Here is a 55,284-nt window from a genome sequence, read left to right as displayed (position 1 = left end):
GACAGCGCGGCCGGGAAACCCATCGACGCGAGCTGGACCTGCCCCGCGACGAGGTCGATCACCATCTGCCCCGTGCCCTTATACGGGACGTGCGTCATCTTCACGTGCGCCATCGTCTTGAAAAGCTCGAGCGCGAGATGGTTGGGCGAGCCGTTGCCCGCCGAGCCGAAGTTGAGCTGCCCAGGCTGCGTGCGCGCGAGCGCGATGAGATCCTTCACCGATTTCACGGGAAGCGAGGGATGCAGCACGATCGCGCTCGGAAACGTGGCGATCATCGCCACCGGCGCGAGATCCCGGACGAGGTCGTAGCCGAGCTTTTTGTAAAGGCTCATGCCGATCGCGTGCGGCACGCCGCCGAGGAGCAGCGTGTACCCGTCGGGCGGCGCTTTCGCGACGAGCTCCGCACCGATGTTGCCGCCGGCGCCGGTGCGGTTGTCGATGACGACCGACTGGCCAAAGCGCTCGGTCATCTTGTGGCCGATCACCCGCGCCAGGAGATCGGTCGCTCCGCCCGGCGCGAACGGCGCCACCATGCGGATGGGTTTGGCCGGGTATTCCTGGGCCTGCGCAGCGGCCGCGAGCGCGGCCAGCGCGAGACAACAACCTGCACGTGCGACGGCTATCACGGGATCTCCTCGACGTTATGGTTCTGGACTTATTGTGCCGCAAAGCGCGCGCATGTCACTATTCCACGCCCAAGGAGGAACAACGCATGGACCAGCCCCAAAAGAATCCCAGGCTCTCGCACAACGTGACGAGACTCTCGCGCCTCGAGCTTCCCGGCGCCGGCCAGGTGTTGGTCGAGGGCAAGTACGCGTACATCGGCCACATCCCGAACAAGCAGCAGCTCGGCACGAGCATCCTCGACGTGTCCGATCCCAAGAACCCGAAGATCGTCTCCCAGATCACGCTCGACGATCCCGACTCGCACAGCCACAAGGCGCGCTGTGTCGGCGACATCATGATCGTCAACAGCGAGCGCAACATGACGGGCATCGGCCGCAAGGCGGACGAGCTGCCGAAGCTGCGCACCGAGCTGACGGCCTCGCTCGGCCGGCCGCCGACGCATGCGGAGCTCGCGCAGAAGCTCGGCGTGCAGGAATCCGACATTCCGGCGGTCGAGGCGCAGGAGAAGAACCCGTACCGCAACGGCGGCTTCAAGATCTACGACGTGAAGGACCGCGCCAACCCGAAGCTCATCCACTTCGAGAAGACGTGGGGCATCGGCGTGCATCGCTTCGACATGGACGCGAACTACGCGTACATCTCGACCGAGGCCGAAGGCTACGTCGGCAACATCCTACGCATCTACGACCTCAGGAATCCCGCAAAGCCCGAGGAAGTCTCGAAGTGGTGGATCCCCGGACAACACGTCGCCGGCGGTGAGAAGAAGACCTGGCCCGGCCGCCAGCATCGGCTGCACCACACGTTACGTGTGGGCGACCGGCTGTATGCGGGCTGCTGGCACGGCGGCGTGCGCATCGTCGACGTCTCCGACATCCGCAAGCCGAAGACGATCGGCGCCTACAACTACCACCCGCCTTTCCCCGAGCCTTCGCACACCTTCATGGAGCTGCCGAAAAAGATCGACGGGCGGACGATCGCGATCGCGATCGACGAAGAGGACCACGCCCACAGCGCGGAGGAGATGGCGCGCAGGCGAGGCCGGTCGCACGCGCCGCTGCACACCTTCGATATCACCGATCCTTCGGACATCAAGCCGCTCGCGACTTTCGAAGTGAGCGAGCTCGATTCACCGTGGAGCCGGGCGGCGCCGGGGCGCTTCGGCGCGCACCAGTTCCAGGAGCACATGAAAGGCGGCGACACGCTCGTGTACTGCGCGTGGTTCGCCGGCGGCCTGCGCATCGTCGACGTCGCCGACCCGAGCGCGCCGCAGGAAGTGGGCTGGTTCATCCCCGAGCCCGCCGCCGGCCGCGTCGCGCCGCAGACGAACGACGTCGATGTGGACGACCGCGGCCTGGTCTATATCGTCGACCGGTATACCGGCTTCGACGTGCTCGAGTTTGAGGGACGGTGAAATGTGAAACGGGAAACGTAGATAAGCGGTGCGCCCGCGTTTCACGTTTCACGTTTCACGTTTGACAGCGGTTACTCGATCCCCGCCGCCACGAAGAGCTTCTTCCCGGCCGGACTGCCGAGAAACTGCACGTATTGCTTCGCGACGTCGTGCTGTTTGCCGCCGGTCATCGGCGTGGCGACATAGCTCGTATAGTTCTGCACCTCCGCCGGGATCGGCCCGACGTAACGCAGCCCTTTCTCCTTGTAGAGCAGGATCTCGGTGATCGCGCCGAAGCCGATCTCCGTGCCCTTGCCCTTGAGCGTGTGCTCCATCACCGACGCGCCGTCGGGGTAGCGCTTGGTCTTCTTCTCCACTTCCTCGTAGATGCCCCACTTCCTGAGCAGGTTCTCGAAGTAGAGGCCGGTCGACGCGCGGTTGAAGGTCAGCGAATCCGCTTCGAGGATCGACTTCTTCAGGCCGTCCACCGACGCGATGTCCGGCGCCGGGGCGCCGGGCCGCACGACGACGCCGAGGCCGACCTTGCCGACGTTGACGCGGTCGCCCTCGCCGACCTTGCCTTCCTTCGCGAAGCGCTCGATACCCGCCGGCGGCGAGATGATCACGTCGAACACGTCGCCCGCCGCGACGCGCTTGGCGATCTGGGGGGCGGTGTTGAACGTGATCTTCACGTGATGCCCCGTCTCCTTCTCGAACGCGTGCGAGGCCGCATGCAGGCCCGGCTCGATCGCGCCGCCGCTCAATACGGTGATCTCGGCCGCGGTCGCTGCGCCTGCCGCCGACAAACCCGCGATCAACGCCAATGCAAATTTCATCGTGCACTCCGAACCAAAAAATGGATTCCCGCCTACGCGGGAATGACGGTTCAACCGGCCGCGGGATTATAGGGGCTGGTTGGGGGGCCATTTCCCCTGTGCTATCCTCGCAACCGTTCGCCGTCCCGCGGACGGCGCCCTGTCCGCGCGCACTCGATTCGCGCAATCCTTCCCGGCACTTCGAGGACTATTTCATGAGCCAGACAGAACGCATCAAAGGCTTGCTCTCGCCCGTCATCACTCCGTTCAACGAAGATCTTTCGCCGGACGCCGATCGCTTCGTCGCGCAGTGCCAATGGCTGCTGACGCAGGACTGCGGTCTCGCGGTCTTCGGCACCAACAGCGAAGCGAACTCGCTGTCGGTGAACGAGCGCATCGCGCTGCTCGATTCGCTGCTCGCGGCGGACGTGGACCCGTCGCGCATGATGCCGGGCACCGGCTGCTGCGCGCTGACCGACACGGTGCGTCTCACCGAGCACGCGGTGAAAGCGGGCTGCGCCGGCGTGCTGATGCTGCCGCCGTTCTACTACAAGGACGTGAGCGAGGACGGTCTGTTCAGGAGCTTCGCCGAAGTGATCGAGCGCGTCGGCGACTCGCGCCTGCGCATCTACCTCTATCACATCCCGCCGGTCGCGGTGGTCGGCATCACGCCCAAGCTCGTCGAGCGTCTGCTCAAGGCCTATCCGACGGCCGTCGCCGGCATGAAGGACAGCTCGGGCGACTGGAACAACACCAAGAAATTCCTCGATGCGTTCGCCAGGCAGGGCTTCGACGTCTTCGTCGGCAGCGAATCGTTCCTGCTCGCGAACATGCGCGAAGGGGGCGCGGGCTGCATCTCGGCGACCGCGAACGTGAACCCCGCGATGATCGCCAAGCTCTACCGCGAGTGGAAGAACGCGGACGCGGACAAGCAGCAGGAGCAGCTCAACGCGATCCGCAAGGCGACCGGTCAGTACATCATGATCCCGGCGCTCAAGGCGGTCGTCGCGCATTACTCGGGCGATGCGCAGTGGGCGCAGGTGCGTCCGCCGCTCACCGAGCTCACGCAGGAGCAGGCGCAGAAGGTGATCAACGATCTCGAAGGGCTGGGATTCGAGATGCCGGGACTGCGGAAAGAAACGGCCGCGGCTTAAAACACTGCGTAGGGTGCGTGGTAACGCACCGACAAAGGCGCGGTGCGCTCGCGCGCACCCTACGTCAGAGCTTCACTCCGGTAGCCTCTTCCCACAGGCGCACGATCTCCGTCTGATCCGCACCGCCGCCGAGCTTTTCGGCGGCGGTCGTCCACAGCTCCGCTACCTTGTCCGCCAGCGGCGCGTACGCATCGGCCGCGTGCGCCATGTCGCGCGCGATCCTGACGTCCTTGGCGATGAAGCCGAGCGCCATGCCGGTGCCGTGCTCGCGCGTCAGCACGTGCGGCACGATCTTCTTCTCGATTGCGTGGTTGCGGCCCGCGCACAGCGCGACCAGCGCTTCGGCCATGAGCTTCGCGTCGAGACCGAGCTTTTTCCCGATCGTCATCGCCTCGAGGCAGTTCGCGAGCGCGCACGCGTTGATGTAGTTCGCCAGCGCCTTGAGCGCGTGCCCGCTGCCGACGGGGCCGCACACCCTGACGCTGCGGCCCATCGTGTCGAAGAGGGGGCGGCAGCGCTCGATGACCGCCGCGTCGCCGCCGGCCATGATGTCGAGCGTCGCGTCCTTGGCGAACACCACGCCGCCCATGACCGGCGCGTCGACGACGTGCAGGCCGTGCAACGCCAGCGCTTCCGCCAGCGAGCGTGTCGCCGTCGGGTCGCTGGTGCTCATGTCGACGACGACCGCGCCGCGCGCGAGCACTTCGGCCGCGCCGCCTTCGCCGAGGATGACCTCGCGCACGACGGCATCGTTCGGGAGCATCGTGATCACCGCCTGCGCGCCGCGCGCTGCTTCGGCGATCGACGCGGCGCCGCGGCCGCCGTTGCGGCCGACGAAGACCTCGACGCTCTCGGCCTTGATGTCGTAGACGGCGACGTCGAAACCGGCTTTCACGAGATGACCCGCCATGGGCGAGCCCATGTTGCCGAGGCCGATGAAACCAACCCGTTCGATGACGTTCGCCATTGCGCGTCGTCTATGCCTGTTGCGGAACTACTGCGTGAACAGGTGAACCGGTGAATAGGTGAACGGGTAAACCCACCCCCAACCTAACCCTCCCCCTGAGGGGGAGGGGATGGTCCGGGGAATGTCCGCCGACCTCCACTCGTTCACCCGTTCACGCCTTTCGCATCACCACACCGCCCCTCTCGCGGTGATCGGCCAGAGGGCCTCGACGCGGCCGTTGCGCACGCAGATGTAGTGATCGTAGAGGTTGACCGTCGGATCGCAGTGGCCGGGGATGAGCTTGAGCTTGTCGCCGATCGCGTAACCGCTCGCGCCGTTCAACTGGATGACGCCGTGCTCGTCGGAGGCCTTGATGTATTCCGCCGGCCCGCCGTCGGCAAGGCGCGGCATGCCGGAGTCGACGCTCGACGCCTTCAGCCCCGCATCGACGATCGCGCGCTCGGCGTTGCGGCTCATGACCGTCGCCCACACGAAGAGGCTGTGCTCGAAGCGCGGGATGCCGCTCTCGGTCCAGTCGTTGCGCGCGTAGTCGGCGTCCATGAAGATGTACGAGCCCGCCTGGAGCTCGTCGTACACCCCGCTCGTGGCTTCGAAGAGATAAGTGCCGGTGCCGGCGCCGGTCGCTTTCGGGCATTCGATCCCCGCCGCGGCGAGCATCGCGCGCGTGCGCTTGACGTGACCCGCCGCGGCTTCGATCGCGGCACGGCGCTCTTCGACCTTGCGCAGGTGCTGCGCCGAGCCCTGGTACGCCTGCAGCCCCGCGAAGCGCAGGCTCGGGTGCGACACGATCTCGCGCGCGAGGGCGACGGCAGGCTCGCCGGGCTCGACGCCGCAGCGGTTGGCGCCGACGTTGATCTCCACCAGCACGTCGAGCCTGACGCCGGCTTCGCTCGCAGCCGCCGCGAGCGACTTCACGTTGCCCGAATCGTCGACGCACACCGCGACGCGCGCCTGCTTCGCGAGGGCCGCGAGACGCCTGACCTTGGCGGCGCCGACCACTTCGTTCGCGACGAGCACGTCGGGAACGCCGCCTTCGACCATCGCCTCGGCCTCGCTCACTTTCTGGCAGCACACCCCGACCGCGCCGAGCGCCATCTGGCGCAGCGCGATCTGCGGGCACTTGTGGCTCTTGGCGTGCGGCCGGACCGAGATCGCGCGGTTGCCGAGCGAATCGTGCAGGCGTTTGAGGTTGCGCTCGAAAGCGTCGAGATCGAGCACGAGCGCGGGCGTATCGACGTCGGCGAGAGCCATGCCGACGGTGGCGGGAGGATAGAGAGGCATGATGGTTGAGTGCTGTGCGAGTGACGGACGAAAGCGAGATTATGCGTTCGCTGCGGCCCGTGTAGTAGCATTTCCGTAAAGCGCAGGAAGACGCAGACAACGCAGTCGACAAAGGAGGAAACGATGAGAGCATGGACCTTCGCGGCGCTGGCCGCGCTCGCCTGCGCGCCCGCCGCGCTGGCGCAGACGTGGAAACCCACCAAGCCGGTCGAGATCGTCGTCGGCTCCGCGCCGGGCGGCGCCCCCGACGTGATGGCGCGCCTGGTGCAGAACATCTTCCAGGGCAAAGGGCTGGTACCGTCGAGCACGGTCGTCAACAAGCCGGGGGGCGGCAACACGGTGGGCTGGGCGTACCTCAACCAGCACGCCGGCGACGGCCACTACATCGCGACCTATTCGCCGACCGTGATCGGCAACAGGATCATGGGCACGAGCCCGCTCACCTACACCGACTTCACGCCGCTCAACATCCTCGCGCGCGAGTACGTGGTGTTCGCCGTCAAGGCGGACTCGCCGATCGCGTCGATGAAGGAGCTGACCGCGAGGCTGAAAAAGGACTCGCAGTCGGTGAGCTTCGCCTTCGCGACCGCGCGCGGCAACCACAATCACATCGTGCTCTCGATGTACCTCAAGTCGATCGGCGTCGATCCCAAGGTCGCGAAAGCGGTGGTGTATCCCGGCGGCGGCCCGGCCATGACCGCGATGCTCGGCGGCCACGTCGACGTGTACGTCGCCGCGCCGCGCAGCATGCTGCCCATGCAGAAGGACGGCCGGGTGAAGATCCTCGGCGTCTCGGCGCCGCAGCGCCAGCCGGGCGCCCTCGCCGAGCTCGTGACGATGAAGGAACAGGGCTACGACGCGGTGTTCTTCACGTGGCGCGGCTTCATGGGCCCGCGCGGCATGAAAGCGCCCGAAGTCGCTTACTGGGACTCGGTGTTCGCCAAGCTCGCGCAGAGCGAGGAATGGCGCAAGGACACCGAGCAGAATTTCTGGAACGCGGATTACCTGCTGTCAGCCGAGACTCGCAAGCATCTCGATCGCGAGTTTGCGCTGCTCGGCGGGATACTCAATGAGCTGGGGTTGGCGAAGAAGGAGTGATGAGGTGAAGGTGATGAGATGAAGGTGATGAGATGAAGGTGAGAACTCACCTCTACCTCCTCACGTCTACCTCATCACTCCTTCGCGTCAGCCACCAGCCCCGCCTGCTCGATGCCGTAAACACAGCACGCCTCGTCCTCGTCCCCCGTGCCGCCGCTGCCGCCGGCGGCGCCGAGGATGGCGCCGTCCTTGTCGCGGATGAGCGCGGCGCCGGTCTGCGGCAGGAACTTGCCTTCGGCGGTCGCCGCGAGGGTCACGAAGAAGCTGGGGTTGTCCTTCGAGCGCTTCCATAGCGCGCGGCTTGAAGCACCCATCGCGACCGCCGCCCACGCTTTGCCCTTGGCGACGTCGAGCCGGAACATGCTCGCGCCGTCCTCGCGCTGCGCGGACACGACGTGGCCCGCATCGTCGAGCACGACGATGCCGAGCGGCTTGATCTTCATCTCGCGGCCTTTGGCGAAAGCGCCTTCGATGATCCTGTTGGCCTGGGCCAGGGTGAGCTTGGGCATGCGGACTCCGTGGTCGATCGATTGTTTAGGTGTATGTTACGACGAAACAATCGGGGAGGAACGACGATGGGCCGATGCATCGCCGCCGCGCTCGCGCTCGCATGCGCGAGCGTCGCGCACGCGCAGCAGGATTATCCGAACAAGCCGATACGTGTGATCGTGCCGTCCGTCGCGGGCGGCGGCACCGACTCGAGCACGCGCATCGTCGTGGGAAAGCTCGGCGAATCGCTCGGGCAGCGCATCGTGGTCGACAACCGGGCCGGCGCAGGCTCGATCATCGGCACCGAGATGGTGGCGAAGTCGCCTCCGGACGGCTACACGCTGCTGGCCGCGATCAGCTCGATGACGATACAGCCGTCGATGACGCGCAACCTCTCCTTCGACCCGGTGAAGGACTTCTCGCCGGTCTCGCTGTTCGTGCGCCTGCCGAACATGCTCGTGGGCCATCCGTCGCTCCAGCCCAAGAACGTGAAGGAGCTGATCGCGTTCGCGAAGGCGCGGCCCGGGCAGCTCTCGTTCGCGTCGGCGGGAACGGGCTCCAACCTGCACCTGTGCATGGAGATGTTTCTCAGCATGACGGGCCTCAAGATGGTCCACGTGCCTTACAAGGGCGCGTCGCAGGCCGTCGCCGACGTCGCCGCGGGTTACGTTCCGTTCATGGTCACCAACATGATCACCGGCACGGCGCAGACCAAAGCGGGCAGGCTGCGCGCCTACGGCGTCACGAGCGCGAAGCGGTCCGACGCCGCGCCCGACGTGCCGACGATCGCGGAGCAGGGCGTGACCGGCTACGAGGCGGTGCAGTGGTACGGCCTGATGGCGCCCGCCGGCACGCCGCGCGAGATCGTCGCGAAGCTGCACAAGGGCGTCGTCTTCGCGCTCCAGGACAAAGGCGTCAGGGACCTCTTCCACGCGAGCGGCGCCGAGCCGGTCGGCAACACGCCGGAGGAATTCAGCGCGCTGGTGAAGAGCGAAGTGATGAAGTGGGGGAAGGTGGTGAAGGCCGCCGGCCTAAAGCCGGAATAAGTGACGGATGAAGCGGTGACGGATAGAACGGTGACGGATAAATCGGTGACGAAAAGCGGTCGCGACGCCGTAATCCGTCACCGCTTCACCCGCCACCACGAACAAAACGCCGCATACGCGGCGTTTCGTTCGTACGTCACCGCTTCATCCGTCACGGTTTGTTCGGTATCGGCACCCTCACCATCAGCGCTCCCACCCACTGCCCCGGGTTGCTGTTGGCGGCGAAGAACGCCGGCGTGAAGTTGGCGTGGCACAGCACGCAGGCGGTATGGAACGTGTTGCTGAGCGGAACGGTCTGTCGGAACACGTACTTCCCCTGCACCTTCTCCACCGTGGTCTGCGCGACGCCGGTGAGCGCCGCGGCCAGCGCCGCTTTCTCGAAGCTGTCGCTCGGCAGGTTGTTCTTGCCGCCCTGCGGCTCGAACGTGCCGATCAGGCGGATGTTGCGGTTGTCGTCGTCGAAGATGATCGAGATCGCCTGCTTGCCGTGCTCGACGTTCGCGGCGGTCGTCTCGTTGAACTCCTGGAACAGCGCGGCGACGAGCTCGTTGATCAGCAGACCGGACACCTCCTCGGCGAATGCGACCTGTGCAGCGGTGGGCGGGCTGTCGGCGGACACGCCTGCGGTTACGGCGAGGCCGAGCGATGCGGTTGCGAGGATGCTTGCGAATCTGAAGCGTTTCGGATTCATCGCGACTTCCCCCTGTGCAAGTTGATCGGAATGACGCAACTGCACTACCGCTTTTAGACCTCGCGGTCAGGGGGGTCAAACGCACTTTCGCTCTAGGCTCGCATCGCCATGACGGCGACATGGAGATTAGAACGCGCTCTTCGCCAGCTGCCCGTTGGACTGCACGAACCAGCGCTCGCTCTCGAACGGCTTGCCCGCGAGCCGCGCCGCCATGCAGTCGGCGGCGAGCACCGGCGGGGTGGGTCCGAGATGGGTCGAAGGCACGTTGCCGACCGAATGGCGGCAGTCCTGGTACACGACGAGGCGCTTCGGACATTGCAGCGTGCGCATGAAGCGCTCGGTGTGCTCCAAAGGCGAGAGCTCGTCCATCTCGCCCGCGATGCAAAGGTAGGGCGCGCGGATCCTGTCGGCGTAGCCTTCCCACGTCAGGGTCTTCACGAACGCGTCGAACGCCGCTTCGTCGCCGTAGCCGGACATGTACATGAAGCGCTGCTTGAACGTCGGCGACGCTTCCTCGAAGATCGTGTGGAAACCCGGCTCCAGGCACGTCGCGGCGACAGCACAAGCTCTATAGCGCGGCTCCGACGCGCACGAGATCGTCGCGAAGAAGCTGCCGAAGCTCTGCCCGACGACGCCGATGCGCTCGGGGTCGATCTCGGGCCGGTCGCGCATCCATTCCATGATCGCGCGCCCCGCCTCGATCCAGCTCTCCATCGAGACGTGGATGCCGAGCACCGCGCTCTCGTACTGGCCCGGGCCTTCGACCGAGAGCACCGCGATGCCGCGCGACAGCCAGCGGTCGCCGTACATCGCCACGCTCGCTTCCTTGAAGCCGTCCATGCCGGGAATCGAGACGACGGCCGGGATGCGCCCTCCGCTGTAGCCCGGCGGCAGGTGGAACCAGCCCGGCAGCGCGCTGCCGCGGAACGGGATCCACGCCTGCTCGACCTTGCGGTCGGCGTAGTGCGCGTAGCAGGTGTAACACTCGCGCTTCTTCTGGTTCAGATACAGGTTGCGGTCGTTGTTCTCGTCGTACGGCCACTGCGACGCGGCGTACTGCACTGCGGCGATGAAGAAATTTTGGCGCGCGGTGACGTGCTCGCCCGCGCGCTCGGCTTCGCGCGCCTTCGCCTCGCGGCGCCGCGCGGCGGTTTCGAACGCCGGCGAGATGTCCGCGTACTTCTTCACGCGCTCGCGGATGCCGGCGAAGTCGGCGTTGGCCTCGGGACCGCAGGGCGCGTTGTAATTGACGCTGCGCGGCTGGTCCCAGTCGATGCCGACCGAGCGGATCACGTTGTCGATCAGCCAGCGCTGCTCGGTCCAGCGCCGGGTGTGAGGCGCCTGCGCGCTCTTCGGATTGTCCATGGCCGTCCTCCTGCGGTTATTCTATCCGTCGCTCATCCAACCGCAGGACCGCTCCCATGACAGCCGACCTCCACTATCTCACCGTCGCACAGGCGGCCGACCTCATCAAAGCGCGCAAGCTCTCGCCGGTCGAGCTCACGCAGGGGCTGATCGCCCGCACCGACGCGCTCGACGATCAGCTCGACGCCTACATCGCGCGCACGTCCGACATCGCGCTATGGGCCGCGCGGCGCGCGGAGCAGGACATCTCGAAAGGCGACTATCGCGGTCCGCTGCACGGCGTGCCGTTCGCGCTCAAAGACATCTACAACACCAAGGGCACGGCGACGACGGGCGGCTCCAAAGTCGCGATCGACAACGTTCCCGAAGAGGATGCCGCGACGACGGCGAAGCTCGTCGAAGCAGGTGCGGTGCTGTGCGGCAAGCTCCAGACGCACGAGTTCGCGCACGGCGGCCCTTCGTTCGATCTGCCGTGGCCGCCTTCGCGCAACCCGTGGAACCTCGAGCACTTCACCGGCGGCTCGTCGAGCGGTTCGGGCGCGGCGCTCGCCGCGGGCCTCGTTCCCGCGGCGCTGGGCTCGGACACCGGAGGCTCCATCCGGGGCCCCGCGTCGTTCTGCGGCATCACCGGCTTCATGCCGACCTACGGGCTCGTCAGCCGTTACGGGGTCATTCCCAACTCGTTCACTTTCGATCACTGCGGGCCGATGGCGCGCACCGTCGAGGACTGCGCGATCCTGCTCCAGGCGATCGCCGGGCACGACCCCCGCGATCCCGGCAGCATCGAGCAGCCCATCCCCGATTACCGCGCGTCTTTGCGCGGCGACATCAGGGGCTTGCGCATCGGGGTGCTGCGGCATTACTGGGAGGAGGACCTCCCCGGCCCCGACGACCAGCGCGCGATGATGGAGGAAGCGATCCGCGTGTTCGCGGACCTCGGCGCGAAAGTGGAGACCGCGCGCGCGAGGCCGATGATGGAAGGGCTCGACATCAAGGTGATCATCGGCGAGAGCGAGCTCTTCTCCGTCCACTACGACAACCTCGTTACGCGCCCGGGCGATTTCGGCCGCGACTTCCTCGGCCGCGCGCTGCCGGCGTGCCTCTTCACGGCGAGCGACTACGTGCAGGCGTCGCGCGAGCACCGGCGCTATCTCGCCGAGATGCAGCCGCTCTACGACCGCTACGACGTGCTCCTCACGTGCGGCTTCGGCCCCGCGCCGCGGCTCGACGAGCACCGCACGGTCAACTTCTACAAGCGCTCGAACGTCTTCACGCCGTCGAACGTCGCGCGCAATCCCGCGCTCGTGCTGTGCGGCGGGTTCTCGAAGAACGGGCTGCCGCTCGGGCTGCAGATCATCGGCCGTCCGGGCGACGATGCGCGCGTGCTGAAGACCGGTCACGCCTTCCAGCAGGCGACCGACTGGCACACGCGCCATCCCAAGCTCGAGCCCGGAACGCCCCAGCCGAAAGTCACGCCGGGCAACGAGCCGGTGCGGCCCGACCTCGACGCGAAGACCGTGTCGCTGGTCGAGCGGATGGCGAAGCGCGCGGGACTGAACCTGAACGAGCGCGAGATGACGATACTGCTAGAAACCGCGCCGTATGCGCTCGCCATGGCGGAGCGCATCCGCAAGCCGCGCGATCGGATGGAGCCGCTGTCTTTGGTGTTTCGGTTTACCTGAGCCTCAGTGGTGCGTTACGCGGCTTCGCCGCTAGTCCTACTGTGTCATTGCGAGGAGCCGCGCGCGCGGCGACGAAGCAATCCCGAGACGCTCGGGACGGCTCGTGCGCCACGAGATCGCCACGGCTCGCTGCGCGAGCCTCGCGATGACACAGTACGATTAGGCAGCAGCCGTAAGGCACCGCCTACGCCGATCGGTCGTCGGCGATGAGCGCGCCGCACTCGTCCGCCGGCAGCGGCCTGGAGTAGATGAACCCCTGCACCTCGTCGCAGCCGTAGCGCTCGAGGAACTCGAGCTGCGCCTCGGTCTCGACGCCTTCGGCGATGACCTTGAGCTCGAGGCTGTGCGCCATCGAGATCACCGCCTGGGTGATCGTCGCGTCGTCGGGATCGGTGGTGATGTCGCGCACGAACGAGCGGTCGATCTTCAGCGCGCGCAGCGGGAAACGCTTGAGATAGCCCAGGCTCGAATAGCCGGTGCCGAAATCGTCGACCGCGGTCTGCACGCCGAGCGATTGCAGGTACTCGAGGGTGCGTATCGCCTCGTCGGTGTTGTGCATGATCGCGCTCTCGGTGATCTCCACTTCGAGCAGCGCGGCGTCCGCGCCGTGCTTCTCCAGCGCGCGCCGGATGCTGCCGGCGAGGTCGGGCGCGACGAACTGCCGTGCCGAGAGGTTGATCGCCACCGGCACGGGGTCTATGCCGGCCGCCTGCCACGCCTTGATCTGCCGGCATACCGCGTCGAGCACCCACGAGCCCGCCTGCACCACGAGGCCGGTCTCCTCGAGCAGCGGGATGAAATCGCCCGGCGGCACGAGCCCGCGCTCGGGGTGCATCCAGCGCAGCAGCGCTTCGACGCCGGTGATGCGGCCGGTCGCCACGCTCACCTTGGGCTGGTAGTGCAGGACGAACTCGTCGCGCTCGATGGCGCGGCGCAGCTCGGCTTCGAGGCTCATCATCTCCCGCGTGCGGCGATTGAGCTCGCTCGTATAGAACTGGAAGTTGTTGCGGCCGAGCTCCTTGGCGCGGTACATCGCCACGTCCGCGTTGCGGATCAGGATGTCCTGGTCCTCCCCGTCGTTGGGATAGACGGTGATGCCGATGCTCGCGGTGACGAAGACCTCGGCGCCTTCGAGCAGGAAAGGCTGGTTGAACGAATCGACCGCTTTCTGCGCGATGATCGCCGCGTCCTCGGCCTCGGCGACGCGCGAGAGCACGATCGCGAACTCGTCGCCCGAGAGCCGGCCGACGGTGTCGTCGCTGCGCACGCACGCCGCCAGGCGCTCGGACACCATCTTGAGCAACTGGTCGCCCACGGTGTGGCCGAAGGTGTCGTTGACGTGCTTGAAGCGGTCGACGTCGATGAAGAGCACCGCGAGCGTCCACTTGTTGCGCCGCGCCTGCGCCAGCGCGTGCGCCAGGCGGTCGTAGAACAGCGCGCGGTTCGGCAGCCGCGTCAGGCTGTCGTAATGGGCGAGGCGGCGGAACTGCTCCTCGCTGCGCTTCAGGAGCTCGGCCGCGCGCTTCGCCTCGGAGATGTCCTGGATCACCGCGATGAAATAGCGCGGCGCGCCGTCCGCGGCGCGCACCAGCGAAGTCGCCATCGAGACCCAGACCGGCGTGCCGTCCTTGCGCACGAGCTGTTTCTCGCGCACCTGCTCGGGCGCCTCGCCGCGCAGCACGCGGTCCCTGTAGGCCTTCAGCGCCTCGAGGTTCTCCGGCGTGTTCACGTCGGCGATGCTCATCCCGAGCATCTCTTCGCGCGTGTAGCCGACGATGCGGCAGTACTTGTCGTTCACGCGCAGGTAGTTGAGATCGAGTCCGCTCACCGAGATGCCCACGTCGGCGTTCTCGAACATCGCGCGCAGTTGCTGCTCGCTTTCCAGGAGCGACGCCTCGATCAGCTTGCGCTCGGTCATGTCGCGGCTGATGCCGACGACGCCGATGATGGCCCCGGCCGAATCGCGCAGCGGGACCTTGGTCGTCAGCGACCAGCGGTCGTGCAGGCTGCCGTCGGGCTTGGTGTAGACCACGTGCTGCTCGTGGTCGATGATCGACTGGCCGAGCGCGAGTATGGGACGGTCCTGCGCTTCCAGGCTCGCCGCGAGGTCCGGCGGAAAGACATCGTAAATCGTCTTGCCGCGCGCCTCGTCGATCGTCAGCCCCCGCGCGGCCAGCCACGACCGGTTCGCCATCGTGAGCCTGCCGTCGGCGCCCTTGACGTAGATGTAGTGCGGCAGCGCGTCGATGATCGTGCGCAGCAGCATGTGCTCGCGTGCGAGCGCCTCCTCGGCCGTCTTGCGCGCGGTGATGTCCTCGACGATGCTGATGACGTCGACGACGGTGCCGATCTCGTCGTAGGCGGGGGACATCGTGCGTTTGGCCCACACGTACGTCCCGTCCTTGCGCACGTAGCGCTTCTCGACGACCGAGCTCGTGGCGCGCCCGGCTTTCGCCAGCTCGCGGAACGCCGCCCCGGTGCCGTAGTCGCCCGGCGCCGTCACGTCGATCGTCTGGCGCCCGATCAGCTCGTCGCGCGTGTAGCCGAGCATGTCGCAGAACTTCTGATTGACGTCGATGAAGCGCCCGGAGAGGTCGATGCGCGTGATGCCGACCGCCGCGTGCTCGAACGTCTCGCGCAGCCGGCGCGCGCTCACCGCGACCGCGCGCCGTGCCGCTGCCCGCTTCAGGCGCCCCAGCGCGTAAGCGACGTCCTGCGCGAGGTCTTGCAGCCGCCGCAGCTCGAGCGGACCTGCGGGCCGTACCGGCTGCGCCACGAGCTGGCCGAACGCGCGGCCGGCCATGACCAGCGGGATCGAGACCGCGTCAGGCGCGCTCGAAGCCGCATCCTGTCCGTCCGCGTCGGACGCGATCCTCGCGGCGGCGTATTCGCCGGACTGGACGAGCAGGGTCTCGATCGTGCGCGCGAGCTCGGCCTCCTCGCGTGCGCGCATGCATGCGCGGGCGCACTCGAGGAGCAGACGGGCGCTGGGACCGGGCGTATCGATGGGAAGCGCGGACGCGTCAGCCGCCTCCCCGCCGTCGGCGGGCTGTGGTTGGCCGAATGCGTCGAGTTCGGGATGCCCCATGCGCCTCCATAGCGTTGCGCGCGAGTATAGCGTAGGGGATTATCGGAAGTGTGGGCTTACTGTCGCGAAATCCTACGTAGCGGCCTTGGGCGCGATGCACCCGTCGCGCTCGAGCAGCGGGAAGATCCCGCCGGCGTCGACGATGCGCAGGAGCTGCGGCGGTATCGTGCGGCCCGGGAGCGACTTGCCCCGCGTCACGTTGGTCACCGTGCCCGCGTCGAAGTCGACGAGCGCTTCGTCGCCTTCTTCGAAGAGGTCGGGCACGCCCGGGCACTCCATCGCGGGAAACGCGAAATTGACCGCGTTGCGGTAGAAGAGCCCGTTGATCGAGTCCGCGACCAGGCACGACAGCCCGAGGTTCTTCAGGTTGCGCGCCGCCGGACGGCTCGAGCCCATGCCGAAGTTACGTCCCCCGATCAGGATATCCCCCGCCCGCATCTCGTCGACCCAGCCCGGACGATTGGCGCGGAAGACGTAGCGAAGCTGCTCGTCGGGCGTCAGATAGAACGCGACGTTCGGCAGGATGAGGTCGGTGTTGATGTTGTCGCCGAACTTCCAGACTCGGGCGGTGAATTTCATGGTCGTAACCTTAGGATCAAAAGCATTAACACGGAGGACACGGAGGAGAAGCAAATGGGTCATCGCGAGGAGCGAAGCGACGTGGCGATCGCGTGACGCACGATAACGGGCGCTCCGGGATTGCTTCGTCGCTCGCGCTCCTCGCAATGACGTTTCTCTCCGTGTCCTCCGTGTTCCTCCGTGTCCTCCGTGTTGACGCTTTGCTTTTCAGTTCAGGAATTCGCGGGGATCGGTGATGTAACCCGCCAGCGCCGAAGCCGCGACGGTCGCCGGCGAGCCCATGTACACCTTGGAGCTCGGGTCGCCCATGCGGCCCTTGAAGTTGCGCGTGCTGGCGGTGATACAGACTTCGTCGGGACCGATGACGCCCATGTGGCCGCCGCCGCACGCGCCGCAGGTCGGGGGCGCCACGATCGCGCCGGCGTCGGCAAGCTTCTCCAGCGCGCCGCTCTTCAGCGCCTGCCGATAGACGAGCTGCGACGCGGGCGTCACGATGAAGCGCACGCCTGCACTGACGCGCTTGCCCGCGACGACCGAGGCCGCGAGCTCGAGGTCGTCGAGCGTGCCGTTGGCGCAGCTCCCGAGATACGCCTGGTCGATCCTGGTGCCGGCGGCGTCCTTCACCGGGCGTGAGTTCTGCACGACCGTGTCCGGGAACGCGACCAGCGGCTCGAGCGTCGAGAGATCGACCTCGCGGACGTCGAGATACTTCGCGTCGGCGTCCGGATACACCGCCTCGAACTCGCGGGTGCTGCGCGAGCGCACCCAGTCGATCAGCACGTCGTCGGGCTCGAAGGTCGCGAACTCGGCCGAGAGCTCGGCCGACATCGTCGTCAGTGTCTTGCGCGCGTTGACGGACAGGCTCGCCATGCCGGGACCGCCGTACTCGACGTTCATCGTCGCGTGCGCGCCGTGCTTGCCCGCGATCTGCAGGAACGCGTCCTTGGTCGTGACCGCTTTCGGCAGGGTGCCGGTGAGCTGGTAGCGCACGGTCTCACCGCAACGGAACCACGTCTCGCCCTTGATCGCGGAGTAGAAGACGTCGGGGCCGCCGACGCCGCGCGCCAGGCAGTTGAAGACGCCGGCGCTGCAGGTGTGGGAGTCGCTGCACACGAGCACCGTGCCGGGAATGCCGTAACCGAGGTCGGCGACGAGCTGATGGCTGATGCCCTGGTCGTAGCCGACGTCGTGCACGCGCTTGATGCCGAACTTCTCGGCGAACTTGCGCCCCGTGATGTGCGCGCCCGCCGCCATCGCGTTCGGCGCCGGCACGCGATGGTCGAGCACCACGACGATGCGCTCGGGGTCGCGCACCTTGAGGATGTCGCGCCAGTTCGCCGGCATGAAGTTGTTGTCGAAAAGTATGACTGTGTCGACTTCGACCGTGACGATGTCCCCCGGCCCCACGACGTCGCGGCCGCCTTTGTTCGCGAGGATCTTTTCCGCGATGGTCATGCCCATGGCTTAACTCCTAAAAACCTTTTTAACCGCAAAGGACGCCAAGGACGCAAAGGAAAGCAAAAATGTCATCGCGAGGCGCCGAAGGGCGCCGCGGCGATCTCGTGGCGCACGATCCGGACGTTCCGGGATTGCTTCGTCGCTCGCGCTCCTCGCAATGACAAATTCGTTTTTCCTTTGCGTCCTTTGCGTCCTTGGCGGTTAATTGCTTTTGAACTTCAACCGCCCGTGTATTTCTTCTCGAGCTCATCGAGCGCCTTCATGCCCATGAGATCGTTGAGCTCTTCGAAATTGACCGACAGATCCGGCCGATCGACCGACTTGTTCGCCCCGAGCACGTCGGTCTTGAACACGTCGAGCGCGTTCATCATGCCGCGCAGCGCCGCGGCGGACAGCAGGCGCGGATAGCTGATCTGCGCCACGCCGAGCTCCTGCAAGTACTTCGGTGGGATGAGCGGCGTGGTCTTTCGCGCGCGGATGCCGAGGCCCATGTTGACCGAGAGCGGCTTGGAGACGCTCTTCGCGACTTTCGCGATGTCCTCGCGCGACGAGAGCGCATCGGCGAACACGCAATCGGCGCCGGCCTCCGCGTACAGGTTCAAGCGGCGGATCGCTTCATCGAGACCGAGCGGAGTCGCCGCATCGGTGCGCGCCTTGATGACGAACCCCGAGTCGCGGCGCGCGTCGACCGCGGCCTTGATCTTCTGCACCATCTCCTCCGCGGGGATGACCTGCTTGCCCGCCATGTGGCCGCAGCGCTTGGGCCATACCTGGTCCTCGATCATGATCGCGGCCATGCCCGCCTTCTCGAACGCCTGCACGACGAAGTACACGTTGAGGGCGTTGCCGTAGCCGGTGTCGGCGTCGGCCTGCAGCAGCAGATCGGTGCAGTCGGCGATGCGCCGCGCGTTCTCGAGGTTCTCCGAGAGGCCCATGATGCCGCGGTCGGCCCAGCCGAGGCGGCTCTCCGACGTGCCCGCGCCCGAGATGGTCGCGGTCCTGAAACCCGCGCTCGCGATGAGCCTCGCCGAAAATCCGTCGTAGACGCCGGGGGTGATGACGATTTCGGGCGCGTTGATGAGCGCCTTCAGTTCCTTGCCTTTGGACATCGCTGACTCCTTAACCGTTGGTGTCCCGCTGCGAGACACCCACTTCAACCCTGGTCGGCTTTGAGGCCGAGACTTTTGATGAGCTTGCCCCATTTGGCGGCTTCGCCCCGGATATGTGCGGCGAACTGCTCGGGCGTGCTGCCGCCGGCTTCGCCGCCGAAAGCGCCGAGGCGCTCGCGCGCATCGTTCGCTGCAAGCCCTTTGACGATGGCGCCGTTGAGGCGCTCCTGCACCGCCGCCGGCGTCGCCGCGGGCACCAGCACGCCGAACCAGCCGCTCGCCTCGTAACCGGGCACGCCCGACTCGGCGACCGTCGGCACCGCGGGCAGGAGGTGCGAGCGCTTGGCGCCCGTCACCGCGAGCGCGCGCATGCGGTTGGACTTCATATGAGGGATGAGGCTCGACAGGTCGCCGGCCATCATCTGCACCTGTCCGCTGATGAGATCGACGGCGGCGGGGGCGACGCCTTTGTACGGGATGTGCACGATCTTCATGCCCGTCATCGATTTCAGGAGCTCGTTCGCGAGGTGCGTCGTCGAGCCCGCGCCGGGCGACGCGTAGTTGAGCTGATTCGGCCGCGACTTCGCGAGCGCCACCAGCTCCTTCACATTGTGCACCGGCAGCGTCGGATGCACGACCAGCAGGAACGGCATGATCGTGGCGAGCGAGATCGGCGCGAAATCGCGCGCGGCATCGTACGGAAGCCTGGGATAGAGGCTCGGGTTGATCGCGAGCGGCCCGCTGCTGCCGAGCAGCAGGGTGTAACCGTCGGGCGGCGATTTCGCGACGACTTCGGCGCCGATGCTGCCCGCCGCACCGGTGCGATTGTCGACGATGACGGGCTGGCCGAGCGCTTCGGTGAGCTTGTGTCCGACGGTGCGCGCGACGAGGTCGGCGCCGCCGCCGGGCGCGAACGGCACGACGAAACGAATGGGCTTGGTCGGATAGTTTTGCGCGTGAGCGGCGCACGCGGCGAGCATCGCGGCCGCGGCGATTGAGAGCTTCATTGTTCCTCCGGGGATTCTTCGATTCTACCGGGGTCGGGCTAAAATTCCGGCCTCCGGAAGCACATCGAAAGACACCCCAATGAAAAGCACTCTGACGCGCGGCGCGGTCGCGCTCGCGCTCGCCGCAGCGCTCCCCGCGATCGCTGCGCAAACCAACTACCCCACGCGCCCCGTGCGCCTGCTCGTTCCCAGCACGCCCGGCGGCAGCGTCGACACGCTGTCGCGCACGATCGGCTCCCGCCTCAGCGAGAAATGGGGCCAGCAGGTCGTGGTCGACAATCGCCCCGGCGCAGGCGGCGTGATCGCCGCGGAAACGACGGCGAAAGCGGTTCCCGACGGCTACACGTTCCTCATGTGCACGGTGTCCTCGTGCGCGACCAACGTCAGCCTGCACAAGAACCTGCCCTACGATCCGATCCGCGATTTCGCGCCGGTGACGCTCGTCGCCACGCAGAACCTGATGCTCGTGGTGAACCCGTCGATCCCCGCCAATTCGGTGAAGGAGCTCGTCGCGCTGGCCAAGGCCAATCCGGGCAAGTATTCGTTCGCTTCGGCGGGCAACGGCACCGGCAGCCATCTTTCGGGCGAGCTTTTCAAGCTGCTCGCGGGCATCAACATCTTCCACGTGCCGTACAAAGGCGTGGCGCCGGGGCTGCTCGACACCGTCACCGGGCAGATCTCGATGAATTTCCCGAGCATCATTTCGGGCGTGCCGCAGGTCAAAGCGGGCAAGCTGCGCGCGCTCGCGACCACCGGGCCCAAGCGCTCGGCGACCGTTCCCGAGCTGCCGACGATGATCGAGGCGGGCATCAAAGGCTACGAGTCGGCGACGTGGTACGGGATCCTCGCGCCCGCGAAGACGCCGAAAGACATCGTCGACAAGGTGAACCGCGAGGTCGTGGCGATCCTCAACCAGCCGGAGCTGCACGACCGCCTGACCAAGGAAGGCGCCGAGCCCGTAGGCAGCACGCCGCACGCGTTCAGCGCCTACATGAAGGCCGAGATCGCGAAGTGGGCGAAGGTCATCAAGTCCGCGGGGATCCAGGCGAACTGAGCGCGGCCTCGCGCCCGCGCGCGACATCCACGCTCGCCACGAGCGCGAGGCCCGCGACGAAGTAGAAGCCGGTGATGAGGATCGCGAGGCGGTGATCGCCGCCCGAGATCCAGCTCACCAGGCCGTAGGTGATCGGGCCGAGGATGGACGAGAGCTTCACCGCGAGCCCCCACAGCCCGAAGAACTCCCCGCTGCGCTCCGGCGGGGCGAGATAGCCGACCATCGCGCGGCCCGCCGACTGGCTGGAGCCGAGGCAGACGCCGACCAGATTCGCGGTGATCCAGAAGAGCGCCCTGCTCTCGCTTTCGTACGCGAGCAGGACGACGGCGATCCAGCCGAGCAGCGTGAAGACGATGGTGCGCACGTGGCCGAGCCGGTCCTGGAACTGGCCGAAGAGATAGGCGCCGACCGCCGCGGTGACGTTGACGACCAGGATGAGCGAGATCGTCTCCTGCGTGGTGAAGTGCATCGCTTCCTGCGCGTAGATCGCCGCGAGCGCAACCACGGTCTGTATGCCCGCCTGGTAGAACACGACGCACAGCAGGAAGCGCTGCAGGTCGCTGTAGCGGCGTGCGTGCGCCAGCGTCTGCCGGATGCGCGCGAAAGCGCGCTGCGCCGCGTGCTGCTGCCCCGTCGGCCGCGCGCGCTCGCGCAGCCAGAGAAAAGTGGGGAGGCTCGCAGCCGCGAAGATCGCCGCGGTGATCAGCATCGCGACCGGCACGAACTGCGCCGCGGCCGCGCCCTGCGCTTGCGCGTGCGTGACGTAGGCCAGGCACGCGCCTAAGCTCACCAGGCCGCCGACGTAGCCCAGCGACCAGCCCCATCCCGACACCTTGCCGATCGCACGCTCGTCCGCAAGCTCCGGCAGGAACGCGGCGATCAGGTTCTCGCCGCTGCCGAAGAAGAAGTTGGACAGCACGATCAAGGCGACCGCCAGCGCGACGTCGCCGCGGCCGACCGCCGCGAGCGCGGCGGTGCACAGCACGCAGCCGACCGTGGTCAGCAGCAGGAGCTTTTTCTTGGCGGCGTGGGCGTCGGCGTAGGCGCCGATCAGGGGCCCGGTCAACATGATGAGGACGTACGACAACGACAGCGCCGCGGTCCATGCGAACGTCGCCCACGGCGCCTTGCCCGCGACTTCGGCGACGAAGTACGCGCTGAACACCGCGGTGATGACGACCGTCGTATAGCCCGAGTTGGCGAAGTCGTACATCGCCCACGCCCAGACTTCGCGCTTGCGAACGCCCGGCGCGAGCGTCACGGCGCGCGCCGCGGGCGGGTTACCAGGCGACGGAGCCTCCGTCGACCGGGATGATCGCACCGGTCATGAAGTTCGACGCGCTGGAGGCGAGCAGCACCGCGATGCCCTTGAGATCGTCCGGGCCGCCGGGTGCGCCGAGCGGGATCTCGCGGTCGATATTCTCCTTGTTCTTCTCGTAGAGCTTCTGGTTGAGAGGGGTCACGAAGAAGCCGGGGCAGATGCAGTTCACCTGGATGTTGTGCTGCGCCCACTTCACCGCGAGATCGCGCGTGAAGTTCACCAGCGCGCCTTTGCTCGCGCCGTAGGCGATCGAGTTGTAGGCGCGCGGGTTGCGGCCGACGAGGCCGGCGATCGAAGCGATGTTGATGATCTTGCCGCTCCTGACCTTGATCATCTCGCGCCCCAGCGCCTGCGCGCACAGGAAAGGCCCGGTGATGTTGAGATCAAAGACCTGCTGCCAGCGCTCGACCGGCAAGTCCTCGGGCGGCGCGACCCATGCGCGGCCGGCGTTGTTGACCAGCGTGTCGATGTGCCCGAAGCGCTTCATCACCGCGTCCTTCATCGCTTCGACCTGGTCCTGCTTGGTCACGTCGCAGGCGACCGCGAGCGCTTTCACGCCCGTTTTCTCGATCTCGTGCGCGGCCTGCTCGCAGGCGTCGAGCTTGCGCGACGCGATCACGAGGTTCGATCCCGCCTCGGCGAGCCCCAGCGCCATGCGCAGACCGATGCCGGTGGCGCCGCCGGTGACGACGCTCACCCTTCCTTCCAGGTTCAGCAGTTCTTTAACGTTGGCCATGCCAGTCCTTATTCTTCAAAAGCATTCACCGCCAAGGACGCAAAGGACGCCAAGGAAAAGCAATTCGAATAGTGTTCTTGGTTTCCTTTGCGTCCTTTGCGTCCTTTGCGGTTAATTGTCCTTTAACAGCTGCCCCGCAATGATGTTGCGCTGGATCTCGGACGTGCCTTCGTAGATCCGCACGATCCGCGCGTCGCGGAACGTGGTCTCTATGCCCATCTCGCGCATGTAACCCATGCCGCCGTGGATCTGCACCGCGGCGTCGACGACGCGGCCCAGCGCTTCGGTCGAGAAGAGCTTGGCGGCCGAGGCTTCCATCGTGCCGCGCTCGCCGCTCACCAGCTTGTCGATCGCGCGGTAGGTGAGCCCGCGCGCGGCGTCGCGCGCGACCGACATGTCGGCGAGCATCCATTGCAGGCCCTGGTGGTCGGCGAGCTTCTTGCCGCCCTGGGTGCGCACTTTCATGTAGTCCACGCATTGCTGGATGAGCTTGTCCATCATGCCGCAGCAGCGCGCGGAGACGGTGACGCGCCCCGCGGTCAAGGTCTTCATCGCCTGGATGTAACCCAGGCCTTCGCCGCCGAGGAGGTTCTCCGCCGGCACTTCGCAGTCGGTGAACGCGAGCGGCGCGGTCGTGCAGCCGTGCATGCCCATCTTGAGCTCGTTCCTGCCGATGGCGAAACCCTTGAAGCCGCGCTCGAGGATGAACGCCGAGATGCCCTTGATGCCTTTCGACGGATCGGTGATCGCCATCACCGTGAACACGTTCGCCAGGATCGCGTTGGTGATGAAGATCTTCTCGCCGTTGAGGATGTACTTGTCGCCCTTCCTCTCGGCGCGCGTGCGCATCGACGCGGGGTCCGAGCCCGCCTGCGGCTCGGTCAGCGCGAAGGCGCCTATCCATTCGCCGCTCGCCATCTTCGGCAGATATTTGCGCTTCTGCGCCTCGTTGCCGAGCGCGACGATGCCGGCCGTGCTGATGCCGGTGTGGTTGCCGATGAGCGTGGCGAAACCGTAGTTGGTCTTGCCCATCTCTTCCTCGACCGCGCACTTCCCCGCGAGGTTGAGGCCGATGCCGCCGTACTCCTCGGGGATCGTGAGGCCGAAAAGCCCGATCTCGCGCGCCTTGCGGATCAGGTCGTCGGGAACCGCGTCGTTCTCCTCGATCTCGCGCGAGCGCGGATCGACTTCGCTGCGGATGAAGCGGCGGATCTCGTCGCAGAGCTGGCGGACTTCGCTTGAGACTTCCATGTCGTTATCCCTTCGGCTTGATCAGCGCGTCGGCGGCCTTCACGCCCTTGCCCTTCTCCATGACGAACAGCGGATTGATGTCGAGCTCGGCGAGCGAGTCTTTCAGATCGACCGCGAGGGCGGACAGCCTGACGATCGCATCCGCCAGCGCATCGACGTCCGCGGGCGCTTTGCCGCGCGCGCCCGCGAGCACCGGGTAGCCCTTGATCTCCTCGATCATCTCACGCGCGACCGAAGGCGTGACGGGCGCCAGCCTGAACGCGACGTCCTTCAGCACCTCCGCGAAGATGCCGCCGAGGCCGAACATCACCGCCGGGCCGAACAGCGGATCGTTGGTGACGCCGAGTATCGCCTCGGTGCCGCCTTTGACCATCTCCTGCACCAGCACGCCTTCGATCTTGGCGTCGGCCTTATAGGCGCGCGAGTTGGCGACGACCTCGTCGAACGCCTTGCGCAGCTCGGCATCGTCCGCCAGCCCGAGCTTTACCGCTTTGGCTTCGGTCTTGTGCGAGATGTCGGGCGACTGGATCTTGATCGCGACCGGGTAGCCGATGCGCTTCGCCGCCGCGACTGCTTCGTCCGCGGTCGCGGCGAGCGCCTCCTGCGTCGCCGGGATGCCGTATTCGGCGAGGATGCGCTTCGCTTCGTGCTCCGCGACGTCGGCGGTGCGCCCCGCGAGGAGCTTCTTCGCCCCAGGGCCCTGGAGGACCAGCGGTCTTTCGTTGCGCTGCGCCTCAACGCGGCGCTTCGCTTCCGCGTACCACGACACCGCCGCCAGCGCCCGGCCGCAGCGCACCGGCGACTTGTAGTGCGGGATGCGCGCGGCGTCGAGCAGGCCGTAGGCATCGACCGCGGACACGTCGCGCGCGCTCCAGCAGAGGAATACCGGCTTGTCGGTCTTCTTCGCCCCCGCGACGATCTCGGCCGCGATGGCGTGCGCGAGCTCGCCCTGCAGCGAGGCGTTGATCATCGCGACGCAGTCCACGCCCGGATCGTCGATGATCGTCTGCAGCGTGCGGTCGATCAGCGTGAGGTCGTTGAAGATCGCCGCGGTGACGTCGACCGGGTTCAGCAGCGATCCGAACGACGGGATGAACGCTTTGAGCTTCGCCAGCGTCTCGGGCGCAAGCTGCGCGAGCTGCATGCCGCGCGCGACGATCTCGTCGGTCATCAGGATGCCCGCGCCGCCCGAGATCGTGATGATCGCCAGCCGGTTGCCTTTCGGCAGCCGTCCCGAGCGGAACGCGCGACCGTAGTCGACCACGTCCTGGATGTCGTCGACCTGGATGATGCCTTTCTGCCTGAACGCCGCGCGATAGAGCGCCATCGCCCCGCCGAGGTTGGCCGTGTGCGACGCCGCAGCGCGCTGGCCCTGCTCGGTGTTGCCGACCTTCCACATGAGGATGGGCTTGCCGGCCTGCATCGCTTTCTCGCCCACGTCGAGCAGCCGGTCGGCGTCCTTCAGGCCTTCGACGTACCCCGCGATGATCTCGGTCTGCGGATCGCGGATGAAATACTCGATGAAGTCGAGCGTCGAGACGCCGATCTCGTTGCCGGTCGTCACCATCTGCCGGAACGCGAGGCCGCCGTCCTTGGACGAGAGGTTCATCACCGAGAAACCGAAGCCGCCCGACTGCGACACCATGCTCACGGGGCCGGGATCGTAATCGGAGTTGAACACCGAGCCGAAGCCGCCGTACACGCGGTCGGCGACGTTGATCATGCCCTGGCAGTTCGGGCCGATGACGCCGATGTCGTATTCGCGCGCGATTGCCCGGAGCTCTTCCTGGAGCTGCACGCCGCCGCCGCCGACCTCGGAGAAGCCCGAGCTGAAGATGATCACGTAGGGCACGCCTTTCTTCCCGCAGCGGCGCAGCATGTCGACGACCATCGACGCGTTGACGAGGATCAGCACGAGCTCGGGCGTCTCGGGAACCTCTTCTATGGAGGGGTAGCACTTCAGCCCCGCGACTTCCGGGTAGCGCGGATTGACCGGATACAGCGTGCCGGCGTAGCCGTGCGACTGCAGGTGCTTGAGCGGCTGGCCCTGTATCGTGACGAAGTTCGGCGAAGCGCCGATGACGGCGATCGAGCGGGGGTTGAAGAAGCGTTCGAGATCGGTGCGCATGGGTGGAAAACCGTGAACCGTGAGCCGTGAACGGCGAAAGCCTTGAATGCTATCATCCGGCGCATTCCGACAACGACGCGCCCGAGCCCGCCATGAGCACCGCCGCCGCAACAGCGTCTTCGCCTCGCAGCTTCAAGGAAGTCTGGCTCATCGCGGCCGGGCACGGGCTCACGCACTGGTATACGGCGACGTTCTATCTGCTGCTGCCGCTGATCGGCAAGGAGCTCGGCCTGACCTATACCGAGATCGGCGTCATCATGACGATCCAGCATCTCGCCGGCGCGATCTCGAATCTGCCCGGCGGCATGATCGTCGACACGGTCGGGCAGAAGGGCTACCTGCTGGCCGCGTCGCTCTTCTGGGTCGGCGTGCCGTACGCGCTCATGAGCGTCACGCACAACTTCTGGATGTTGCTGGTGTGCGTCACGCTGGTCGGCATCGGCAACAACATCTGGCACCCGGCGGCGATCCCCACGCTCGCGTACCGCTATCCGCAGCGCAAAGGCCTGGTGCTCTCGTTCCACGGCATGGGCGGCAACATGGGCGAGGCGCTCGCGCCGATCGTGGTCGGCGCCCTGCTCGGCTGGTTCACGTGGCGCACCGTCGTGGTGATCAACGTCGTGCCGGGCATCACCATGGCGATGCTGATCCTCATCATGCTCGGCGCGTTCATGACCGCCCGCGGCGAAGACGCCGACGCGATCAACGCCAGGGTCGAGAAGCACAGCTTCCGCGAATACCTGCGCGACTACGGCATGCTCCTACGCAACCGCTCGCTGATGCTGGTATCGATCAGCTCGTCGTTCCGCACGATGACTCAGACCGGCCTGCTCACCTTCCTGCCGGTCTATCTCGCGTACCAGCTGCACTACTCGCCGCTCTATGTCGGCGTGTGCATGACGCTGCTCCAGGTCGGCGGCTTCATCGCCGGCCCGATCGGCGGACACCTGTCGGACAAGATGGGCCGCAAGCGGGTGGTGATGTCGAGCATGCTGCTGACGGGCGTCATGCTGATCGGCATGGTGCTCGCGGGCAAGAGCGTGGCGTTCGTGCTGTTCGTCGCGCTCGTCGGCTTCTTCCTCTACGCGATGCGCGCGGTGCTGCAGGCGTGGGCAGTGGAGTGCACGCCGAAGAAGCTCGCCGGCGCGGGTGTCGGCATCCAGTTCGCGGTGACGTCGTTCGGCGGGAGCGTCTCGCCGTTCCTCTTCGGGATGATCGCCGACGCGACCGACGTCTACGTCGGCTTCTACTTTCTCGCCGGCACGATCATTCTCGCCAACCTGCTCGTGGTCTTCATGCCCGACACGAGCGTGAAACCGGCGGTGGCGAGCGCGTAATAAGAGTGTTGAGTGTTAAGTTACGGAGCACTCACTTAACACTAAACACTGGGTTCAGTCGACCTTTGCGCCCGCGAGCTTGACGACCTTCGCCCATTTAACCACCTCGGCCTTGATGTAAGCGCCGTACTCGGCCGGCGGCATCGGCAGCGGATCGGCGCCCTGGTCGCTCAGATACTTCGCCGTCGCAGGCTCTTTCACGATGCGTATCACCGAGGCGCTCAGGCGATCGACGATCGCCTGCGGCGTCCCGGCCGGAGCGACGAGGCCGTTCGCCCCGCTCGATTCGAAACCCGGCACGCCGGCCTCGGCGATCGTCGGCACGTCCGGCAGCGCGTGGATGCGCTGCGCGGTGCTGACGCCGAGCGCGCGCAGCCTGCCGGCCTTTACGTGAGGGACCGCCGACGGGGCCGTCGCGAAGGTGAGCGCGACTTGTCCCGCGAGCAGATCGATCATCGCCGGCGGGGCGCCCTTGTAAGGCACGTGCACGATGTTTATTCCCGTCATCGACTTGAAGAGCTCGGCGGTGAGGTGCGGCTGGCTGCCGCTGCCGGCGGAGCTGTAATTGAGCTCGCCGGGGCGCTTCTTCGCGTACGCGATGAACTCCTTCACCGTCTTCACCGGCACCGAGTTGTGCACGGCGAGCACCTGCGAAGTCGCGGCGATCAGCGCGACCGGCGCGAAGTCTTTCACCGGATCGTAGCCGAGCTTCGGATACAGGCTCGGGTTGATCGTGTGGATGGTGGACGCGAGCAGCAGCGTGTAACCGTCGGGCGGCGCCTTCGCGACGATCTCGGCCCCGATGTTCGCGCCCGCGCCCGGACGGTTGTCGACCACGAACTGCTGCTTCATCTCCTCCGCGAGCTTGTGCCCCAAGGCGCGCGCCAGGATGTCCGACGTCCCGCCCGCCGGAAACGGCACGACGATGCGGACCGGCTTGGTCGGATACGTCTGCGCGCTCGCGACACCACACGCGAACGTCGACGCGAACAGCAGCAGCTTGGCTCCGCGCATTCCATCCTCCTCGCAGTTCTTTTAAGAGCATTTAACCGCAAAGGACGCAAAGGACGCAAAGGAACCCAAGAACGTATTCGAATCGTTTTGCTTTTCCTTGGCGTCCTTTGCGTCCTTGGCGGTCAATCATGCCTTTCGACGCGTGCTAAGCTGACCCGATGGACTGGAAACCGGACCACGAGATCGAGATCGTCGCCGGCACGCCGCCCGGCGGGGGGCTGGACCGCACCGCGCGTGCGCTGCTGAAAGCCATCGAAACGCACGATCTGCTCGAAGTGCCGGTGCACGTGAAGAACGTCCCCGGTGACGGCGCGCGCAACGCGTGGCGCTACATGGACGAGCATCGCGGCGATCCGCACGTGGTGTCGATCAGCCATCCCAACCTCACCACCGATCGGCTCGTCGGCCTCGCAACCTTCGATCATCGCGACTACACGCCGATCGCGATGCTCTACACCGAGTACATCGCGTTCGCGATACACGACGATGCGCCCCTGCGCGACGGCGCCGCGCTGATCGACCAGCTCGCCAGGTTCGCTCCCCGGACGAGGATCGCGCTGTCCACCGCGCTCGGCAACCCGAATCACATCGCGCTCGCCCGCCTGGTCACGCACGCGGGCGCGGAGCCGAAGGCGCCGATCGTACGAGTCTTCGACTCGGCGCTGCTGGCGGTCGCCGACGTCGTCGAACGCAACGCGGACGTCGCCGCCGTCACCGCGGCCAGCACCCAGAGCGCGCTTTCGTCGGGGAAGGTCCGGGTGATCGGCGTCTCGGCTCCCCAGCGGCTGGCGGGCACACTCGCCCACGTACCGACCTGGCGCGAACAGGGCGTCGACTGCGTCGTCGGCGCGTGGCGCGGCGTGACCGGCGCGCAAGGCATCGGCGCCTCGCACGTGCGTTTCTGGGAAAAGACGCTGCGCGCGGTGGTCGCCACGCGCACGTGGCAGGACGAGCTCGAACGAGACGGATTGAGCGCGACCTATACCGATGCTGCGGCGCTCCGGCGCTTTCTCGACAGCGAGCGTACCGAGATGGCTGCTGCGCTGCGGGAACTGGGTCTCCTGAAGGAGCCGGCGGGCTGAGATGGCCCCGCTGTGCTATCCTTGACGACTTCCGCCGGATCTTTCCCAGCCCCGGCACCCCCCATCACCGGAGTCCCCCTTATGCGAACCGAAGTGCACGTGCATGGCAGCGTATTCCTGTGCAAAGGCGTGAGGGTCTCGCAGATCGACCAGGCGATGCGCCCCTGGCTCGACTATCTCGACGTCGACACGATCGCGGACGCCCACAGCCTCGAGCGCGAGGAGCCGGGGATCAGCTTCGATCTCAAGGAGCGCGTGATCAACATCTGCTGGACGGGTGAGGTCGGGCGCAGCTTCCAGAGCCGTCTCACCGAGACGTTCCACAACTTAGGTACGCTCACCGAGTACGCCTCGGAGATCGAGGTCACGTACTACCCGGAAGGCGCCGACGACGAGTTCTATCAGATGTTCGTCGGGCCGAGCGCGCAGGCGATCCACGAGTTCCGCCGCCAGTGCGTGGTGGAAGACGTCTCGAACCTGCTCTCGCGTCACATCGGCAAAGGCGAGACCGAGCAGGTCGCCGCGCTGATCAACCAGCTCTTCGATGCGGCCGGCGCCACGATGCCGGCCGAAGGCGAGGAGAGCGAGACGCAGTCGACGGTGATTCCGCTGCATCCGCGGAACAAGCACCTGCATTGATAAAAAAAGGCCGCGTAAGCGGCCTTTTTCTTTTGAACGTCAAAATGGATTCCCGCCTTCGCGGGAATGACGGGTTTTTCCGTTCACCCGTGCACGCAATTACGCATTCACGACGTTGATCGGCTTCCCCTGCGCGAACGCCAGGATCTGATCGACCGCCACGCCGTAGATCCCTTCGTACACGCGCTGCTCGACGTAGCCCAGGTGCGGCGTGCAGAGCACGTTCTTCATCTTGAGCAGCGGGTTGTTCGCGTCCATCATCGGCTCGCTCTCGTAGACGTCGATCGCGGCGTAGCCGGGGCGGCCTTTGTTCAGCGCTTCCACCAGCGCGCCTTCGGCGATGATCGGCGCGCGGCTGGTGTTGACGATCATCGCGGCGGGCTTCATGCGCGCGAGGTCCTGCGCCGTGACGATGCCCCGCGTCTCCTTGTTGAGCGGCAGGTGCAGCGTGACGATGTCCGCCTGCTCGAAGAACGCTTCGCGGCTCGCGGCCACTTCGTAACCGGCTTCGCGCGCCTTGGCGGTCGACGCCTCGCGGCCGAGGACGATCACTTTCATGCCGAACGCGCGGCCGACGCCGGCGACGATGCTGCCGATGCGGCCGAAGGCGTAGACACCGAGCACCTTGTCCTTGAGGCCGATGCCGACGGTGCTCTGCCACTTCCCCTCTTTCATGTTCTGCGCTTCCTGGGGAATGTTGCGCAAGCTTGCGAGGATGATCGCCCACGTCAGCTCCGCGGTCGGATTGGGGCTGCTGCCGCCGCCGGCCGACACGACGATGCCTTTCTCTTTCGCCGCTTCGAGATCGATGTGATAGGCGTTCTTCCCCGTCTGGCTGATCATCCTGAGCTTCGGCAGCTTCTCGATGACCGCGCGCGGGAAGGGCGAGCGCTGCTGCGTGAGCACGACCGCCTCGGCATCCTTCAGCCGCTCGGCGAGCCTGGCGGGATCCTTCTCGGTGTCGGTGTACACGACCACGTCGTGGCCCTGCAGCTTGGGAAACGCCTTGGTCTTCCTGAACGCGCCCTGGTAGTCGTCGATGACTGCGATTTTCATGGTGACACCCTCGATTCGTGAGTTGCGCATTATGAACCGGTCGCGAGCGCATTACGGGCGCGGGTCGCGATGGCGCCGCCGGCGGCGAGGATCGCGGCATTGGCGTAGAACACCGGCGCCACGCCGAGCGCGGTACCTAGCGTGCCGAAGATCATCGGCACCGCGATGTGCATGAAGTTGTTGATCGTGACGCGCATCCCCAGCGCCTCGCCCGAGCGGCCCGGCGGCGCGCGGTCGTAGATGAGCATCAGGCTCACCGGCTGGCTGCAGCCCATGCCCAGACCGAGGAGAAACGCCACCGCGGCCAGCAGCAGCGCGGTCTCGAACATCGGGAACAGCACGTACGCCACCGCGCCGATGTAGAGCGCCCACAGCAGCACCGTGTCCGGCGTGTAGCGCTTCACCAGCGCCGGCATGACCAGACGCACCACGAATGCGGCGACGGCGAACATCCCGAGGATGGTCCCGATCGCCGAGGCCGACAGTCCCACCGAGTGACCGTAAATGGGCATGTAGAACTGGAAGAGATCGGTGCCGGTCAGGATCGTCGCGCTGGTGATGAGCGTGCGGCGCAACGGCACGTTCTGCAGGAGGTTGGCGGAATACGTCGCCTCTTCCTCCTTCACGCCGCCCTTGCCCTTGGCGTTGCGCAGCGCGCGCGAGGTGGCGATGACGACGATCGAGGCCAGCGGGATCGCGGCGAGCACGAGATAGGTTTTCGCGTAGCCGATGTGGTCGATCGCGATGCCCGAGAGCGTCGGCCCGAAGAAGCTGCCGCCCGCCATGACGAGGCCGAAGTTGCTGAAGTTCTTCGCGCGGGTCTCCGGCGTCGAGAGCAGCCCCATCAGGTTCTGCGCGCAGACGTTGTAGAACACCCACGACGCGCCGATGAGTATCGCGGAGAGATACAGCGACGGCATGCGCGGAAACGCGAATGGCACGAGCAGCGCGAGCGCCACGCCGAGCGTGCCGCCGATCAGCGGCCGGCGCACGCCGAGCCGGTCGGTGAGCTTGCCCGCGAACACGCCGAGGATCATCGGGAACACCGAGTACATCGCGATGATCGCTCCGATCGAGAACTGCGGCGCGCCGAGCTCGATCGCGAACAGCGTCACCACCACCTTGCTGCCGCGAAATGCGGTCATGTTGAGCAATATGATGCCGAGCATGACCCAGATCGCGGGCACGGTCAGTCCTTGCGCCTGCGCGCGACGTAAGCGCCGACGCCGAGCAGCGCCGACGAGAGCACGAAGATCGGCGCGACACCGACCAGCGAGCCGAGGCCGCCGAAAGCGGTCGGCACCACGACGTGCATCGAGTTGTTGATCGCGATCCTCAAGCCGATGGTCTCCCCCGCGCGGCCCTGCGGCGAGTAGTTGTACGCCAGTATCACCGAAAGCGGCTGTCCCAGCGCCATGCCGAGGCCCAGCGCGAAGCTGATCGCGCCCAGCCCGTAACCGTTCTGCACGAGAGGGATCAGCATGAACGTCGCGGCCGAGCACGCGATCGACCACGTCAGCGTCTTCTCCTCGCCCAGTCGCGCGACGATGAGCGGCAGTACGGCGCGCGTGACGAAGCCCGCCACCGCGAAGGCGCCGAGCACCAGCCCGATCGCCGAGGCCGAGAGCCCGATGTTGTGGCCGTAGAGCGGCATGTAGAGCTGGAACAGGTCCAGACCGGTCATCACGACCGCGCTCGCGATGAGCACGCGCTTGAGATCGGGCACGCGCACCAGGTCGATCATGCGCCGGTCGGAATGGGACGAGCCGTGCGAGAAGCTGCGCGGGAAATGCTTCGCGATCAGCACGAGCCCGATGAGCGAGCTCGCGGAAAGCAGCGCGAGATACAGGTACGAAGCGACGTGCCCTACGTGATCGATCGCGAAGCCCGCGACCACCGGGCCGATGAAATCGGCGACCGACACGACCAGCGCGTAAGTGTTGATGTTGCGCGTGCGCGCCGCGCCTTCGGCGAGCGAGCCGGTGAGGGTCTGCAGCCCCACCTGCACGAAGATGAAGCCGGTGCCCGTGATCGCGGCCGACGCGAAGATCGCGGGCAGCGTCGGCACGAGCCACGGTAGCACGATGCCCGCGGAGCAGGCGACGACGCCGCCGATCACCGGGATGCGCAGGCCGTAACGATCGGTGAAGCGGCCCGCGTACACCGCGAGGATCAGCGCGAAAAGTCCATATGTTGCAAGCAGCAGCCCGATCTCGAACGGCTTCGCGCCCAGCTCGAGCGCATAGAGCGTGTTGAGGACGCGAGTGCCCTTGTAGCCCGCATTCCAGAGCAGGACGAGAGAGAAGAGCTGCGGCAGGCTGACGCGAGCGGTGAACGGCGGGGATTCGTTATTCATTATTGGGGTCAGGTCCGAATTAACGGGTCGTTAATTCGGACCTGACCCCAATTCTACCGCGGCATTAGAATTGCCCCTTTTCTCGCAATCCGGACTCGGCTTCCCGATGCGTCTCACCCTGTTGCGCGCGCTCGCGCACCGCAACTTCGCGCTGTTCGCCGCGGGGCAGTCGGTCGCACTGGTCGGCTACTGGATGCAGTCGATCGCGCAGAGCTGGCTCCTCTACCGCCTGACCGGCTCGGCGACGCTGCTCGGCGTGCTCGGGTTCGCGAGCAGCCTGCCGATCCTGTTGCTCGCGCCGCTCGCGGGGCTGTGGTCGGACCGCGTCAACCTGCATCGCGCGATGTTCGCGACCCAGGTGCTCGAGATGGTGCAGGCGATCACGCTCGCGGCGCTGGCGATCACCGGCGTGATCCAGCCGTGGCACATCGTGGCGCTCGCGATGTTCATGGGCGTGATGGTCGCGATCGAGCTGCCGATGCGCCACGCTTACCTGCTGGAGCTCGTCGACGGCAAGGAGGACCTGCCCAACGCGGTCGCGGTGACCTCGCTCATCGGGAACGCGGGACGGCTCATCGGTCCGGCGGTCGCAGGCATCGTCATCGCGGCCTACGGCGAATCGGCGTGCTTCGCCATCAACGCGCTGACCTACGTCGCGGTGCTGGTGAGCTTCATGATGATCCGCGTGACACCGAGCCCGAGAGTAGCTGCGCATGCGCCGGTGCTGCAGGGTCTGTCGGAAGGCTTCGGTTATGCCTGGAGGTCGCTGCCGATCCGCACCCTGCTCTGCGTGCTCGCGGTGGTGAGCCTGCTCGCGACGCCGTACATGACGCTGATGCCGGTGCTGGTGAGGGAGGTCTACGCCGGCGGCGCGAACGTGATGGGCTTTCTGGTCGGCGCAGCGGGTTTCGGCGCGGTGAGCGGCACGCTGTATCTCGCTTCACGGCCGAACGTGCGCGGGCTGGTGCGCGTGATCGCGGTGGCGAGCTGCGCGGCCGGGACCGCGATCGCGCTGGTTTCGTGGTCGGGCGGCATGGCGATCGCGGTGCCGCTGCTCGCCGTCGTCGGCTTCGGCATCCTCGTCACGTCGGTATCGACCAACATGATCCTGCAGACCATCGTCGACGACGACAAGCGCGGGCGCGTGATGAGCCTCTACACCGCGGCGTTTCTCGGCATGTCGCCTTTCGGGGCGATCGCGGCGGGCGCGCTCGCCGACCGCATCGGCGTCGCGGCGACGCTGACGATCGAGGGCGTCTGCTGCGCCCTCGCCGGCGTCTATCTCGCGTCCCGGCGCGCCCACATCGCGACGCACGTGAGACCGATTTACGATCGACTGGGCCTGAGCGCCCGTTAAAGTAGCGCAGGCGCCCGCGCCAGCAGAAACAAGGCCGCACAAAGGCAGGCGAGGCGCCTGCGCTACAGGACCACATGACTCTGAACCCACGAATTATCCAGGACCGCGTGCTGCGCGCGCTGGCCGCCAACCGCGCGCCGGGATTCCACTTTCCCGGCTATTTCCTCGAGCTGACGTGGCCTCACGTCGGCCCCGACTCGATCTCGCACGCGATGACGGTCGGACCGCATTGCCTCGACGCGAAAGGCGTCATCGCGCCCCCTGCGCTGGGTGTGGTGATCGACGGCGCGCTCGCCACCGCGCCTCGTCTCGTCATCGAGCCCGGCGGGCGGCAGGCGACGGTGCACCTCGACATCCAGTACACCGGGCTCGAACCGCGAAAAGACCTGTACATGGAAGCCACGCTCGAAGGCTTCTTCGCCGCCGACAGCGCGCGGCAGGCGATCACGCGTGGCGCATTGAAAAGCGGTGGCGAGACGATCGCGCACGCGACGGGGACTTTCATGGTGCTGCCGCCGCCCGAAGGGGTGAAGCTCGCGCCGTTGCCGTGGCAGCAGGGTGACGTGCGCCCGCAGCCGCTGGAGATGTCCGAGCTCGAAGAGAAGGAGCGCGCGGTGGTGCGCGCGGCGCAGGCGGCGCTGTCGTCGCACGACGGCGTGCACACCTTCTTCGAGCGCTTCGTGGGCATCGAGCCCAGGCACACCGCGACGGGCGCGACGTGCCGGGTCGCGATCGGCTACCAGATCGGCAACCGCGTGGGACACGTGCAGGGCGGGATACTGCTGGGCCTCGCGCAGGCGACCGCCGCGGCGGCGGTGCCGCGCCATCCGGCGATATCGAACATCTCGGCGTGGTACATCAGCCCCGGCCGGGGCGAATCACTGACCGCGACTTCGAAAGTGATCCACGCCGGCCGCAGCCTGGCGGTGGTGAGGACCGAGATCCGGAACGCCGACGGGTCGCTCGTGCTCGAGGCGGTGAGCAATCACGCGTCTAAAAAGGCGTAGTTAGGCGCAGAGGCGCACGGAGGCGCGCAGAGGAACGGCGTAAAAATCGTCATTCCCGACCCGCGGTAGCGGAAGTGATCGGGAATCCATTTTGACTTTGACGGGTTGAAAATGGATTCCCGCCTGCGCGGGAATGACGTCGTTTGTTCGTCCTCTGCGCGCCTCTGTGCGCCTCTGCGTTAAAAATCGCCCTTAAGACTAGTCAGGCTTCGCGCCCGACGCCTTGACCACCTTCGCCCACTTCTTGATCTCGGACTTGATGTAGCTCGCGTAGTACTCGGGCGTCGAGCCGACGATCTCGAAACCCAGGCCGCCGAGGCGGTCGCGCACATCCTGGGCCTTGAGCGCTTTCACGAACTCGCTGTTCAGCCGGTTCACGATGGGCCTGGGCGTCTTCGCGGGCGCGTGCACGCCGTACCACGCGGTCGCTTCGAACTTCGGGAAGCCCGATTCGGCGATCGTCGGCACCTCGGGCAGCGCGGGCGAGCGCTTCTCGCCGGTCTGCGCGATGGTCTTGAGCTTGCCCGACTTGATGTGCGGCATCACCGAGGAGAAGCCGCTGAACATGAGCTGGATGTGGCCGCCGACGAGGTCGGTCACCGCCTGGCCGCTGCCCTTGTAGGCGATGTGGACCATCTTGATGCCCGCGAGCTGGTTGATCATCTCGCCCGTGAGATGGCCGACGCTGCCGACGCTGGCCGATGCGAAGTTGAGCGAGCCCGGTGCGCGCTTAGCGAGCGCGATCAGCTCCTTCAGCGTATTCGCCTGCACCGACGGATGCGCGACGAGCACGTTGGGCGACGTCGCGAGCAGCGTGACCGCTTCGTAATCCTTCACCGGATCGAAAGGCAGCTTGGAATACAGGCTCGGACCGATCGCCACGTTAGCGATGTAGCCGAGCACGATGGTGTGGCCATCGGGCGGCGCGTTCGCGACGATCTCCATGCCGATGTTGCCGTTGCCGCCGGCGCGATTGTCGATGACGACCTGGTGGCCGAGGCCGTCGGACAGCTTGGTGCCGAGCGTGCGCGCAAGCGTGTCGGTGCTGCCGCCGGGCGCGAACGGAACGACGAAACGAACGGGCTTGGTGGGATATTCTGCGGCGCTCGCGCCGCCCGCGACCCACATCGCGGCGAACGCTGCGGCCAGGATTCTCATGACGTGCTCTTGGTGACGGGGTCGTTGCGCCAGCGCTCCCACGCCAGGCGCTGGTCCTCGCGGATCTTCTCGTCCTCGAGCATCGCGCGGACCATCGCGGTCACGTCGGATTCGTAGCCTTCCCGGCGCTTCTGGAAAGGCCACCTGAAGCCGGCGGGGAACACCGGCGATTTGGGGAAATGACTCCATTTCATGATCTTGCCTCGTGCATGGACGTGCCATGGTGTCAAAGGAAAGGAGGTTCAAGGAGGGAAACCTTGGTTCCCCTCCTTGGCGTTCACCGCGCCATGCCGGGTGGCATGCCGAATGGCATGCCGCCCGGCGGTCCGGCAGGACCTTCGCCCGGCGCGCGCTTCTTCGCGATCAGATCCTCGCGCGACTTCATCAACGGCTCGACCTGCTTCGCGTCCGCGACATAGCTCCACTGCGACTGCACTTTCTCGCGCGCGATCTTGAACTCGAGGCGCTTCCGCTGCTCGGCGAAGTCCTTGTCGCGCTTTTCCTTGTCCGCGGGCTTCTCGTCCTTCTCCGGCGTCCTCGCGGCGGGCGGCTCGCCCGCAACCGCGATGTTGACCAGGTACTCGTCGCCGCTCTTGCGCTTCGCGACCTTGATCGTATACGTGAGATTGTCGAAGGTCTCGGCGGTGAAGACCGTCGGCGTGCCTTCGTCCTCGGGCTTGCCGTTCACCGACACGTCGCTGAACGTGAGGTTGCCGAGGGCATTGCTCGCCGACACCGCCGCGCTCGCGTCGAGGTCGCCTCCGCCCGCGGCGAACTTCCACGGGCTCCATTCCTGCTCGCGCGAGACTTTCCACTGCGCGTTCGGACCGGATGCGGCGAGGGTCTTGATGCGGTCGACTTTCGGGAAGGTCTTGTCGATCCAGACGCCCGGCTGAGCCTTCGCCTTATCGAGAGGGTCGGCGACGACGACCACGTTGTTGTTGGCGGTGATGCGCACGTAGCGTCCCGCCGGCACGCCGTTCACCGCGTTCGGCAGCGGATTGCCGGGATCTTTCTTGAGCACGACCTTGCCGAGGATCACGCTCGAGAGCGTCTTGCCCGCGGCGTCCTTGAGCTCGACCAGCGTGCCCGCGCCTTCGCCTTTGCCGGGCTCCACGAGCTCGACGCGCGGCAGCAGCGATTCTCCGACCTGATCGGCCTGCACGACCTTCAGATCGATCAGCTTGATGATGAGGTCGCTGATCGCCTTGAAGTCCGCGGGATAGTTGCCGCGCTCGACCACGATCCAGCCGTTGTCCTGGCGCTTGAGCGTGACCTTGTCCTTGGCATCCTGCAGCTCGAGCTGCGCCACATCGGCCACCTTGAGCTCCGACAGGAGCTTGGCGCCGATCCTTTGCTGGCTGGCGCGATATTCGGAGATGTTCTCCCAGAACATCGCGAGCCCCACGCCGCCCAGCACCAGCAAGACGACGACGAGGATGAGGAACTGCTTGCGGTTCATACCACCGGCTCCTTGTTTCGCGTCACGCCGTGCGCCGTGCGTTCGCCGCGGTCCGGCGACGGCGTGCCACCGCCAGCGTGAGGCCGAGCAGCGCGACGAGCAGCGGCACGAGCGCGATGTTCACGACCTTGGTCCAGAACATCAGCTTCTCGCTCTCGACGCGCAGGTTCTTGCGCACTTCCTTGAGCTCGATGCGGGTTTCCGCCGATTTCTTGCGGAAGTTGTCGATCTCGGCCTGCTGCTCGGGCGTGAGGATCGTCGGCGCTCCGGCGCTCGGCGCCCCCGGCTTGCCTTTCTGCAGCTCCTGCATCTTCTCCTGCGCCTGCTGCAGGCTGTCCTCGAGCGCCTTGATCTTGCCGAGGTACTGCTGCTGCGCTTCGGCTTCCATGCGCGCGATGACCGTGAGGGGCCGCGTGAACGAGGCGCGGCTGCGCAGGCTCATCAGGTTCTGGTCGCCCGAGAACTGCTCGACGAGGCCCTGCGCGAACGCGAGGTTGCCATTGCGCGGCACGACCACCTTCTGGCCGAAGATGTCCTGCACTTCGACCGCGGCGCCGTCGGTCAGCAGATCGACGTCGGCGACGAGCACGATCTGGTTCTCGGCGGCGCCTTCACGCAGGTGCTTGTTCGGCGCGGGCGGCTCGGGCGCTTTCTCGCCCGGACGCACCATCGGCGCCGGCGGTCCGTTCGGGAATGCGGTCTTGAACTTGCCCGACAGGCGGATCGCAAGCGGCTGCTCCTGGCCCGAAGGCTGGAAGCCGCGCGTCGCGGGCTCGCCCGAGAGCGTCGCGATGATGAGATCCACGCCCATCGAGTTCTTCGAGGTGTGCGCGAGCACCGTCTCCTTGAGCCCCTCGGCGGGCTTGCCCTTGAACACGCCGCTGAAAGGAACCAGCATCGTGTTCACCTGGCTCATCACGACGTCGTCCTGATTGAGCGCTTCCGGCGGCAACTGGAGCAGCGTCGGCAGGAGGCGCGGACCGGCGCCGCTGCCATAGGTGAGATCGGCGACGACCTGGTTCATCGTCGGCTCCACGCCCCACGCCTTGAACAGCGTGTAGAAGCTCGACTGGCCCGCATTCGATCCGCCGAACGGGTTCTGGAGGTCGGGCTGCTGGTCGAAGTACGCGTACGGGTCGACGAACGCGATGAGCTTCCCGCCGCGCAGCACGAACTGGTCGATCGCGTATTCGGCCTCCTCCGTGATGTTGCGCGGATGGATGACGAGCAGCACGTTGATCTCGTCGGGGATCTTCTTCACGTCGAGCTCGATCTTGCGCACGTCGAAGTTGCGCTTGAGCTCCGAGCCCAGCACCCACGGCTCGGTCGGTTGCTTCTTGAGCATCGGGTTGAGCGGCTGGCCGAGCACCGGCAGCCCCGCCATCAGGCCCACGACGGGTTTCTTGGTCGCGGTGACCTGCGCGATGGCGCGCGTGATGTCGTACTCGAGCAGGCGCTCGCGGTCGGGCGAGAGCACCGGGATCGCGGCTTTCTGGTCGAGCTGGGAGATCGACAGGCCGAGGTAGAACTTCTCCCCGGTGTTGGTCTGCTGGCCTTCGACGTTGTCGAGCTGCGCCGATTCCTCCGCGTCCGAATCGGGCTCGGGATTGAAGCGCTCGATGACGACCTTGCCGTTCGATGCGGCCTTGAACTCGGCGAGCAGGTCTTCGACCCGCTGCGCGAAGGTCTTGAGGCCGACCGGGACGGCGTTCGATCCCTGCGTGTAATAGAAGCGCACGCGCACCGGCGCTTCGAGCTTGGACAGGATCGCCTTGGTGCCGGGCGAGAGCGTGTAGACGTTGCCCTGCGTGAGGTCGACGCGCGCGTTGAATGCGCTCACGATGAAGTTGAATGCGACGAGCACCGCGAACAGTGCGACGAGCCCGCCGGCCGAGTAGAGCAGAGTTTCCCGGGTGCGTTGTTTCATGGCCATGGTGTTAACCCGCGCGCTGGTTGCGGATGATCACTCCGGTCGCGAAGAGCGCGAAGCCGATCACCGAAGCGAAGAAGAGGACGTCGCGCACGTCGAGCACGCCGCGCTGGAAGCCTTCGAAGTGCGTCATCACCGAGAACGCCGCGATTCCCTGCACGACGACCGGGTTCGCCCAGCGCGTCAGGAGATCGGTGACGGGCGTGTAGCCCGCGAGGATCAGGAAGAGACAGATCATCACCGAGAGGATGAAGCTGATCACCTGGTTGCGCGTCATCGCGGACGTCATGCAGCTGATCGCGAGATAAGAGCCTGCGAGCATGAGGCTGCCGACGTAGCCTGCGACGATCACGCCGTTGTCCGGACTGCCGAGCCAGTTCACCGTGATGATCACGGGGAAAGTGAGCGCCAGCGCCAGGGCGAGGAACACCCACGACGCGAGGAACTTGCCGATGATCGCCTGCCAAGCGGTGATCGGCAGCGTGAGCAGGAGCTCCAGCGTGCCGAGGCGCCGCTCTTCCGACCACAGCCGCATGCCGACCGCCGGCACCAGGAAGAGATACAGCCACGGGTGCCAGGTGAAGAACGACACGAGCGAAGCTTCGCCGCGCTCGAAGAAGTTGCCGACCGTGAAGGTGAAGAACCCGGTGAGCAGCAGGAAGATGACGAGGAAGACGTACGCGATCGGCGAGGTGAAATAGCCGCCGAGCTCGCGCTTCATGATCGCTTTGATGTTGGCCCAGGAGTTCATCGTGTTACGCCGCCGCCTTGACGGTGTCCGGAAGGGTGATCGTGCGGAAGACTTCGTCCAGGCGGCCTTCCTCGGTGTGGATCTCGTCGATGTGCCAGCCTTCGCGAGCGGCAGCCTCGGCGACGTTCTTGGTGAGCGTCGCCGCAGGGCCCGCGGCCTTGTCGGGATAGACGCGCGCTTCGAGGACGCCGGCGCGGTCGTTGAGGATTTCCACGCGAGCGGCGCCCGGGACGATCGAGAGGCGCTCGGTCAGCGTCGCCGCGGTGATGCCGGTCGCGCGCACGAGCACCGCGCCGGCGGTCGCCGAGCGCGCCTTGAGCTCGGCCGGCGTGCCGTTGGCGACGATCACCCCGCGGTCGATGATGATCACGCGCGAGCACACCGCCTCGACCTCTTCCAGGATGTGGGTGGAGAACACGATCGCCTTGTTCTCGCCCATCTTCTTGATGAGGTTGCGCACCTCGTGCTTCTGGTTCGGATCGAGGCCGTCGGTCGGCTCGTCGAGGATGAGCACGTCAGGGTCGTGGATGAGCGACTGGGCGAGGCAGGTGCGGTGCTTGTAGCCCTTGGAGAGCGTGTCGATGGTCTGGTACAACACGTTCTCGAGAAAGCACAGGTCGACCGCGCGGTTCACCGCGCGCTTCTTCTCCTCGCCCTTGAGCCCGCGCAGCTCGGCAGCGAACTTGAGAAAGCCTTCGACCGTCATGTCGGCGTAGCCCGGCGCGTTCTCCGGCAGGTAGCCGATGAGGCGCTTGGCGCGGATGGGATCCTGGAGCACGTCGTGGCCGCCGACGTAGACGTTGCCGGACGTCGGCGGGATGAACCCCGTCACCATGCGCATCGTCGTCGACTTGCCGGCACCGTTGGGTCCGAGGAAGCCGAGCACCTCGCCGCGCTCGACCGCGAAGGAAAGATCGTTCACGGCGATTTTCGCCCCGAACGCCTTCGTCAGGTTTTCTACCTTGATCACTGCATGTCCTCCTGCGGTTCTATCCCGCTTCTTTGCGCCCAAAAATTGGTGTCACGCCGGAAATTTCAACAGGCGGCCTCGCGCCCGGCGGCGCTCGCGACGCATCGATAGGGATAGGGCGGCGGGGACGGCACCAAGCGCGGCTCTCGAACGGTAAAGCGCGAGGCCAGCGAAGCTGGTGCCGACAGTCTGACTCGAACAGACGACCTACCGCTTACAAGGCGGTTGCTCTACCAACTGAGCTATGCCGGCGAGGCGGTGAATTATAGAGCGCCCCTAGAGGCGCCGTAAACGCGACCTCCCCGCTGCCTGTGAGACCGGCCCTGTGGGGTAACTCTTACAGCGCGAAGTCATCGCCGCGGCGAATTGTTCACGGCGTGAAATTGCAAGCCATTGATTTCATTGCACCGCAACGTTGGCATCAAAGCTGCTTATTGAAGCCGTCAGCTCGAGATCATGGACCCTGATTAGCGAAGCACCCCGGTCAACTCCCGCCGAACGGCGCCGAATACGTGCGGAACGCGTGTGTGCGGCCCTGATTTGCCCCCGCGTCCGGCACCCGATCCCCCTTTTGAGCTCGGTTTCGGGCTCTTTTTTTTGGAGCGGTGCAGACGCGAAAAAGTCGCCGGCCGGGAATGGCCGTTGCATCGTAATCCGGCAGTCCGTGAACACCGGCGGACTACGGGAAGGTATCCGCTACTCACCTCAAGAAAGCACCCCATGCGTAAACTTCGCCGCCTCCCCTGGCGCATCCCGAAATCCCACGACAAACAGCCGGCGAGCTCGGCCTCCGCCTACACCGGCGCCGAGCAGTGCGCCCGCGTGGAGCCCGAGCGCCGGTCGTACCGCGACGAGGAACCGAGCCAGCCCGTAGCCTTTGCCGGGGGCCGCTACGTCTACGGCGACGCGCCCTCGGTTTCGTGCCATACCGAGATCCGCCGCAAAGCCCGGCATAGAGTCGTCCTCGCCGGCGCCTGATCAATTCCGGGGAGGCCGGCGCCGCGCCGGTTTTCCCGCGTTTCGCTTCCGTCTTTCCCCGCTCCCCCGTTCGCGCGTGCGTTCGCCGCGCGCCGCCCGCGCTCGTCCGTCGCCATGCCCCCGGCATAGCCGGGCATACCCGTTGCAGTGAGGTGCTTACCGTAGCCCGCAATGGCCGCCAGCCGGCGCGTCAGGGCCAAAAGGTAAAGGAGATCATCATGTTGTACTACGCTGCGCTGTTCTTTGTGATCGCTCTGGTCGCGGCGCTGTTCGGCTTTGGTGGTATCGCAGCCGGTGCCGTAGAGATCGCGAAAATCCTGTTCTTCGTCTTCCTCGTGCTGTTCGTCGTTTCGCTCATCGCGGGACTGATGCGCCGGGGCGGACCCAGGGTATGACATAGGGAGGCCCTGAAATGCTCAAGTGGGCGCTCATCTTCTTCCTGATCTCGATCGCCGCAGGCTTCTTCGGTTTCACCGGAGTCGCCGCGGGCGCCGCCGGGATCGCGAAGTTCCTGTTCTTCACCTTCCTCGTGCTCGCGCTGGCCATCGTCGCGGTCGCCGTGGTCATCGGGAAGAAACTATTCTGAGTCGAAACGAAAGGAGTATCGAAATGCTGAAGCGTATCGTTGGTCTGCTCTGTCTTGCCGCTTTCCTGGGCGGCTGCAACACCATGGCCGGCGCCGGCAAGGACATCGAGCGCGGCGGCGAGAAGCTCCAGGACACCGCGAAGGACACCCAGCGGAAAATGTAAGCTGCAAATTGGCAAGAAAAACGGGGAGAGCGATGCTCTCCCCGTTCGTTTGTACGGCTCGGTACGCTTGCGCGTCCCCTACGGGCTAAAGGAAAGGAGGTTCAAGGAGGGAAACCTTGGTTTCCTTCCTTGGCGTTCACCGGGCCCGCGCGCCGTCAGGCGCGAGGCCGGGCGACGTAGCCGTAGGCTACGTTCGACCGGCCCTCGCCGTATTTCTCGTACGTCTCCTTGATCTGCGCCACGCGATCGACGATGACCTCGGCCTGCTGTTTCGGCGACACGCGGTAGATGCGCGCGTTGTTACCGCCGAAGATGGCGGTCTTGACCGGACCGTCGGCCGGCCCCAGCGCCGCGTACCCGTATTTCTTCTGCATGTCGTCCGGGATCTCGAGACGGCGCAGCGCCTCGATCTGCCACTGCGGCGCGCCGGTCCACACCGCGTCGGTCCCCCACACCACGTGGTCCGAGCCCAGCCCTTTCACGAGCTGGCCCATGATCGCCGCGCCCAGGCGCGGGTTGGCGGTCGTCGACCACGCGAAGAGCTGGCCGAGATCGCCGTAGACGTTCTTCACCCCGTATTTCGCCGGGATATCCGAGAGGTCGGTGACCCATTCGACGCGGCCGGTCTTCTCGAAGTGCTCCCACGCGAGCTTGGGCGCGTCGGGACCGGTCCAGCGCCAGCCGGAGTGGTAGATGACGAAGTTGAGCTGCGGCCAGTCCTTGGCGGCCTGCCCGACGTCGCGCACGTCGGAGTACGCGAGCAGATGCGGGAACTGCTTCTCGACCGACGGCGGGAAGAGACCCTTGTGGATGCAGACGTTGACGATGCTCGGCGTCTCCTTGCTCCACTTCACGAGCTGCTCGTAAAACGGATACATGAGCTTCTCGTCGTCGAGCCGGTACGGGTACTTCGAGAGGTGCTTGTTGGTGTTGTCGCCGATCGTGTAGCCCTTGAAGGCATCGGGACGGAGCTTCTCGTAATCCGAGCGCACCTTGTCCATCCAGCCGGGCCAGCCCGGCGTCATGATGGCGTGGGAGAACATGCGCTTGGTGCCGGCTTCCTTGTTCACCTTGGCGCGCGCGTCGAACTTCATCTCGTTGGTGAGGAACCAGTCCTGCGGCTCGTGCGACGGCGAGCCGCTGATCATCGCGACCTTGGTGTCGCTGTCGAGATAGATCTCCTTGAAGTAGTTCGCGAACTTCAGGTCGTCGATCGTCTGTTCCTTGCCTTTCATCGTCGGGTTCCAGCCGAGCTGGCCGACGGTCTGGCGCTGCGCCACGAACGTCTTGATGCGCGTGTCGTCGCGCAGGAAGTGCGTGTGCATGTCCATGATGAACTGGTTCTTGAGCGCTTTGGCGCGCTCGTCCGCCATCTCGGGCGTCGCGGCTTCGGCGCGCGAGACCGCGAACAGCGGACCGTAGGTGTCGTTCATCGCGAGGAACGCCGCGGCCATGCCCGATGCGGTCTTGAAGAACGCGCGGCGGGTCATGTTGTGCTTGGCCGCGAGCTCGGTGCCGTATCGCTTGATGCGGGACTCGAACTCGCGCTGCTTCTCGGTCTGCGGCGAGGGCATGTACTCGTCGCTCGATACGCACTGCGCGGGGATGGGGGACGGGAAAGCGGACGTTTCGGCGGGCAGGACTTCCTTCAGCTCTTCGGGCGTAAGCATGGACTCCTCCGGTGGACAGGTCGCTTCGATGCCGCTCCTTGGTTCGTTCTGATGGCGGTCGAACGATTCTCCGCTCGCGTCGCGGAGAGTGTCAATTTGGAGGATGTAGCGCAGGCGCCCTCGCCTGCCGATATGGAGGCCCTGCTGCAGGCGGGGCGCCTGCGCTACGGCGCTACTTGACGACTTGGAGGCGGGGACGGCCGCCTGACGGCGGCCCGTTGGGCGTATCGGTGGGGCTTTCCGCGGGCTGCTCGGCCGGCGCCGCGGCGGGCGTCTCGTCCGGCTGGAAGAACATGCCCTGGCCGTTCTCGCGAGCGAAGATGCCGAGCACCGCGTCGACGGGAATCGAGCACTCGCGCGATACGCCGTTGAAGCGCGCGGTGAACTGGATGAGGTCGTTGCCGATCGTCAGCCGGTGCGTCGCGTCGTAGCTCACGTTGAGCACGATCTCGCCGTTCTTCACGTACTCCATCGGCACGCGCGTGTTCGCGTCGACGCGCACCGACAGGTAAGGCGTGTAGTTGCTGTCCGAGCACCACTCGTGGATCGCGCGGATCAGGTACGGCTTGCTCGATTTTTCGGCCATGGCGGGACCTATTTGCGCATCACTTTTTCCGACGCGGTGAGCGCGTCTATGAAAGCGGGCCGGCTGAACAGGCGCTCGGCGTATTTCGCGAGCGGCGCCGCCTGCTTGGGCAACTGGATTCCGTAGTAGTCGAGGCGCCACAGCAGCGGCGCGATCGCGACGTCGAGCATCGAGAACTCGTCGCCGAGCATGTGCTTCTGTTTGGTGAACACCGGCGCGATCTGCGTGAGGTTGTCGCGGATGATCGTGCGCCCCTTGTCCGCCTGCTTCTGCGTGCCTTTCTCGATCGCGTCGATGTGGCTGAACATCTCCTGCTCGAAGCGGAATAGGAACAGCCGCGCCCGCGCGCGCATCACCGGGTCCGCCGGCATGAGCTGCGGGTGCGGGAAGCGGTCGTCGATGTACTCGTTGATGATGTTCGACTCGTACAGGATGAGATCGCGCTCGACCAGCACCGGCACCTGGTTGTACGGGTTCATCACCGCCAGGTCCTCGGGCTTGTTGAACAGATCGACGTCGACGATCTGGAAGTCCATGCCTTTTTCGTACAGCACGATCCGGCAGCGCTGGCTGAACGGACAGGTGGTGCCGGAGTAAAGCGTCATCATGATGGGATCAACCTCAATGTACGTCTTTCCAATACGACTTCTTCATCGCGTACGCGAGCCCGATCAGCACCGACAGCACGATGATCGCGTAAAGCCCGATCGTGACCCGATCGTTCTGGGCGGGCTCGCTCATGTACGTCATGTAGTTCACGAGGTCGGCGACCACCTCGTCGTAGGCGAGCGGATCGAGCGCGCCTTTGCGCTCGAGCTCGAGCTTGTGGACCGTGCGCATGTAGCCTTCGGCCGGGACCTTCGCTTCCTTGAGCACCTGCTCGCCCTGGAGCTGCCACAGCACGTGCGGCATGCCGACGTTCGGATAGACCACGTTGTTCCAGCCGGTCGGCCGCGACGGGTCCTTGTAGAAGCTGCGCAGGTAGGTGTAGAGCCAGTCGCTGCCGGTGCCCGCGTGCGACGCGCGCGAGCGTGCGATCACCGTGAGATCCGGCGGCGTGGCGCCGAACCACTCCTTCGACTCCTTCGGGTCCATGGCGATCTTCATCAGCTCGCCGACCTTGACCTCCGGGAACACCAGGTTGTCGCGGATCTGCTGCTCGGTGAGACCGATGTCCCGCAGCCGGTTGTAGCGCATGTAGTTCGCGCTGTGGCAGTTCAGGCAGTAGTTGACGAAGGTGCGGGCGCCGCGCTGCAGCGATTCCCTGTCATGCAGGTTGATCGGCGCCTTGTCGAGATGGATCTCGCCTTCGCTGGCGAAGCCGAGCACGGGCACGAGCAGGAAAGCCGCGAGGATTCTTATCGTTTTCATCATCGTCGTTCTCACGCCGTCACCCGCTCGGGAACCGGCTTGGTCTTGTCCATCCGCGAATACCACGGCATCAGCAGGAAGAATGCGAAATACAACACCGTGCCGAGCTGCGCCGCGTAGGTGCCGCCCTTCGTCACCGGCTGCGTGCCGAAGAAGCCGAGCACGAGGAAGGTGATGACGAAGATCGTGAGCGTGGTCTTGTAGAGACCGCCTTTGTAGCGCACCGACTTCACCGGGCTCGCGTCGAGCCACGGCAGCAGGAAGAAGATCATCACCGCCAGGCCCATCAGCACGACGCCCCACACCTTCGCGTCGATGAAATAGAAGCCCACGAGCAGGATCGCGCTGACGAGCAGCGCGATCGACTTGGCGCCTGCGCGGATCCAGTCGGTCCGCATGATGAGGAACAGCATCGCCAGCACGCCGGCGGCGAGCACCAGCATGAAGTCCGCGGTGGTGGCGCGCAGGATCGAGTAATACGGCGTGAAGTACCACACCGGCGCGATGTGCGACGGCGTCTTCAGCGGGTCCGCCGGAATGAAGTTGTTGTACTCGAGGAAGTACCCGCCCATCTCCGGCATGAAGAACAGCACGATCGCGAAGAGCGCGAGGAAGACCATCACGCCCAGCGTGTCCTTCACCGTGTAGTACGGGTGGAAGGGGATGCCGTCGACCGGGTGGCCGTCGGGACCGAGCGTCTTCTTGATCTCCACGCCGTCGGGGTTGTTCGAGCCGACTTCGTGCAGCGCCATGAGGTGCGCCGCGACGAGACCGACGAGCACCAGCGGGATCGCGATCACGTGGAAGGCGAAGAAGCGGTTGAGCGTCGCGTCGGACACCACGAAGTCGCCGCGGATCCACAGCGCGAGATCGGGCCCGATGAGCGGCAGCGCGTCGAACAGGTTCACGATTACCTGCGCGCCCCAGTACGACATCTGGCCCCACGGGAGGAGGTAGCCGAAGAACGCCTCGGCCATCAGCATGAGGTAGATGATCATGCCGAAGATCCAGATGAGCTCGCGCGGTCCGCGATACGACCCGTACATCAGCCCGCGGAACATGTGCAGGTAGATGACGATGAAGAATGCCGACGCCCCCGTCGAGTGCATGTAACGGATGAGCCAGCCGAACGGCACGTCGCGCATGATGTACTCGACCGACGCGAAGGCCTGCGCCGCGTCGGGCTTGTAGTGCATCACGAGGAAGATGCCGGTGACGATCTGGATCACCAGCACCAGCATGGCGAGCGAGCCGAAGTAGTACCAGAAGTTGAAGTTCTTCGGCGCGTAGTACTCCGCCGCGTGCTCTTTCCACAGCGAGATCAGCGGAAAGCGCTGATCGACCCACGTGAGGACGCCATTGAACGGTCCTGCCCCTGTCACCGGCTGTTTGTTGTGTGTTGCAGCCATTTCCTCTTACGCTCCCTTCGTGTCTTCGCCGATCAACAGCGTCGTGTCGCTGACGAACTTGTAGGGCGGCACGGTGAGGTTGTCGGGCGCGGGCTTGTTCTTGTAGACACGGCCGGCGAGGTCGAACAGCGAGCCGTGGCACGGGCAGTAGAAGCCGCCGTGCCAGTCGGCCGCGAAAGGCTCGGGCTGGGCGTGCAGGCGATCGACCGGCGAGCAGCCCAGATGGGTGCAGATGCCGACGAGGACGAGGTATTCGGGCTTGAGCGAGCGGAACTCGTTCTTGGCGTACGAGGGCTGCGTGCTGCGCGTGCTTGCGGGGTCGGCGACGCGGTCGTCGTCCGACTTGACCATCTTCAGCATCTCCTCGGTGCGCCGGACGATCCACACCGGCTTGCCGCGCCACTCGACGATCATGCGCTGGCCGGGCTCGAGATTGCTCACGTCGACTTCGACGGGCGCCCCGGCGGCCTTGGCGCGCTCGGAAGGCATCATGCTCGCGACGAACGGCACCGCTGCCGCCACCGCTCCGGCACCGGTCGCGGCGACCGTTCCCGCCGTGATCAGAAAGCGCCGTTTCCCGTCGTCCAACTCGTTATCGGCCATCGTTTTTTCCTGTGAAGCGAGAAAAAAACGACGATTCTATCAATCGGACGGGGGAAAGTTAAGCCATTCGGGCTTTTTCCGCGCTGCGTCAGCTACTTACACCGGGTTCGGCACGTCGACGTGGACATGTGCCAGCCCAAAATGGTGCGCAAGGTGCCTTCCCAGCGCCTCGATGCCGTAGCGCTCGGTCGCGTGATGACCGGCGCCGATGAACCCCACGCCGCTCTCGCGCGCGAGGTGGACGGTCTGCTCCGACGCTTCGCCGGTGATGTAGGCGTCGGCGCCGATGCGCACCGCATCCTCGAGATAGCCCTGCGCCGCGCCGGTGCACCATGCGATGCGCCGCACGCGTCGATCGGGATCACCCACCACCAGCGGCGGGCGGGCGAGGCTCGCTTCGACACGCCGAGCCAGCGCGGACAGCGTGAGATCGCCGTCCGCCCGCCCGAAGAACACGAGGTCCTGCTCGCCGGTGCGGCCTTCGACCGTCAGGCCGAGCCTGACGCCGAGCGTCACGTTGTTGCCGACTTCCCGATGCGCGTCCAGCGGCAGGTGAAACGCGTACAGGTTGAGATCGTGCTCGAGGAGCGTGGCCAGGCGGCGCCGCTTGATCCCGACGACGCGAGGGTCTTCGTTGCGCCAGAAGTAGCCATGGTGCACGAGGATGGCGTCGGCGCGCGCTTCGATCGCGCGCTCGATCAATTCCAATGACGCCGTCACGCCGGTGACGATGCGTGCGACGTCCGCCTTCCCTTCCACCTGCAGCCCGTTTGGGCAATAATCGCGGAACCTGGCGACGTCCAGGTACTGGTCGAGGTAGGCGTTCAGCTCTGCGCGCTGCATGACAAGAGCGATGCTGCCAAAATAATCCATTCTAGCCGACCAAGGTCCGCCGAAGGCCCTCCTTCCCCATGATCCGCAAGCTTTGGCTCGTCTTCTGCCAGACCGCGACCGTGTGCGTGGCGGCGCTGTTCGTCGTGACGAGCCTGCGGCCCGACCTGCTCTCCCTGAGCTCGCGCGGGGGCAGCGTGGTGACGATCCGCGAGGCGCCGCCCGACGCCGAGGCGCGCAAGATCTCTTCCTTCAGCGACGCCGCCAAGCGCGCGATGCCGGCGGTGGTGAACATCTACACCGCGAAGGAAACGAAGATCCAGCGCCAGCCGTTCATGGACGACCCGGTCTTCAGGCACTTCTTCGGCGAAGGCTTCGACGCGCAGACCCGCAAGAGCACCAACCTGGGCTCCGGCGTCATCGTGAGCGACCAGGGCTACATCCTCACCAACAGCCACGTCGTCGAAGCGGCCGACGAGATCGAAGTCGCGCTCGCCGACACGCGCCGCGCCAAGGCCAAGGTGGTCGGCACCGATCCCGAGACCGACCTCGCGGTGATCAAGATCGACCTGCCGACGCTGCCGTCGATCGCCTTCGGCCAGTCGGACCAGGCGCGGGTCGGCGACGTCGTGCTCGCGATCGGCAACCCGTTCGGCGTCGGGCAGACGGTGACGCTCGGCATCATCAGCGCGACCGGCCGCAGCCATCTCGGCATCAACACCTTCGAGAACTTCATCCAGACCGACGCTGCGATCAATCCCGGCAACTCGGGCGGCGCGCTGGTCGACACCGGCGGCCAGCTCATCGGCATCAACACCGCGATCTACTCGCGCGCGCCCGGCGGCGCTTCGCTCGGCATCGGCTTCGCGATCCCGGCGAGCACCGCGAAACAGGTGCTCGAGCAGATCATGGAGAGCGGCCACGTGACGCGCGGCTGGATCGGCGTCGGCGTGCAGGACATGACCAAGGAGCTGTCGGAATCGTTCAAGCTGCCGGAGATCCGCGGCGCGCTGATCACCGAGGTCTTCCGCGGAACGCCGGCCGACAAGGCGGGTATCAGGCTCGGGGACATCCTCGTCGCCGTCGAAGGCAAGCCCGTCACCGATTCGTCGACGATGCTCAACCTCGTCGCCGCGTTGAATCCGGGCAAGCAGGCGACGTTCAGGCTGGTGCGCGCGCAGCAGGAGACCGAGATCAAGGTCACCGTCGGGCGGCGGCCGCCCCAGCCGACGCGCGAAGCACAGCGCTAGTCGTCATTCCCGCGAAGGCGGGAATCCATTTTCATTTTGAATCGGTGTTGAAAATGGATTCCCGATAGCTCCCGCTATCGCGGTTCGGGAATGACGAGCTCTACTTCTTGCCTTCGATGCGGTCCAATTCCGCATCCATCTGCGCGTCGCTCGGCGGCAGGTAGTCGGTGTCCGCTTCCTCTTTCTTCCTGATCACGAACTTCGCGAAGAAGAGCCCGAGCTCGTAGAGGACGCACATCGGGACTGCGAGGAGGAGCTGCGAGACGACGTCCGGCGGCGTCACCACCGCGGCGATGACGAACGCGCCGACGATGAAGTACGGCCGCGCGCCCTTGAGCTGGTCGAGGGTGACGATCCCCATGCGCGCGAGGATGACCACGACGATCGGCACCTCGAACGTCACGCCGAACGCGAGGAACATCGTCAGCACGAAGTTCAGGTACTGCTCGATGTCCGGAGCGACCGAGATGCTCTTGGGCGCGATCTTGTTGACGAAGTTGAACACCACGCCGAAGACGAAGAAATAGCAGAACGCGATGCCCATCACGAAGAGCACGGTGCTCGCGATCACCAGCGGCAGCACGAGCTTCTTCTCGTGCGAATACAGCCCCGGTGCGACGAACGCCCACGCCTGGTACAGCACGTACGGCAGCACGATGAGGAATGCGACCATCATCGCGATCTTCACCGGAATGAGGAACGGCGTGATGACGCCGGTGGCGATCATCTTCGAGCCTTCCGGCAGCGTGTGCATCATCGGATAGGCGAGCACGTCGTAGAGATCCGACGCGAACGGGAAGAGGCACAGGAAGACCACGCCGATCGCGATGAGCGAGCGCAGGAGCCGGTCGCGCAGCTCCATCAGGTGCGAGATGAAAGTGTCTTCGCTCATCGCTTTCTGCCGCCGCGGTTCGCGGCGTCACGCACGTCTGGCGGCGTCCGCAGGTGACGCGATGTCCAGCTCGAGCTGCGCGCTTCGCTCGGCGGGGGTGAGAGGGTCGGAAACTACGGCAGGCTCGGGTCTGGCAGGCGCCTGCTCGATCGTCGCGGCTTCGGCCGGCGCGGGCAGCGGGGTGGGATTCGCCTCCTGAGCGATCTTCTGGATCTCCGATTCGGCCGCGCCGATCTCCTTGTTGACGCTGGTCTCGAAGCTGCGCGCCGCTTCCTGCATGTCCGCCTGGAGCTTGCGCAGCTCCTCGAGCTGCATCTCGCGGTTGATATCGGCCTTCACGTCGTTGACGTAGCGCTGCATGCGGCCGAACAGATGCCCCACCGTGCGCGCCACCTTCGGCAGGCGTTCCGGGCCGATGACGATCAGCGCCACCACGCCGATCACCATGAGCTCGGAGAAGCCGATGTCAAACATTTTGCGGTGAAACGTGAAACGTGAAGGGTGAAACGTGTAAGCCGCACATGATCGGAGCTCGGCGTTTCACGTTTCACATTTCACTTTTCACGTTTTGGTGGTCTCTTTCCTCGCCTCGCCCTCGATCGTCTGACCGGCGGTCGGCGGGATTTCGGTCTTCGGCGTCTTGTCGTCCTCGCCGCTCTTCATGCCTTCCTTGAAGCCTTTCACCGCGCCGCCGAGGTCGGCGCCGATGTTGCGCAGCTTCTTGGTGCCGAAGATGAGGACCACGACGAGCAAGACGATCAGCCAGTGCCAGATGCTGAACGAACCCATATCGCTACTCCTGTATTGTCTGAAGCCGCGGGGAAGAGAGAGCTTGCGGCCGCGCGCGAGACGTGCGGCTAACCCGGGCGGCGTGCGTTCTTCTCCGCGATGCCCGAAGTGCCTTCGCGTCGCTCGAGCTCGCCGAGAACGTCTGCAGGGCCGGCGCCGTGCCACGCGAGCAGCACCATGCAGTGGAACCAGAGGTCCGCGACCTCGCGTATGAGATGCAGTTTATCACCGTCCTTGGAGGCGAGTAGCGTCTCGGCGGCCTCCTCCGCGACCTTCTTCAGGATCGCATCGTGCCCTTTGGCCGCGAGGCTCGCCACGTACGACGTGCCGGTATCGGCGGTGAGCCGCGACTGTATGGTTTGTGACAGACGGTCGAGGATGTCGCTCATGTCATTTCCCGTAGATCTCGCGCGGGTCCTTGAGCACCGGATCGGTCTCGACCCACACGCCGTCTTCCAGCCTGCGATAGAAGCAGCTCTCGCGTCCGGTGTGGCAGGCGATGCCGCCGTGCTGCTCGACGACGAGCAGCACCACGTCCGCGTCGCAGTCCAGCCGGACCGACTTGATCTTCTGCACGTGGCCGGATTCCTCGCCCTTGTGCCAGAGCTTGTTGCGCGAGCGCGACCAGTAGTGCGCCTCGCCGGTCTCGACCGTCTTCGCCAGCGCCTCGCGATTCATCCATGCGAGCGTGAGCACGCGGCCGGTGGCGAATTCCTGGGTGACCGCCGGCACCAGGCCGTCGCTGGTCCATTTGACTTCGTCGAGCCAGTTCATGGCGGCAGGATACAGGACTAGAGCCTCACCTCGATGCCGCGGCCGCGCATGTGCTCCTTCGCCTGGCGCACCGTGAACTCGCCGTAATGGAAGATGCTCGCGGCGAGCACCGCGTCGGCGTGGCCCTCGATCACGCCGTCGGAGAGGTCTTCGAGACCGCCGACGCCGCCGCTCGCGATGACCGGCACGTCGAGCGCATCCGAGAACGCGCGCGTGAGCTCGAGGTCGAAGCCCGAGCGCGTGCCGTCGCGGTCCATGCTGGTCAGCAGGATCTCGCCGGCGCCGAGCTTCTGCATCTTCACGCCCCACTCCACCGCGTCGAGCCCGGTCGCGCGTCGGCCGCCGTGGGTGAACACTTCCCACTTCCGCGATGCGTCGGGGACGCGCTTCGCGTCGACCGCCACCACGATGCACTGCGAGCCGTAGCGGTCCGCCGCATCGGCGACGAGCCGAGGGTTCTGCACCGCCGCGGTGTTGATGCTGACCTTGTCCGCGCCGGCGTTGAGGAGCCGCCTCACGTCCTCGACGCTGCGCACGCCGCCGCCGACGGTGAGCGGTATGAAGACCTGCGCCGCGACGCGTTCGATGATGTCGAGGATGAGCCCGCGCTCGTCGCTGCTGGCGGTGATGTCGAGAAAGGTGAGTTCGTCCGCGCCCTGGTCGTCGTAGCGCTTCGCGACCTCGACCGGATCGCCCGCGTCACGCAGGCCGACGAAGTTCACGCCTTTGACGACGCGCCCCGCGTTGACGTCGAGGCAGGGGATGATTCTCTTGGCAAGCATGCTGCTAGTGTACTGCCCCGTTAATTTTTGGTACTTTGCGGTATCTCATCTTGGAGAGATCGCAATGCCCCAACGCATGCCCCCGGTCATGTTGAGTGCCGACGAACGTGAACAACTGGAATCGTTGTCGCGGTCGCGCTCGAT

General features: G+C 65.9%; 55 protein-coding genes and 1 tRNA gene (1 of these 56 only partly in view). 16 read left to right on the top strand and 40 right to left on the bottom strand.

Annotated elements, in window-relative coordinates; all coding sequences use genetic code 11:
* A protein-coding gene (locus VHP37_02900) for a tripartite tricarboxylate transporter substrate binding protein (protein ID HEX2825272.1) crosses the window boundary here: on the bottom strand, positions 1-626 show its 5' portion. It extends 340 nt beyond the left edge of the window; the window shows 626 of its 966 coding nt (coding positions 1-626); it begins with the start codon at positions 624-626; its stop codon lies off the left edge, out of view.
* A gap of 86 nt (positions 627-712) precedes the next feature.
* Between VHP37_02900 and VHP37_02895 the strand changes: the two genes are divergently transcribed.
* Positions 713-2,038 carry a hypothetical protein gene (locus VHP37_02895; GenBank protein HEX2825271.1) on the top strand — a complete coding sequence of 442 codons (1,326 nt, stop codon included), beginning with the start codon at positions 713-715 and terminating at the stop codon, positions 2,036-2,038.
* 71 nt (positions 2,039-2,109) lie between these two features.
* Here VHP37_02895 and VHP37_02890 read toward each other — a convergent pair whose 3' ends face one another.
* Entirely contained in the window at positions 2,110-2,853 is a 744-nt protein-coding gene (locus tag VHP37_02890; GenBank protein ID HEX2825270.1) for a substrate-binding domain-containing protein, read from the bottom strand.
* A 194-nt stretch (positions 2,854-3,047) separates the two neighbouring features.
* On the opposite strand from VHP37_02890, the gene VHP37_02885 reads away from it, so the two are divergent.
* Positions 3,048-3,986 carry a dihydrodipicolinate synthase family protein gene (locus VHP37_02885; protein HEX2825269.1) on the top strand — a complete coding sequence of 313 codons (939 nt, stop codon included), beginning with the start codon at positions 3,048-3,050 and terminating at the stop codon, positions 3,984-3,986.
* A 64-nt stretch (positions 3,987-4,050) separates the two neighbouring features.
* On the opposite strand, the gene VHP37_02880 is transcribed toward VHP37_02885, so the two are convergent.
* Together VHP37_02880 and VHP37_02875 are read right to left on the bottom strand one after the other, a co-directional pair.
* A complete protein-coding gene (locus tag VHP37_02880; protein HEX2825268.1) occupies positions 4,051-4,953 on the bottom strand; it encodes an NAD(P)-dependent oxidoreductase in 903 nt (300 codons plus the stop codon).
* A 165-nt stretch (positions 4,954-5,118) separates the two neighbouring features.
* The gene (locus VHP37_02875) at positions 5,119-6,234 is read right to left on the bottom strand and encodes a DSD1 family PLP-dependent enzyme (GenBank protein HEX2825267.1); all 1,116 of its coding nucleotides are present in this window, start codon (positions 6,232-6,234) and stop codon (positions 5,119-5,121) included.
* A gap of 123 nt (positions 6,235-6,357) precedes the next feature.
* Between VHP37_02875 and VHP37_02870 the strand changes: the two genes are divergently transcribed.
* On the top strand, positions 6,358-7,332 hold the full coding sequence (locus tag VHP37_02870; GenBank protein HEX2825266.1) for a tripartite tricarboxylate transporter substrate binding protein: 975 nt from the start codon (positions 6,358-6,360) through the stop codon (positions 7,330-7,332).
* Positions 7,333-7,406: 74 nt separating this feature from the next.
* Here VHP37_02870 and VHP37_02865 read toward each other — a convergent pair whose 3' ends face one another.
* Positions 7,407-7,841 (bottom strand): heme-binding protein, encoded by a 435-nt coding sequence (locus VHP37_02865; GenBank protein ID HEX2825265.1) that lies wholly within the window; start codon positions 7,839-7,841, stop codon positions 7,407-7,409.
* A gap of 66 nt (positions 7,842-7,907) precedes the next feature.
* On the opposite strand from VHP37_02865, the gene VHP37_02860 reads away from it, so the two are divergent.
* On the top strand, positions 7,908-8,867 hold the full coding sequence (locus VHP37_02860) for a tripartite tricarboxylate transporter substrate binding protein (protein ID HEX2825264.1): 960 nt from the start codon (positions 7,908-7,910) through the stop codon (positions 8,865-8,867).
* A 151-nt stretch (positions 8,868-9,018) separates the two neighbouring features.
* Here VHP37_02860 and VHP37_02855 read toward each other — a convergent pair whose 3' ends face one another.
* On the bottom strand, positions 9,019-9,558 hold the full coding sequence (locus VHP37_02855; GenBank protein ID HEX2825263.1) for a hypothetical protein: 540 nt from the start codon (positions 9,556-9,558) through the stop codon (positions 9,019-9,021).
* 126 nt (positions 9,559-9,684) lie between these two features.
* Complete coding sequence (locus VHP37_02850; protein HEX2825262.1) at positions 9,685-10,923, bottom strand: alpha/beta hydrolase; 1,239 nt, start codon at positions 10,921-10,923, stop codon at positions 9,685-9,687.
* Positions 10,924-10,979: 56 nt separating this feature from the next.
* On the opposite strand from VHP37_02850, the gene VHP37_02845 reads away from it, so the two are divergent.
* On the top strand, positions 10,980-12,605 hold the full coding sequence (locus VHP37_02845) for an amidase (GenBank protein ID HEX2825261.1): 1,626 nt from the start codon (positions 10,980-10,982) through the stop codon (positions 12,603-12,605).
* A gap of 184 nt (positions 12,606-12,789) precedes the next feature.
* On the opposite strand, the gene VHP37_02840 is transcribed toward VHP37_02845, so the two are convergent.
* The 5 genes from VHP37_02840 to VHP37_02820 form a co-directional block, all read right to left on the bottom strand.
* The gene (locus tag VHP37_02840) at positions 12,790-15,558 is read right to left on the bottom strand and encodes an EAL domain-containing protein (GenBank protein ID HEX2825260.1); all 2,769 of its coding nucleotides are present in this window, start codon (positions 15,556-15,558) and stop codon (positions 12,790-12,792) included.
* Positions 15,559-15,765: 207 nt separating this feature from the next.
* Positions 15,766-16,272 carry a 3-isopropylmalate dehydratase gene (locus VHP37_02835; protein ID HEX2825259.1) on the bottom strand — a complete coding sequence of 169 codons (507 nt, stop codon included), beginning with the start codon at positions 16,270-16,272 and terminating at the stop codon, positions 15,766-15,768.
* A gap of 207 nt (positions 16,273-16,479) precedes the next feature.
* Positions 16,480-17,733 (bottom strand): aconitase/3-isopropylmalate dehydratase large subunit family protein, encoded by a 1,254-nt coding sequence (locus tag VHP37_02830; protein ID HEX2825258.1) that lies wholly within the window; start codon positions 17,731-17,733, stop codon positions 16,480-16,482.
* A gap of 215 nt (positions 17,734-17,948) precedes the next feature.
* Entirely contained in the window at positions 17,949-18,839 is an 891-nt protein-coding gene (locus VHP37_02825; GenBank protein ID HEX2825257.1) for an isocitrate lyase/PEP mutase family protein, read from the bottom strand.
* Positions 18,840-18,883: 44 nt separating this feature from the next.
* On the bottom strand, positions 18,884-19,846 hold the full coding sequence (locus VHP37_02820) for a tripartite tricarboxylate transporter substrate binding protein (GenBank protein HEX2825256.1): 963 nt from the start codon (positions 19,844-19,846) through the stop codon (positions 18,884-18,886).
* 79 nt (positions 19,847-19,925) lie between these two features.
* Between VHP37_02820 and VHP37_02815 the strand changes: the two genes are divergently transcribed.
* A complete protein-coding gene (locus VHP37_02815) occupies positions 19,926-20,900 on the top strand; it encodes a tripartite tricarboxylate transporter substrate binding protein (protein HEX2825255.1) in 975 nt (324 codons plus the stop codon).
* Here VHP37_02815 and VHP37_02810 read toward each other — a convergent pair.
* The 4 genes from VHP37_02810 to VHP37_02795 form a co-directional block, all read right to left on the bottom strand.
* Positions 20,872-22,161 (bottom strand): MFS transporter, encoded by a 1,290-nt coding sequence (locus VHP37_02810; GenBank protein HEX2825254.1) that lies wholly within the window; start codon positions 22,159-22,161, stop codon positions 20,872-20,874. The genes VHP37_02815 and VHP37_02810 overlap by 29 nt on opposite strands.
* Before the next feature lie 19 nt (positions 22,162-22,180).
* Complete coding sequence (locus tag VHP37_02805; protein HEX2825253.1) at positions 22,181-22,957, bottom strand: glucose 1-dehydrogenase; 777 nt, start codon at positions 22,955-22,957, stop codon at positions 22,181-22,183.
* 111 nt (positions 22,958-23,068) lie between these two features.
* A complete protein-coding gene (locus tag VHP37_02800) occupies positions 23,069-24,208 on the bottom strand; it encodes an acyl-CoA dehydrogenase family protein (GenBank protein HEX2825252.1) in 1,140 nt (379 codons plus the stop codon).
* A 4-nt stretch (positions 24,209-24,212) separates the two neighbouring features.
* Entirely contained in the window at positions 24,213-26,336 is a 2,124-nt protein-coding gene (locus VHP37_02795; GenBank protein HEX2825251.1) for an acetate--CoA ligase family protein, read from the bottom strand.
* A 92-nt stretch (positions 26,337-26,428) separates the two neighbouring features.
* Here VHP37_02795 and VHP37_02790 point away from each other — a divergent pair, with 92 nt between their 5' ends.
* Positions 26,429-27,673, top strand: a complete 1,245-nt coding sequence (locus tag VHP37_02790; GenBank protein HEX2825250.1) for an MFS transporter — start codon at positions 26,429-26,431, stop codon at positions 27,671-27,673.
* Between the two features lie 54 nt (positions 27,674-27,727).
* Here VHP37_02790 and VHP37_02785 read toward each other — a convergent pair whose 3' ends face one another.
* Positions 27,728-28,687, bottom strand: coding sequence for a tripartite tricarboxylate transporter substrate binding protein (locus VHP37_02785; GenBank protein ID HEX2825249.1), 960 nt, complete (start codon positions 28,685-28,687; stop codon positions 27,728-27,730).
* 158 nt (positions 28,688-28,845) lie between these two features.
* On the opposite strand from VHP37_02785, the gene VHP37_02780 reads away from it, so the two are divergent.
* Both VHP37_02780 and VHP37_02775 read left to right on the top strand, forming a co-directional pair.
* Positions 28,846-29,769, top strand: coding sequence for a tripartite tricarboxylate transporter substrate-binding protein (locus VHP37_02780; protein HEX2825248.1), 924 nt, complete (start codon positions 28,846-28,848; stop codon positions 29,767-29,769).
* 81 nt (positions 29,770-29,850) lie between these two features.
* On the top strand, positions 29,851-30,408 hold the full coding sequence (locus VHP37_02775; protein ID HEX2825247.1) for a DUF6806 family protein: 558 nt from the start codon (positions 29,851-29,853) through the stop codon (positions 30,406-30,408).
* A gap of 99 nt (positions 30,409-30,507) precedes the next feature.
* Here VHP37_02775 and VHP37_02770 read toward each other — a convergent pair whose 3' ends face one another.
* Genes VHP37_02770 through VHP37_02760 form a run of 3 tightly spaced genes read right to left on the bottom strand, consistent with a single transcriptional unit; the run spans position 30,508 to position 33,820 of the window.
* Entirely contained in the window at positions 30,508-31,464 is a 957-nt protein-coding gene (locus VHP37_02770; GenBank protein HEX2825246.1) for a D-2-hydroxyacid dehydrogenase family protein, read from the bottom strand.
* 29 nt (positions 31,465-31,493) lie between these two features.
* Positions 31,494-32,651, bottom strand: a complete 1,158-nt coding sequence (locus VHP37_02765) for an MFS transporter (protein HEX2825245.1) — start codon at positions 32,649-32,651, stop codon at positions 31,494-31,496.
* A gap of 2 nt (positions 32,652-32,653) precedes the next feature.
* Positions 32,654-33,820, bottom strand: a complete 1,167-nt coding sequence (locus tag VHP37_02760) for an MFS transporter (GenBank protein ID HEX2825244.1) — start codon at positions 33,818-33,820, stop codon at positions 32,654-32,656.
* Between the two features lie 106 nt (positions 33,821-33,926).
* Between VHP37_02760 and VHP37_02755 the strand changes: the two genes are divergently transcribed.
* A complete protein-coding gene (locus VHP37_02755) occupies positions 33,927-35,177 on the top strand; it encodes an MFS transporter (GenBank protein HEX2825243.1) in 1,251 nt (416 codons plus the stop codon).
* Positions 35,178-35,251: 74 nt separating this feature from the next.
* The gene (locus tag VHP37_02750) at positions 35,252-36,184 is read left to right on the top strand and encodes an acyl-CoA thioesterase domain-containing protein (protein HEX2825242.1); all 933 of its coding nucleotides are present in this window, start codon (positions 35,252-35,254) and stop codon (positions 36,182-36,184) included.
* Positions 36,185-36,382: 198 nt separating this feature from the next.
* Here the strand turns inward: VHP37_02750 and VHP37_02745 are convergent, their stop codons facing one another.
* The 7 genes from VHP37_02745 to VHP37_02715 form a co-directional block, all read right to left on the bottom strand.
* Positions 36,383-37,342, bottom strand: a complete 960-nt coding sequence (locus VHP37_02745) for a tripartite tricarboxylate transporter substrate binding protein (GenBank protein ID HEX2825241.1) — start codon at positions 37,340-37,342, stop codon at positions 36,383-36,385.
* Positions 37,339-37,536: a hypothetical protein gene (locus VHP37_02740; protein HEX2825240.1), complete on the bottom strand. Its 198-nt coding sequence runs from the start codon at positions 37,534-37,536 to the stop codon at positions 37,339-37,341. The genes VHP37_02745 and VHP37_02740 overlap by 4 nt, the downstream gene beginning before the upstream one ends.
* Before the next feature lie 83 nt (positions 37,537-37,619).
* Entirely contained in the window at positions 37,620-38,804 is a 1,185-nt protein-coding gene (locus VHP37_02735) for a DUF4340 domain-containing protein (protein HEX2825239.1), read from the bottom strand.
* 22 nt (positions 38,805-38,826) lie between these two features.
* The gene (locus VHP37_02730) at positions 38,827-40,737 is read right to left on the bottom strand and encodes a GldG family protein (GenBank protein ID HEX2825238.1); all 1,911 of its coding nucleotides are present in this window, start codon (positions 40,735-40,737) and stop codon (positions 38,827-38,829) included.
* A gap of 4 nt (positions 40,738-40,741) precedes the next feature.
* Complete coding sequence (locus tag VHP37_02725; protein ID HEX2825237.1) at positions 40,742-41,485, bottom strand: ABC transporter permease; 744 nt, start codon at positions 41,483-41,485, stop codon at positions 40,742-40,744.
* A 4-nt stretch (positions 41,486-41,489) separates the two neighbouring features.
* Positions 41,490-42,455, bottom strand: a complete 966-nt coding sequence (locus tag VHP37_02720; GenBank protein HEX2825236.1) for an ATP-binding cassette domain-containing protein — start codon at positions 42,453-42,455, stop codon at positions 41,490-41,492.
* Positions 42,456-42,631: 176 nt separating this feature from the next.
* A tRNA-Thr gene (locus tag VHP37_02715) sits at positions 42,632-42,707 on the bottom strand.
* 468 nt (positions 42,708-43,175) lie between these two features.
* Between VHP37_02715 and VHP37_02710 the strand changes: the two genes are divergently transcribed.
* The 4 genes from VHP37_02710 (at position 43,176) to VHP37_02695 (ending at position 44,183) form a co-directional block, all read left to right on the top strand.
* Complete coding sequence (locus VHP37_02710; protein HEX2825235.1) at positions 43,176-43,433, top strand: hypothetical protein; 258 nt, start codon at positions 43,176-43,178, stop codon at positions 43,431-43,433.
* 218 nt (positions 43,434-43,651) lie between these two features.
* Positions 43,652-43,828, top strand: coding sequence for a DUF1328 domain-containing protein (locus VHP37_02705; GenBank protein ID HEX2825234.1), 177 nt, complete (start codon positions 43,652-43,654; stop codon positions 43,826-43,828).
* A gap of 17 nt (positions 43,829-43,845) precedes the next feature.
* Complete coding sequence (locus VHP37_02700) at positions 43,846-44,019, top strand: DUF1328 family protein (GenBank protein ID HEX2825233.1); 174 nt, start codon at positions 43,846-43,848, stop codon at positions 44,017-44,019.
* Between the two features lie 26 nt (positions 44,020-44,045).
* Positions 44,046-44,183, top strand: a complete 138-nt coding sequence (locus VHP37_02695; GenBank protein ID HEX2825232.1) for an entericidin A/B family lipoprotein — start codon at positions 44,046-44,048, stop codon at positions 44,181-44,183.
* 155 nt (positions 44,184-44,338) lie between these two features.
* On the opposite strand, the gene VHP37_02690 is transcribed toward VHP37_02695, so the two are convergent.
* The 7 genes from VHP37_02690 to VHP37_02660 form a co-directional block, all read right to left on the bottom strand.
* Positions 44,339-45,853 (bottom strand): amidohydrolase family protein, encoded by a 1,515-nt coding sequence (locus tag VHP37_02690; GenBank protein ID HEX2825231.1) that lies wholly within the window; start codon positions 45,851-45,853, stop codon positions 44,339-44,341.
* Positions 45,854-46,025: 172 nt separating this feature from the next.
* Complete coding sequence (locus tag VHP37_02685; protein ID HEX2825230.1) at positions 46,026-46,439, bottom strand: ClpXP protease specificity-enhancing factor; 414 nt, start codon at positions 46,437-46,439, stop codon at positions 46,026-46,028.
* An 8-nt stretch (positions 46,440-46,447) separates the two neighbouring features.
* A complete protein-coding gene (locus VHP37_02680; protein ID HEX2825229.1) occupies positions 46,448-47,047 on the bottom strand; it encodes a glutathione S-transferase N-terminal domain-containing protein in 600 nt (199 codons plus the stop codon).
* Between the two features lie 13 nt (positions 47,048-47,060).
* Positions 47,061-47,810, bottom strand: coding sequence for a cytochrome c1 (locus VHP37_02675; protein ID HEX2825228.1), 750 nt, complete (start codon positions 47,808-47,810; stop codon positions 47,061-47,063).
* An 11-nt stretch (positions 47,811-47,821) separates the two neighbouring features.
* Positions 47,822-49,219 carry a cytochrome b N-terminal domain-containing protein gene (locus tag VHP37_02670; protein ID HEX2825227.1) on the bottom strand — a complete coding sequence of 466 codons (1,398 nt, stop codon included), beginning with the start codon at positions 49,217-49,219 and terminating at the stop codon, positions 47,822-47,824.
* A gap of 6 nt (positions 49,220-49,225) precedes the next feature.
* On the bottom strand, positions 49,226-49,822 hold the full coding sequence (petA, locus tag VHP37_02665; protein HEX2825226.1) for a ubiquinol-cytochrome c reductase iron-sulfur subunit: 597 nt from the start codon (positions 49,820-49,822) through the stop codon (positions 49,226-49,228).
* Positions 49,823-49,918: 96 nt separating this feature from the next.
* On the bottom strand, positions 49,919-50,665 hold the full coding sequence (locus VHP37_02660) for a Nif3-like dinuclear metal center hexameric protein (GenBank protein HEX2825225.1): 747 nt from the start codon (positions 50,663-50,665) through the stop codon (positions 49,919-49,921).
* Positions 50,666-50,733: 68 nt separating this feature from the next.
* Between VHP37_02660 and VHP37_02655 the strand changes: the two genes are divergently transcribed.
* Positions 50,734-51,903 (top strand): Do family serine endopeptidase, encoded by a 1,170-nt coding sequence (locus tag VHP37_02655; protein ID HEX2825224.1) that lies wholly within the window; start codon positions 50,734-50,736, stop codon positions 51,901-51,903.
* Between the two features lie 100 nt (positions 51,904-52,003).
* Here the strand turns inward: VHP37_02655 and tatC are convergent, their stop codons facing one another.
* The 6 genes from tatC to hisF form a co-directional block, all read right to left on the bottom strand.
* Complete coding sequence (gene tatC / locus VHP37_02650) at positions 52,004-52,795, bottom strand: twin-arginine translocase subunit TatC (GenBank protein ID HEX2825223.1); 792 nt, start codon at positions 52,793-52,795, stop codon at positions 52,004-52,006.
* A 27-nt stretch (positions 52,796-52,822) separates the two neighbouring features.
* On the bottom strand, positions 52,823-53,269 hold the full coding sequence (gene tatB, locus VHP37_02645) for a Sec-independent protein translocase protein TatB (GenBank protein HEX2825222.1): 447 nt from the start codon (positions 53,267-53,269) through the stop codon (positions 52,823-52,825).
* 87 nt (positions 53,270-53,356) lie between these two features.
* Complete coding sequence (gene tatA / locus VHP37_02640) at positions 53,357-53,584, bottom strand: Sec-independent protein translocase subunit TatA (protein HEX2825221.1); 228 nt, start codon at positions 53,582-53,584, stop codon at positions 53,357-53,359.
* 68 nt (positions 53,585-53,652) lie between these two features.
* A complete protein-coding gene (locus tag VHP37_02635; protein ID HEX2825220.1) occupies positions 53,653-53,973 on the bottom strand; it encodes a phosphoribosyl-ATP diphosphatase in 321 nt (106 codons plus the stop codon).
* A 1-nt stretch (position 53,974) separates the two neighbouring features.
* Positions 53,975-54,358 carry a phosphoribosyl-AMP cyclohydrolase gene (hisI, locus tag VHP37_02630; GenBank protein ID HEX2825219.1) on the bottom strand — a complete coding sequence of 128 codons (384 nt, stop codon included), beginning with the start codon at positions 54,356-54,358 and terminating at the stop codon, positions 53,975-53,977.
* Positions 54,359-54,375: 17 nt separating this feature from the next.
* On the bottom strand, positions 54,376-55,140 hold the full coding sequence (gene hisF / locus VHP37_02625; GenBank protein ID HEX2825218.1) for an imidazole glycerol phosphate synthase subunit HisF: 765 nt from the start codon (positions 55,138-55,140) through the stop codon (positions 54,376-54,378).
* Positions 55,141-55,284: the final 144 nt, after the last annotated feature.

It is taken from the genome of Burkholderiales bacterium (assembly GCA_036262035.1).
In the GTDB taxonomy this organism is placed as follows: domain Bacteria; phylum Pseudomonadota; class Gammaproteobacteria; order Burkholderiales; family SG8-41; genus JAQGMV01.
Note: the sequence above shows the minus strand (reverse complement) of the source record. Positions and strands in the feature narration are given on the sequence as shown.

What these genes read in the sequence shown, in the direction of transcription:
- VHP37_02895 (HEX2825271.1), top strand. Translation starts at nt 713, where the DNA reads ATGGACCAGCCCCAAAAGAATCCCAGGCTCTCGCACAACGTGACGAGA.
- VHP37_02890 (HEX2825270.1), bottom strand. Translation starts at nt 2,853, where the DNA reads ATGAAATTTGCATTGGCGTTGATCGCGGGTTTGTCGGCGGCAGGCGCA.
- VHP37_02885 (HEX2825269.1), top strand. Translation starts at nt 3,048, where the DNA reads ATGAGCCAGACAGAACGCATCAAAGGCTTGCTCTCGCCCGTCATCACT.
- VHP37_02880 (HEX2825268.1), bottom strand. Translation starts at nt 4,953, where the DNA reads ATGGCGAACGTCATCGAACGGGTTGGTTTCATCGGCCTCGGCAACATG.
- VHP37_02875 (HEX2825267.1), bottom strand. Translation starts at nt 6,234, where the DNA reads ATGCCTCTCTATCCTCCCGCCACCGTCGGCATGGCTCTCGCCGACGTC.
- VHP37_02870 (HEX2825266.1), top strand. Translation starts at nt 6,358, where the DNA reads ATGAGAGCATGGACCTTCGCGGCGCTGGCCGCGCTCGCCTGCGCGCCC.
- VHP37_02865 (HEX2825265.1), bottom strand. Translation starts at nt 7,841, where the DNA reads ATGCCCAAGCTCACCCTGGCCCAGGCCAACAGGATCATCGAAGGCGCT.
- VHP37_02860 (HEX2825264.1), top strand. Translation starts at nt 7,908, where the DNA reads ATGGGCCGATGCATCGCCGCCGCGCTCGCGCTCGCATGCGCGAGCGTC.
- VHP37_02855 (HEX2825263.1), bottom strand. Translation starts at nt 9,558, where the DNA reads ATGAATCCGAAACGCTTCAGATTCGCAAGCATCCTCGCAACCGCATCG.
- VHP37_02850 (HEX2825262.1), bottom strand. Translation starts at nt 10,923, where the DNA reads ATGGACAATCCGAAGAGCGCGCAGGCGCCTCACACCCGGCGCTGGACC.
- VHP37_02845 (HEX2825261.1), top strand. Translation starts at nt 10,980, where the DNA reads ATGACAGCCGACCTCCACTATCTCACCGTCGCACAGGCGGCCGACCTC.
- VHP37_02840 (HEX2825260.1), bottom strand. Translation starts at nt 15,558, where the DNA reads ATGCGCGCACGCGAGGAGGCCGAGCTCGCGCGCACGATCGAGACCCTG.
- VHP37_02835 (HEX2825259.1), bottom strand. Translation starts at nt 16,272, where the DNA reads ATGAAATTCACCGCCCGAGTCTGGAAGTTCGGCGACAACATCAACACC.
- VHP37_02830 (HEX2825258.1), bottom strand. Translation starts at nt 17,733, where the DNA reads ATGGGCATGACCATCGCGGAAAAGATCCTCGCGAACAAAGGCGGCCGC.
- VHP37_02825 (HEX2825257.1), bottom strand. Translation starts at nt 18,839, where the DNA reads ATGTCCAAAGGCAAGGAACTGAAGGCGCTCATCAACGCGCCCGAAATC.
- VHP37_02820 (HEX2825256.1), bottom strand. Translation starts at nt 19,846, where the DNA reads ATGAAGCTCTCAATCGCCGCGGCCGCGATGCTCGCCGCGTGCGCCGCT.
- VHP37_02815 (HEX2825255.1), top strand. Translation starts at nt 19,926, where the DNA reads ATGAAAAGCACTCTGACGCGCGGCGCGGTCGCGCTCGCGCTCGCCGCA.
- VHP37_02805 (HEX2825253.1), bottom strand. Translation starts at nt 22,957, where the DNA reads ATGGCCAACGTTAAAGAACTGCTGAACCTGGAAGGAAGGGTGAGCGTC.
- VHP37_02800 (HEX2825252.1), bottom strand. Translation starts at nt 24,208, where the DNA reads ATGGAAGTCTCAAGCGAAGTCCGCCAGCTCTGCGACGAGATCCGCCGC.
- VHP37_02795 (HEX2825251.1), bottom strand. Translation starts at nt 26,336, where the DNA reads ATGCGCACCGATCTCGAACGCTTCTTCAACCCCCGCTCGATCGCCGTC.
- VHP37_02790 (HEX2825250.1), top strand. Translation starts at nt 26,429, where the DNA reads ATGAGCACCGCCGCCGCAACAGCGTCTTCGCCTCGCAGCTTCAAGGAA.
- VHP37_02785 (HEX2825249.1), bottom strand. Translation starts at nt 28,687, where the DNA reads ATGCGCGGAGCCAAGCTGCTGCTGTTCGCGTCGACGTTCGCGTGTGGT.
- VHP37_02780 (HEX2825248.1), top strand. Translation starts at nt 28,846, where the DNA reads ATGGACTGGAAACCGGACCACGAGATCGAGATCGTCGCCGGCACGCCG.
- VHP37_02775 (HEX2825247.1), top strand. Translation starts at nt 29,851, where the DNA reads ATGCGAACCGAAGTGCACGTGCATGGCAGCGTATTCCTGTGCAAAGGC.
- VHP37_02770 (HEX2825246.1), bottom strand. Translation starts at nt 31,464, where the DNA reads ATGAAAATCGCAGTCATCGACGACTACCAGGGCGCGTTCAGGAAGACC.
- VHP37_02760 (HEX2825244.1), bottom strand. Translation starts at nt 33,820, where the DNA reads ATGAATAACGAATCCCCGCCGTTCACCGCTCGCGTCAGCCTGCCGCAG.
- VHP37_02755 (HEX2825243.1), top strand. Translation starts at nt 33,927, where the DNA reads ATGCGTCTCACCCTGTTGCGCGCGCTCGCGCACCGCAACTTCGCGCTG.
- VHP37_02750 (HEX2825242.1), top strand. Translation starts at nt 35,252, where the DNA reads ATGACTCTGAACCCACGAATTATCCAGGACCGCGTGCTGCGCGCGCTG.
- VHP37_02745 (HEX2825241.1), bottom strand. Translation starts at nt 37,342, where the DNA reads ATGAGAATCCTGGCCGCAGCGTTCGCCGCGATGTGGGTCGCGGGCGGC.
- VHP37_02740 (HEX2825240.1), bottom strand. Translation starts at nt 37,536, where the DNA reads ATGAAATGGAGTCATTTCCCCAAATCGCCGGTGTTCCCCGCCGGCTTC.
- VHP37_02735 (HEX2825239.1), bottom strand. Translation starts at nt 38,804, where the DNA reads ATGAACCGCAAGCAGTTCCTCATCCTCGTCGTCGTCTTGCTGGTGCTG.
- VHP37_02730 (HEX2825238.1), bottom strand. Translation starts at nt 40,737, where the DNA reads ATGGCCATGAAACAACGCACCCGGGAAACTCTGCTCTACTCGGCCGGC.
- VHP37_02725 (HEX2825237.1), bottom strand. Translation starts at nt 41,485, where the DNA reads ATGAACTCCTGGGCCAACATCAAAGCGATCATGAAGCGCGAGCTCGGC.
- VHP37_02710 (HEX2825235.1), top strand. Translation starts at nt 43,176, where the DNA reads ATGCGTAAACTTCGCCGCCTCCCCTGGCGCATCCCGAAATCCCACGAC.
- VHP37_02705 (HEX2825234.1), top strand. Translation starts at nt 43,652, where the DNA reads ATGTTGTACTACGCTGCGCTGTTCTTTGTGATCGCTCTGGTCGCGGCG.
- VHP37_02700 (HEX2825233.1), top strand. Translation starts at nt 43,846, where the DNA reads ATGCTCAAGTGGGCGCTCATCTTCTTCCTGATCTCGATCGCCGCAGGC.
- VHP37_02690 (HEX2825231.1), bottom strand. Translation starts at nt 45,853, where the DNA reads ATGCTTACGCCCGAAGAGCTGAAGGAAGTCCTGCCCGCCGAAACGTCC.
- VHP37_02685 (HEX2825230.1), bottom strand. Translation starts at nt 46,439, where the DNA reads ATGGCCGAAAAATCGAGCAAGCCGTACCTGATCCGCGCGATCCACGAG.
- VHP37_02680 (HEX2825229.1), bottom strand. Translation starts at nt 47,047, where the DNA reads ATGATGACGCTTTACTCCGGCACCACCTGTCCGTTCAGCCAGCGCTGC.
- VHP37_02675 (HEX2825228.1), bottom strand. Translation starts at nt 47,810, where the DNA reads ATGAAAACGATAAGAATCCTCGCGGCTTTCCTGCTCGTGCCCGTGCTC.
- VHP37_02670 (HEX2825227.1), bottom strand. Translation starts at nt 49,219, where the DNA reads ATGGCTGCAACACACAACAAACAGCCGGTGACAGGGGCAGGACCGTTC.
- petA (HEX2825226.1), bottom strand. Translation starts at nt 49,822, where the DNA reads ATGGCCGATAACGAGTTGGACGACGGGAAACGGCGCTTTCTGATCACG.
- VHP37_02660 (HEX2825225.1), bottom strand. Translation starts at nt 50,665, where the DNA reads ATGCAGCGCGCAGAGCTGAACGCCTACCTCGACCAGTACCTGGACGTC.
- VHP37_02655 (HEX2825224.1), top strand. Translation starts at nt 50,734, where the DNA reads ATGATCCGCAAGCTTTGGCTCGTCTTCTGCCAGACCGCGACCGTGTGC.
- tatC (HEX2825223.1), bottom strand. Translation starts at nt 52,795, where the DNA reads ATGAGCGAAGACACTTTCATCTCGCACCTGATGGAGCTGCGCGACCGG.
- tatB (HEX2825222.1), bottom strand. Translation starts at nt 53,269, where the DNA reads ATGTTTGACATCGGCTTCTCCGAGCTCATGGTGATCGGCGTGGTGGCG.
- tatA (HEX2825221.1), bottom strand. Translation starts at nt 53,584, where the DNA reads ATGGGTTCGTTCAGCATCTGGCACTGGCTGATCGTCTTGCTCGTCGTG.
- VHP37_02635 (HEX2825220.1), bottom strand. Translation starts at nt 53,973, where the DNA reads ATGAGCGACATCCTCGACCGTCTGTCACAAACCATACAGTCGCGGCTC.
- hisI (HEX2825219.1), bottom strand. Translation starts at nt 54,358, where the DNA reads ATGAACTGGCTCGACGAAGTCAAATGGACCAGCGACGGCCTGGTGCCG.
- hisF (HEX2825218.1), bottom strand. Translation starts at nt 55,140, where the DNA reads ATGCTTGCCAAGAGAATCATCCCCTGCCTCGACGTCAACGCGGGGCGC.